Consider the following 54,920-nt stretch of genomic DNA (forward strand, 5'->3'; position numbering starts at 1 on the left):
GAACTGACCGGCAACATCATCCTGCTGTTCGGCGCCGGCCACGAGACAACCGTGAACCTGATCGGCAACGGCCTGCTGGCGTTGTTCCGCAACCCGGACCAACTTGCGCTGCTGAAGGCCAATCCCGGCCTGATCACCAATGCGATCGAGGAGTTCCTGCGTTACGATTCCTCGGTGCAGCTGACCGGCCGTGTCGCGCTGGAGGATATCGACGATCTCGGCGGCAAGCGCATCCCGAAGGGCGAGAGCGTGCTGTGCCTCCTGGGCTCGGCCAATCACGACGAGGCTGTCTACCCCGACCACCCCGAAAGGCTCGACATCCGGCGGCCGAACGTCAAGCCGCTGTCGTTCGGCGGCGGCATCCATTTCTGCCTCGGCGCCCAGCTGGCGCGGATCGAGGCCGAGATCGCGATCTCGACACTGCTGCGCCGGATTCCCGACCTGCGGCTCGATGACGCGGAAAATCCGGAGTGGCGGCCGACCTTCGTGCTGCGCGGGCTGAAGCGGCTGCCGGCGAGCTGGTGACGTTCCCGCAGGTCAGCGATCCGCGGCGGGGCCGGCACACGCACGCTTGAACGGGAAATCAACCATCTGTCCAGAGTCCCAGCAGTAAACCGGCTGTGACTTCGCCGTACTTGTCTCTATATTTGGGTTGCTCCGGCCAGAGGTTGGCAAAGGGTTCAGCATGAGGAGGCTGCCCCGGAGCTGGCTCAAAGGGAGACACCGTGCAGACGACGCTGCTCGGCCTGGCAATTGCCTTCATTCTTGCACTGGTCGCGGCGCTGGTCGGTCCATATTTCGTTGACTGGAACCAGTTCCGGCCGCAGTTCGAGGCGGAGGCGTCCAAGATCATCGGCGTGCCGATTCGCGTCGCCGGCAATCTCGACGCGCGTCTGCTGCCGGCACCCTCGCTGCGGTTGAAGACGGTCACCGTCGGCGGCGCCAACGACCTCGGCAAGATTCGGGCTGCCAATCTCGACGTCGAACTCAGCCTGAGCTCGCTGATGCGCGGCGAGTGGCGCGCGAACGAGCTCACCATCAACGGCGTGTCGCTCGATCTCGGGCTGGACTCGAAAGGGCGGATCGACTGGTCGCCGTCGAGCGGGAGCTTCAACCTCGCTTCGCTGGCGATCGACCGGCTCAACCTGACCGGCCGCATCGCGCTGCATGATGCAGCGAGCCGCAGCACGCTCGAGCTCAACGACATTGCCTTCAGTGGCGACGTCCGCTCCCTTGCCGGCGCGATCCGGGGTGACGGCAATTTCATGTTCGACGGCAACCGCTACCCGTTTCGGGTCTCCTCGGGGCAGAGCGCCGATGGCAGCGGCACTCGCCTGCACTTCAGCATCGATCCCGGGCAGCGGCCGGTGTCGGCCGATCTCGACGGCATCCTGACATTCGAGGCCCGCGCGCCGCGGTTCGAGGGCACGCTGACGCTGGCGGGTGCGCCCGGTCAGCGCGGCGGCGATGCGCCGCCATGGCGGATCGCGGCCAAGGTGAAATCGGATTATTCGGCGGCGCGGCTCGACCAGATCGACGTGAGCTATGGCGCCGAGGATCGTGCGCTGAAGCTCGCCGGCAATGGCGATCTGCGTTTCGGTGCGTCGCCGCTGCTGCGCGCCTCGCTTACGGCGCGGCAGCTCGACGGCGACAAGTTCGCCGCCAAGGATAGCAGCAATGGCAATGTCGAGCCGGTCCGCGTGCTGCCGGCGATGCGCGCGGTGTTGTCGGGTCTTCCGCAAAGCCCGATACCGGCGCAGGTGGAGCTGGCATCCGAGCAGATCATGCTCGGCGGCCGTCCATTGCAGGACATCTCGGCGGAGCTGCGATCGGATGCGAAATCATGGACGGTGCGCCGGCTGGAATTTCGCGCGCCGGGATCCACGCGAGTCTCGATGAGCGGTGCCAGCGCGCAAGCTGGAGCGGCGAACAGCTTCAAGACCGCGCTCAACATCGAATCGTCCGATCCCGACGCGCTGATGACCTGGCTGCAGGGGCGCGGCGACGCCACCTATCGCAGCCAGAGGCCGCTGCGTTTGCGCGGCGACGTCATGGTGTCACCATCGGGCTTTTCGATCGATGCGATGAAGGCGGAGATCGAAAGCGGCACGCTCGAGGGCCGCGTCGCGGTTACGTACCGCGAGGCAACCAGCGGCTCGAAGGTCGAGGCGCAGTTGAAGGCGGATCGGCTCGATCTCGACGCGACCGCGGCATTGATCCGCTCGCTGGCCGGTCCGCAAGGCGAATGGCCCGACGAGGCGCAGCTGTCGCTCGACGTCGGGCGCGCGGTCTCTTCCGGGCAGGAATTGCGGCCGCTGCTGGCGAAAATCGCCTATAGCCCGAAGAATGTCGTGCTCGAGCGCGTCAAGATCGGCCAGCCCGACAACGTCACGCTCGACGGCAGCGGCAATTTCGACCGCGCCAATTCGACCGGCAAGCTCGCGGTCGACGCGACCGCCGCGTCGCTTGGCCGGCTGACCGCTGTGGTTCAGCCGTTCGCGCCGGCGCTGGCCGCGCGGCTTGGCGTGCTCCGCGCGGATGCCGGCCCGGTTCGCGCCAGGCTCGCGCTCGACCTCGGCAAGGGCAAGGCTGCCGACCGCGTCAGCGCGCGCGCGACGCTCGATCTCGACACGCCGCAGCTCAAGGGCAATACGGTGATTTCGGTGACGCCACAGGTGGCCGCGATCCGTGCGCTGGATTTCGATGCACTTCGCCGCAACGAGGTTGCAGCGGAGACGAAATTCTCGGCCGGCGATGGCAACGCTTTGCTGGCGCTGCTTGGGCTTGACCATGCGGTCGCAGCCGGTGCCGGTTCGACGCAATTCGAGGGCACGGCGATCGGCGCGTGGGGCGCGCCGTTGCGGCTGAAGGCAAGGCTCTGGGGCGCAGGGCTCGACGCGGATGCCGAAGGGACCGCGGAGCCTTGGACCAAGGACGGGGCCAACGCGGGCAAATCGAGCATCAGCCTCCGCGTCCGCAGCGCCGACATCAGTCCGCTGCTCAGTCTGAAGCCAGCCGATCCGGTTGCAAACATCCGCCTGTCGTCGAAGCTGACGCTCGCGGGCGACAGGCTGACCTTCGACGATCTGGACAGCATCATCGCCGGTTCACGGCTGCGCGGTCATCTGGCGCTGACGCTCGCCGATCAGAAAAGCGTCGACGGCGAAGTCGGTCTCGATCAGATCACGCTGGCGCCGATTTTCGCGGCCGCGATCGGCGCGGCCGGTCACGATGCGACGGAGCCGCTCGGCCAGGGCCTCACAAGCGCCTGGCGCGGCAAGGTCACGTTCGAAGCGCTGCACGGTCTGCTGCCGGGGGGCGCCGAGCTGCAGCCGGTCAGCGGCACCATCAGGTCGGACGGGCAATCGCTGACCTTCGACGGCATCAAGGGCAAGATCGGCGGTGGCGAGGCGACCGCCACCATCGATGCGCGACAGGGCGCCAACGGACTTGCGCTCAGCGCCAATGTGCAGCTGTCCGGCATCGACAGTTCAGCCTTGCACTACCGCAGTCTCGCGATGCCCAAGGGACGCGCCTCGATGCAGATGACGCTGTTGACGCAGGGCCGCAGTGCCTCGGCGTTGACCGGCGCGCTGTCCGGCAGCGGCACCGTGACGCTGGAGGGGCTGAGCCTTCCGGGTCTCGATCCGCGCGCCTTCGAGGTTGCGATCCGCGCCAGCGATTCCGGGCAGGCGACCGACGACACGCGGCTGCGGCAGATCGTCGAACCGGTGCTCGCGAGCGGCGCGCTGTCGATCGCTTCGGCGCAAATCCCCTTCAACATCCGCGACGGCCGCCTTCGGGTCGGCGCCACCACGCTCGCGGCGAACGGTGCCAATGCGACCGTATCCGGCGGCTACGACATTCCGGCCGACCAGGCCGACATTCGCGCCGCCCTGGCATCGACGCAGGTCGGCACGGCCAACAGCCGACCGGAAATCCAGCTGCTCGCCGTGGGCACGCCCGACGGATTGTCGCGTAGCATCGACATTGCGGCGCTGTCGTCGTGGCTTGCGGTGCGCGCGATCGACCGGGAGACCAAGCGGCTCGACGCCATCGAGCGCGGCGAACCGGCGCCGCCGCCGACCCAAACGGCGCTTCCGCATCCGGCCGAGCCGGCGCCGGATGCATCCAACCCGAATTCGGCAGGCATGCCTTCCGCCAACTTGCCGGGGCCTGGTCCTGATCCGCGCCGCGTGCCGGCGAAGCCGAAGATCGTTGCGCCGCGGCCGCCGACTGTCCCGCCGGCCGCCACCGCGCCCGCCATTGCGCCGCCCGCATCGCTTGCGAGCCAGCCGCAGCTGGCGCCGCTGCCGCCGCCGATCGAGGTCAAGCCGGCGCCCGGCGCGGCCAGGCCAAAGCCGCTGCGGCCCCCGCTGTCGCTGACGCCGCAGGTCGCCAATCCACCGCAGCGGCCGGCGATGCAGAACTAAACGCGCTTTCAAGCGAAGTGGGCACCGGTTCGCGTCAAGACAGCGCGTCAAACGAAGCGCTGGCTCATGATCGGTGCTGGAGAATATTGATCAGCTTGCCGAAGGGATCGCGGACGAAGAAGCGCCGCACGCCCCACGGCTCGTCCGCCGGTCCGTATTCGATCGCGATGCAGGCTGCCTTCATTCGGCGCAGGGCCTCGTCGAGATCGTCAACCTCAATGGAGAGATCAGGCACCGGCGTGCCGGAGCCACCTTCGGAAGCGAAGCTGATTTGAGCATGCATTGTTTCGGAAGAGCCATAAGTCGCAACCCAACCGAAATCCATCAGTGGCTCGAGGCCAAGCACGTCGTGATAAAACGACTTCGCTGCCGCTGTGTCCGGTGCGGCAACGTTCGCGACGATCCGATTGACCTTCATGCTGAGCCCGCGCAGCGGAACGACCGTCTACTGGTGGCGACGGTCGGAGAGGGCCGTCAGGCCTGCTGACGCGTGTCAACCTGTTGCGGCCTGACATCCGTGGGCACCGCCGGCGTGGCGCGCGAGCGGAAGTAGTCGAGCACGAACAGCCGGATCGCGGAGGACAAATTGCCCTGCTGACGGTTGTTGTCGATCTCGCCGACCAACTCCGACAGCGTCATGTTCCGCAGACCGGAAATCTCCTTCATGCCATTCCAGAAGGCTTCTTCGAGGCTGACGCTGGTCTTGTGTCCGGCGACGACGATCGAGCGCTTGACGACGGGAGACTTCATGATGCGTCTCCATTTTCGATGCGGTGCTGATCGAGCACACGCGCGTTGCGCTCGCCGAGGAATTCGTCACGCGCTCGTTCGGATTTGGTGCGACCGAATAGCGCACGATTGGCTTCGGCCTGCTTCGCTGCTTGTTCGCGCTCACCGCGCTTCTTGAATCGTTTCAAGTTGACCACGTCGCCCATGCTCGTCGTCCTCATCGTCCCCAGAGCGGAATTGGTGATGCATCGTGACGAAAGCAAGAGCAACTGCGCTACGCGCCACGGCTCGATATCCATCCCGAATCCCCGTTTGATGCTCTGATAGCATCAAAGAATCCGTTTCGCTCTGCGAAAACTAGACGTCTGTACCATGCGCCAGCGCAGAGCTCATAGGTAACGCGCCTTAGTCTTTAGGCGTTATGATCCATAATTATATCACGCGCGCTGACCGTATTTATCCGGACAATGCGAGCTTCGCTTTAGCCCGGGTGTGTCATTTTGTCCGGCTGCACGAGGCGATCAAATTCATCCGCGGAAACAAATCCGAGCCGCAAAGCCTCTTCCTTCAGCGTCGTTCCGCGCGCATGCGCCGACTTGGCGACCTTGGCTGCGTTGTCGTAACCGATCTTCGGTGCGAGTGCGGTGACCAGCATCAGCGAGCGCTGCATCAGTTCGTTGATGCGCTTTTCGTCGGCGCGTATTCCGACAACGCAATGCTCGGTAAATGAGCGGACAACGTCAGACAGCAACTGAATGGAATTTATCATACAGTATGCCAACACAGGCTTGTACACGTTCAACTCGAAATGGCCCTGGCTGCCGCCGACGGTGATCGTGGTCTGATTGCCGAACACCTGGCAGCAGACCATGGTCATGGCTTCGCACTGGGTCGGATTGACCTTGCCCGGCATGATCGACGAGCCCGGCTCGTTCTCGGGCAGGATCAACTCGCCGAGGCCCGAGCGCGGGCCCGAGCCGAGCAAGCGGATATCGTTGGCGATCTTGAACAGGCCGGTCGCCACCGAGTTGATCGCGCCGTGTACCAGCACATAGGCGTCGTTGGAAGCCAGCGCCTCGAACTTGTTGGCCGCGCTGGTGAACGGCAGCTTGGTGATCTTGGCGACGTGGCGCGCGAAGGTTTTCGCAAATCGCGGCTTCGAGTTGAGGCCGGTGCCGACGGCGGTGCCGCCCTGCGCCAGCGGAAACAGATCCTTCACCGCGACGCGCAGCCGCGCGATGCCGCTCTCGACCTGCGCGGCGTAGCCGGAGAATTCCTGGCCGAGCGTCAGCGGCGTCGCATCCTGGGTATGGGTGCGCCCGATCTTGACGATCCTGGCAAACGTCTTCTCCTTCTTGCGCAACGCGCGATGCAGTTCGGTGAGTGCCGGAATCAGATCGGCGACGATGCGGCTCGCCGCGGCGATATGCATCGCGGTCGGAAACGAGTCGTTCGACGACTGACTCATGTTGACGTGATCGTTCGGATGAATCGGCTTCTTGGTACCAAGCTCGCCGCCGAGCATCTGGTTGGCGCGGTTGGCGATCACCTCGTTCACGTTCATGTTGCTCTGCGTGCCCGAGCCGGTCTGCCAGACCACCAGCGGGAAATTGTCGTCGAGCTTGCCTTCGATCACTTCCTTCGCTGCGCGGATGATGGCGCCGGCGCGGCGCGCATCGAGCTGGCCGAGCTCGCGATTGGTCTCCGCGGCCGCAAGCTTCACGATGCCGAGTGCATGGACGATCGCGATCGGCATGCGGTCGTGGCCGATCTTGAAATTCTGTCGCGAGCGTTCGGTCTGCGCGCCCCAGTAGCGGTCGGCGGGAACGTCGATCGGACCGAAGCTGTCGGTCTCGCTGCGGGTCTTTGCCTTGGAGGGGATCGTCGATCGAGCCATCATGCTTTCCGTGGATGCTTGCCGTTGCGTCATCAAAACGTGGCCCGGCGCGGCAACGCGACAGCGTCCGCGTGAAGGGCACGTTCATGCAGAAGGTAGGCCGCGATGACGATTTGTCATCCCGATCCCGGCAAGCATCCTACAAGGTCGAGGCGTGATCTGCGCTTAGATTATTTCTTGCGGAAGCGGTCCAGCCGCACGACCTCGGCGCCTTCGCTGGGCTTCGCGGGCTCCTGCTCGGTCTCGGCGCTCTCGGTCTCGGCCGCTGCGTGGGCCGCAGGGGCGGGCAGGGGAGAGGCCGGTGCGGTGGCGGGAGGGGCTTCTTCGGACAGTGCGTCCGAGACATCGAAGCGCAAATCGAACGGCGCGGATGGATCGAGGAAGCGCGTCACCGCGGCGAACGGCACGGTCAGCCGCTCGGGAATCCCGCCGAACGACAGGCCGACCTCGAAGCGATCCTCGGTCACCACCAGATCCCAGAACTGGTGCTGCAGGATGATGGTCATCTCCTCCGGATACTGCGCGAGCAGCCGGGGCGACAGCTTCACGCCGTCGCCGTGCGACAGGAAGGTGATGTAGAAATGGTGCTCACCTGGCAGGCCATGTTCGGCGGCGTCGGACAACACCCGGCGCAGCACCCCGCGCAGCGCATCGCGCGCCAGCACGTCATATCGGATGTGATCGGTCGCCATGGTGATCCTGTCGCTTCGAAAATGCCCGCCGGGGCGGCGCCGGACCGTCCGACTCGCCCTTTTGCCATGCTACCCCGCCGGGAGCCGGAAATCAGCAGGGCTGGCCGCTGAAATGCGCGCGGACGCCCGATTGGGAAACAAGGGATAAAGTGGAGGCTTCTGTTGCCAGGTGCCTCCGAACCCCGCCTAGCGGAGCTTAACCCGCTAGGACTTTAAGATGGTCTTTCAAACTGCGTTACGCAGCCTGAGCAACCGGAGCAAAGTTGTCGTTGGCAACTATTGCATTGGCCCGATGTCGGCGGAACCATACCGAGAAAAAACACGCCCTTTACGCCCTCGTCGATCCTATTTCGCCCCCGCCGAAAGCCACCGCGACGGATGGATTTTGGTGGAGGCGCCGGGTACCGCCCCCGGGTCCGAATGGTTTATTGCGACGGTCATTTATTTCCATAGCCGGCGAACCGGCACCCCCAATATAGCGGCAAAGTCTTAGAAAAACAGAGCCGATTCAGGCCCTTTCGGCTGTAAAAACCCGCCGATTTGGGGTTGGCCAGGGTCTTGGCGCTGTCCCGGCGCCGTTCTAGGTTTTGTCCATGCCCCCGGATTCTCCGCCGGTTGCCGCCCCGGCACCGGATGCCTCCGCACCATCGCCGCCCCACCAGCCCGGCCTGCTCGAGCTGTTCCTGGCCTTTGCCAAGATGTCGCTGGCCGGCTTTGGCGGGGTTCTGGTCTGGGCCCGGCGCGCGATCGTCGAGCAGCACCGCTGGATGACCGCGGAGGAGTTCAACGAGACCTTCGCGCTGTGCCATTTCCTGCCAGGTCCGAACATCGTCAACCTGTCGGTCGTATTCGGCTCGCGCTTTCGCGGCATAGCCGGCGGGCTCGCCGCCTTCGCCGGGCTGGTCGGGCCGCCGATGGTGATCGCGACCATCCTTGCCGCGCTCTATGCCCGCTACGGCGACATCGACGTGCTGCGCCGGACGCTCGCCGGCGTCGCCTGCGCCGCGGTCGGGCTGCTGTTCGCCGTCGTCTTCAAGATGATGATGCCGCTCCTGAAGCGGCGCGATGTCACGGGCCTCGTCATTCTGGCTGCTGTTTTCGTCGCGATCGGACTGATCCGCTGGCCGCTCCAGATCGTGCTGCTGGTGGCGATCCCGCTCAGCATTGCGACGACGGTCCTGGCGCGCCGCATGGTGCGGGCATGAGCTCGGAGTCCAACCCGATCGCGGCGCTGGTCTGGACCTTCGGCCTGATGTCGCTGTTTGCGGTCGGCGGCGCCAATTCGGCGATTCCCGAAATGCACCGTGCCGCCGTCGACGTGCATCACTGGCTGACCGACAAGCAGTTCGCCGACGTATTCGCGATCTCGCAGCTCTCGCCGGGGCCGAACGTGCTGATCGTGACCTTGATAGGCTATTCTGTCGCAGGCGTCGCCGGGGCGTTGGCCGCGACGGTGGCGATGTGCGGACCGACCGCGCTGCTTGCCTATTATGTGAGCCGTTTCCTCGATCGCTCGCGCGAGGCGCGCTGGCCGGCGATGATCCAGGCGGCATTGGTTCCGCTGTCGATCGGTCTGATGGCGGCCTCCGGCCTGATCGTGGCGCAGACCTCAGACCAAAGTTGGATCGCGGTCCTGATCACCATTGTCGCGGCCGCGCTTGCTTTTGCGACGCGGATCAACCCTTTGTGGATGTTGCTGGCCGGAGGCCTCTTGGGTTTCGCTGGCGTTATCTGACGAAAATCGCTAGCAAGGCTTTCGGTCAACGCACCACAAACCAAGCCATTCAATCAAAACGGGCGGGACAGCCCTGACGGGGGAAGCGAAGTCATGAGCGATACGCCGAGCGAGGCGCCGGTCAAATCGATCTTGCCGAAATGGGTGCGCGGTCCGCAGGATTTTGTCGGCGGGCTCGCCATGATGGCGGTTGCGCTGTTTGCCTTGTGGGCCTCGAGCGATTTGCAGGGCATGCACGGATTTTCGTTCGGCGCCGGAACCGCGCCGCGCATGTTCGCCGTGCTGCTGCTGTTGCTCGGCGGTGGTGTCGCGCTGATGGGAGTTCTGCAGAATGGCCCGCATATCGCGGCCTATTCCTGGCGCGGCCCGTTGTTCGTATCCGCCGCAATCGTGTTCTTCGCATTGGCGATCCGGCCGCTCGGGCTTGTGGTCTCCGCCTTTGCCGCCTTCATGATCGCGGCGATGGGCTCGCAGGAGACGAAATTGGTCGAGGCCCTCATTGTCGGCGCCTGTCTGACCCTCGGCTGCGCGCTGCTTTTCCCCTATGTGCTGGGACTTCCGATGCCGATGTTCCCGCGTTTCCTGATCCAGTGAGGGCGTGATGGAACTGTTTGCCAATCTCGCCCACGGTTTCGCGGTCGCATTCTCGCCGATCAACCTTCTGATGTGCCTGATCGGCGCACTGGTCGGCACGCTGGTCGGCGTGCTGCCGGGCATCGGCACCATCGCCACCGTCGCCATGCTGCTGCCGATCACCTTCGGCCTGCCGCCGGTCGGTGCGCTGATCATGCTCGCCGGCATCTATTACGGCGCGCAATATGGCGGCTCGACCACCTCGATCCTGGTCAATATTCCGGGCGAGGCGACCTCCGTCGTCACCGCGCTCGACGGCCACCAGATGGCCAAGCAGGGCCGCGCCGGTCCGGCTCTGGCGATCGCCGCGATCGGCTCGTTCTTCGCTGGCTGCGTCGCGACCGTGCTGATCGCCGTGCTCGGCGCGCCGCTGACCAAGCTCGCGCTGGCGTTCGGTCCGGCTGAATATTTCTCGCTGATGGTGCTCGGCCTGATCTTCGCGGTGGTGCTCGCCAAGGGCTCGGTGCTGAAGGCGATCGCGATGATCGTGTTCGGCCTGTTGCTGTCGATGGTCGGCTCCGACATCGAGACCGGCGCCTCGCGCATGGCCTTCAACATCCCCGAACTCGCCGACGGTCTCGGCTTTGCCACCGTGGCGATGGGTGTGTTCGGCTTCGCGGAGATCATCCGCAACCTCGACCACGGCGCCGAGATGAACCGCAACCTGGTGCAGCAGAAGATCACCGGCCTGATGCCGACCAGGAAGGACATCGCGGATTCAACGCCGGCGATCCTGCGCGGCACCGTGCTTGGCTCGATCCTCGGCATCCTGCCGGGCGGCGGCGCCGTGATCGCCTCGTTCGCGGCCTATACGCTGGAGAAGAAGCTGGCGAAGGATCCGAAGCGGTTCGGCCGCGGCGCGATCGAGGGCGTGGCGGCGCCGGAAAGCGCCAACAACGCCGCGGCGCAGACCTCGTTCATCCCGCTGCTCACGCTCGGCATCCCGCCGAACGCGGTGATGGCGCTGATGGTCGGCGCGATGACCATCCACGGCATCGTGCCGGGTCCGCAGGTGATGCAGAAGCAGCCCGATCTGGTCTGGGGCATGATCGCCTCGATGTGGATCGGCAATCTGATGCTGATCATCATCAACCTGCCGTTGGTGGGCATCTGGGTCCGTCTGCTGCGCGTGCCGTACCGCCTGATGTTCCCCTCGATCGTGGTGTTCTGCGCGATCGGCATCTACTCGGTGAACAACGCGCCGGTCGACGTCGTGCTCGCCGGCGTGTTCGGCCTGGTCGGCTATTGGCTGATCAAGCACGATTTCGAGCCGGCACCGCTGCTGCTCGGCATGGTGCTGGGCCCGCTGATGGAGGAGAACCTGCGTCGCGCGCTGTTGATCTCGCGCGGCGACTGGAGCGTGTTCGTCTCGCGGCCGCTATCGGCGGTGCTGCTGGCGATCGCGGCGGGTCTCCTGGTGCTTGCCGTGCTGCCGACGTTGCGTGCCAAGCGCGACGAAGTGTTCGTGGAGTCCGAGGGCTGAGCGAGCCGCCGGCCCTGCGTCGGCGCGCCGCAGGCGGAAGTCGAATCGACACTCGATGTCGTCCCGTGAAATGAAAATGCCGGCCGATTTGGCCGGCATTTTTATTGGTCAAACGTTCCGGGAGGAATTGAGATGATGTCCATTCGCTCGCTTGCGGGCGCATGCCTTTCGGCATTTGTAGCGCTCGGCGCTTTCACCGTGCCGGCGTCCGCGCAAAACTATCCGACCCGCACCATCACCATGATCGTGCCGTTCGCAGCCGGCGGCCCGACCGATGTCATCTCGCGCATCGTGACCGCGCACATGGCGCAGACGCTGGGACAGAGCATCGTGATCGAGAACGTGGTCGGCGCCGGCGGCACCACCGCGACGACGCGCGCCGCACGCGCCGCCAATGACGGCTATACGTTGATTACAGGGCATATGGGCACGCACGCCGCCTCGGTGCCGCTCTATCCGAAGCTTGCCTATCACCCGGAAAAGGATTTCGAGCCCGTCGCGCTGCTCGCCGGCACGCCGATCCTGATCCTTGCCCGCAAGGACTTCCCGCCGAAGGATCTCAAGGAATTCGTCGCCTACGTGAAGGCCAATGCCGAGAAGGTCAACGCCGCGCATGCCGGCATCGGCTCGGTCTCGCACGCCTCCTGCGAGCTCCTGAACTCGATCCTCGGCGTCAAGCCGGTCGGCGTGCCCTTCAACGGCACCGGCCCGGCCATGAATGCGCTGGTCGCCGGCCAGGTCGACTACATGTGCGACCAGATCGTCAACGCGGTGCCGCAGATCAACGCCGGCACCATCAAGGCCTATGCGGTCGCCACCCCCGAGCGCAACCCGTCGCTGCCCAATGTGCCGACCACGACGGAAGCCGGCTTGCCGGCATTCCAGGCCCAGGCCTGGAATGCGATTTTCGCGCCGAAGGGAACTTCGCCCGCCATCATCGCCACGTTGAATGCCGCGGCCATCAAGGCGCTTGACGATGAGAACGTCCGCAAGCGCCTGCTCGACCTCGGCAGCGTGATCCCGGCGCCCGCCAACCGTACGCCGGAGGCGCTCGCGACGCTCGTCAAGAACGAGATCGCGAAGTGGACGCCGGTGCTCAAGCCGGCAACTTAATCCAGTACAATCAGGCAGATAGGGCAGGGGCGGGACGCGAGTTCCGCCCCTTGTCGTTTGGCGCGGAGTGCTCACTTTTCAGGGTATAATCGGTACGTTCAGCCGAATCAGCGTGCCGACCGGCGGCCTTGGCCGCTACATTGGTCGTTCTCTCGAAAGCCCGAAACAGACGCCATGAACCAGTATCACGACTTGCTCGAACGCATCCTCGCCGACGGTGCCGAGAAGCACGACCGCACCGGCACCGGGACGCTGTCGATCTTCGGTCATCAGATGCGTTTCAACCTCGCGGCCGGCTTCCCGATGCTGACCACCAAGCGGCTGCCGCTGAAGGCGATCGTGCACGAGCTGCTCTGGTTCCTCGCCGGCGACACCAACATCAAATATCTCAACGACAACGGCGTCACGATCTGGGACGAATGGGCCGACGCCAACGGCGACCTCGGTCCGGTGTACGGCTCGCAATGGCGGTCGTGGCCCGCGCCGGATGGCCGTAGCATCGACCAGATCGCTGGCGTGGTCGAGATGATCAAGCGCAATCCGGATTCGCGACGGCTGATCGTCAGCGCCTGGAATCCGGCCGAGGTCGACAAGATGGCGCTGCCGCCGTGCCATTGCCTGTTCCAGTTCTATGTCGCGAACGGCAAATTGTCCTGTCAGCTCTATCAGCGCTCGGGCGACGTCTTCCTCGGCGTACCCTTCAATATCGCCTCCTATGCGCTGCTCACCATGATGGTCGCGCAGGTGACCGGGCTGAAGCCCGGCGATTTCGTGCACTCGCTCGGCGACGCGCACCTCTACTCCAACCATCTCGAGCAGGCGCGCCTGCAGTTGACGCGGCCGACGCGGCCGTTGCCGACGATGGCGATCAATCCGGACGTGAAGGATATCTTCGCGTTCCGCTACGAGGACTTCAAACTCGAAGGTTACGACCCGCATCCGCACATCAAGGCCGAGGTGGCGGTATGAGTTGCGGTCCGAGGGATTGAATGTCGCTGACGATCCGCCGCGCGCGGCCCGATGAGGCCGGACTGGTGTTCTCGCTGGTCCGCGAACTCGCCGAATACGAAAAGCTTCTGCATGAGGTTCACGCCAGCGAGGCCGATATCGCCGAGGCGCTGTTCGGCGCCAACCCACGGCTCTATTGCGACATCGCGGAATGGAACGGCGAGCCTGCCGGCTTCGCGGTCTGGTTCGTTAACTTCTCGACCTTCGCCGGCCGTCACGGCATCTATCTCGAAGACCTCTTCGTGCGTCCGGCGCTGCGCGGCAAGGGCATCGGCAAGGCGCTGCTCGTGCATCTGGCGAAGCAATGCCTCGCCAATGGCTGGTCGCGCCTGCAGTGGGCGGTGCTCGACTGGAACGCGCCGTCGATTGCATTCTACAAGTCGCTCGGCGCCGTGATGATGGACGAATGGACGATTTGCCGCGTCTCCGGCGAGGCGCTGTCGGCTCTCGCGGAAGGGGCGCGCTGATGGAGATCGTGCTCGTCGTAGCGGTCGCCGAGAACGGCGTGATCGGGAGCGACAACGCCATTCCATGGCGGCTGAAATCCGACCAGCAGCGTTTCAAAGCGATCACGCTCAACAAGCCCGTCGTGATGGGGCGCAAGACCTTTGAGTCCCTGCGCAGGCCGCTGCCGGGCCGCACCAACATCGTGGTAACGCGCGATCCCAACTACCGCGCGCGCGGCGCCATCGTCACGACGTCGTTTGACAGCGCCCGCGCCATTGCGCTTGGTGACGCGCTGCGGCGTTTCGCCACTGAGATTGCAATCATCGGTGGCGCGGAAATCTACGCGCAATGGATGGGCACCGCCGATCGCCTTGAGATCACCGAGGTCCATGCCCGGCCGGACGGCGACACGCGGTTCGACAAAATCGATGCGCAGCTGTGGGACGAGGTGGCGCGCGTGCGAAATCCGGCAGGCCCGGACGACAGTGCCGACTTCTCCTATGTGACATATCGTCGGCGCGGCCCGGGTTAACCAATGTTTGCATTGACAATTATGCCCCGGCGCATAGCTCGTCCGGCCAGGAAGCTTGCGTTGTAAGGGCCCTAGCGGTCCCCTATAACCGGGCCGGACATTCGAGGCCGGGCGTCCCGTCCGGACTTGCCGAGGAGATGTTTGATGCCGTGGAAAAATCAAGGCGGGGGGCCCTGGGGCTCGGGTCCGAAAGGGCCATGGGGCACCGGTCCGCAGTCAGCCGGGCCAAGGCCGCCGGATCTTGAGGATCTGCTGCGGCGCGGCCAGGACCGCCTGCAGCAGTGGCTGCCCGGCGGACATTTCAGCGGCATGGGCGTCGCGCTGGTGCTGGTCGCCGCGCTGGCGATCTGGTTCGCGACCGGCATCTTCCGCGTGCAGTCCGAAGAGCTCGGCGTCGTGCTGCGCTTCGGCAAGTATGTCCGCGATGCGCAGCCGGGCCTGCGCTACCACCTGCCATATCCGATTGAGACAGTGCTGCTGCCGAAAGCGCTGCGCGTCAACACGATCTCGATCGGCATGACGCTGATCGACGATCCCGCTCGCCGCGGCCGCACCATGCGCGACGTGCCGGAAGAGAGCCTGATGCTGACCGGCGACGAGAACATCGTCGACGTCGACTTCACGGTGCTGTGGCGCATCAAGCCGGGTGGAGCCGGCGCCTATCTGTTCAACATCCAGAATCCCGAAGGCACCGTGAAGGCGGTTGCCGAAAGCGCGATGCGTGAGGTGATCGGCCGCTCGCAGATCCAGCCGATCCTGACCGGGGCGCGCAACGTCACCGAGCAGAGCGTCCAGGAGCTGATGCAGAGGACGCTCGATACCTACAACGCGGGCATCCAGATCACGCAGGTGCAGATGCAGAAGGTCGATCCGCCGGCGCAGGTGATCGACGCATTCCGCGACGTGCAGGCGGCGCGCGCCGACCTCGAGCGCAAGCAGAACGAGGCACAGACCTACGCCAACCGGATCGTACCGGAAGCGCGCGGTCGTTCCGCGCAGATCCTGCAGGCCGCCGAAGGCTACAAGGAGCAGGCGGTCGCCGACGCCAAGGGCCAGAGCGCACGCTTCCTGAAAGTCTATGAAGAGTACAAGAAGGCACCCGACGTGACGCGCGAGCGCATCTATCTGGAGACCATGGAAAAAGTGCTCGGCGGCTCCGAGAAGCTGGTTTACGACGGCGGCCCGGGCCAGAACATCGTGCCCTACCTTCCGCTCGGCGAACTGACGCCGCGGCGTCCGGCGGCACCGGCCACGACCGGCCAGCAGCAGGGAGCCACCCGATGAGGTCTCCCGTCACCGGCATTGTGTCCCTGATCATCCTCTTCATTGTGCTCGCCGTCGGCTACAGCTCGGTGTTCGCCGTGCAGCAGACCGAGCAGACCATCGTCCTGCGGTTCGGCGAGCCGGTCGACATCGTCACCGAGCCCGGCCTGCACTTCAAGGCGCCGTGGAATTCGGTGATCAACGTCGACAAACGCATCCTCGATCTGGAAAACCCGTCGCAGGAGGTGATCGCCTCCGACCAGAAGCGGCTCGTGGTGGACGCGTTCGCGCGCTATCGCATCAAGAATGCATTGCGCTACTACACCAGCGTCGGCTCGATCCAGGCCGCGAATCTGCAGCTGACCACGCTGCTGAACGCAGCGCTGCGCCGCGTGCTCGGCGAGGTCAACTTCATCACCGTGGTGCGTGACGATCGCGAGAAGCTGATGCAGCGGATTCGCGAGCAGCTCGACAGGGAAGCGGACGGATACGGCATCGAGGTCGTCGACGTCCGCATCCGCCGTGCCGACCTGCCGGAGCAGAACAGCCAGGCCGTCTACAACCGGATGAAGACCGAACGTGAGCGCGAGGCGGCCGAGTTCCGTGCCCAGGGCGACCAGAAGGCGCAGGAAATCCGCTCGAAGGCCGACCGCGAAGCGACCGTGATCGTCGCCGAGGCGAACTCGGCCGCGGATCAGACTCGCGGTGCGGGTGACGCCGAGCGCAACCGCCTGTTCGCCGAAGCCTATGGCAAGGACAAGGACTTCTTCGCGTTCTATCGCTCGATGACGGCCTATGAGAACGGCCTGCGTTCCAGCGACACGCGTTTCCTGTTGCGGCCGGACTCGGAATTCTTCAGATACTTCGGCGGTGCAAGCGGCAAGTTGCCTGAGGCGGCCGCCGCGCCGAAACAGTAACGTCACGACTTGAACTTCAGGACTTGGCGGCGATGCGGATGACGCTTCGCCGCCGACCAAAAACAACAAGCATCGAGCGGGAGGCTGCCATCCGATGAAGTCCATAGCGTTCGGCGACTTCCTCATCGGGTTGGGAATCCTGTTCGTGCTCGAAGGCATTCTGTTCGCGGCAAGCCCCGCCTGGATGCGCCGGGCGATGAAGAGCGCGCTGGCGACACCCGACAACATCCTGCGCATCGTCGGTATCGGCTCGGCGGTCGCCGGGCTTGTCCTGATCTGGGTGGTGCGAAGATAGTCGCCGCTCCGGAGCATGCGAAGCATGACCGCCAATGCGCGATTGCGCATCGGGGAACCTCGAGATTCCCCAAGGTGCGCAATTGCGTCCCCGGGGTTCAGCCTTGTCGGGCTGCCCCGGAATGACAGGCAAGACTGAACATATCGTGAGCCTCTCGCAGCCGGTTTTTCGCCGAAATGCCCGGGTGAGATGCTTGCGCCGTATGCCTGTTCGGGCGCACTCTGTAACTAGCTCATTTGAACCCGTTTGCCTGGAGAAACTCCGACATGACCGCTGCCAGACCAGCCCTGAGCCGTCGCTTCCGCATGATGGGAGCCGCGATCTCGATCGGTGCTGCGAGCATGCTGAGCTCCGTGCCGGCGTTCGCACGCGGTCCTGAAGGCATCGCCGACATCGCCGAGAAGGTGATCGACGCCGTCGTCAACATCTCGACGTCGCAGACCGTCGAGGCCAAGGACCGGACGATGCCGCAGCTGCCGCCGGGCTCGCCGTTCGAGGAATTCTTCGACGACTTCTTCAAGAACCGCCGCGGACCGCCCGGCAAGGGCGGCGACAAGAGCGGTGAGTTCCAGCCGCGCAAGACCAACTCGCTCGGCTCGGGCTTCATCGTCGACACCGCGGGCATCGTCGTCACCAACAACCACGTCATCGCCGACGCCGACGAGATCAACGTCATTCTCAACGACGGCACCAAGATCAAGGCCGAGCTGGTCGGCGTCGACAAGAAGACCGACCTCGCGGTCCTGAAATTCAAGCCGCCGAAGCCGCTCACCGCGGTCAAGTTCGGCGACAGCGACAAGATCCGGCTCGGCGACTGGGTGGTCGCGATCGGCAACCCGTTCAGCCTCGGCGGCACGGTGACCGCGGGCATCGTCTCGGCCAAGAACCGTGACATCAGCCAGGGCCCGTATGACAGCTACATCCAGACCGACGCCGCCATCAACCGCGGCAATTCCGGCGGTCCGCTGTTCAACCTGGATGGCGAGGTGATCGGCGTCAACACGCTGATCATCTCGCCGACCGGCGGTTCGATCGGCCTCGGCTTCGCCGTGCCGTCGAAGACCGTGGCCGGCGTGGTCGACCAGCTGCAGAAATTCGGCGAGCTGCGCCGCGGCTGGCTCGGCGTGCGCATCCAGCAGGTCACCGACGAGATCGCAGACAGCCTCAACATCAAGCCGGCGCGCGGCGCGCTGGTTGCCGGCGTCGACGACAAGGGGCCGGCCAAGCCGGCGGGCATCGAGCCCGGCGACGTCGTCGTCAAGTTCGACGGCAAGGACGTCAAGGATCCGAAGGATCTGTCACGCATCGTTGCCGACACGGCGGTCGGCAAGGAAGTCGACGTCGTCGTCATCCGCAAGGGCAATGAGGAGACCCGCAAGGTCACGCTCGGCCGGCTCGAGGACAATGAGAAGGTTCAGCAGGTCAACGCCAAGTCGAAGGACGACACCGCCGAGAAGCCGGTGACCCAGAAGGCGCTCGGTCTCGACCTCGCGGCGCTGAGCAAGGACCTGCGCACCAAGTACAAGATCAAGGACAGCGTGAAGGGCGTCGTCGTCACCGGCGTCGACGGCAATTCCGATGCCGCCGAGAAGCGGCTGTCGGCGGGCGATGTCATCGTCGAGGTGGCGCAGGAGGCGGTGTCGAGCGCCGCCGACATCAAGAAGCGCGTCGATCAACTCAAGAAGGACGGCAAGAAGTCGGTGCTGCTGCTGGTCTCGAACGGCGACGGCGAACTGCGCTTCGTCGCGCTCGGCGTGCAGTAACACTCACATACGTCATTCCGGGGCGGTCCGCAGGACCGAACCCGGAATCTCGAGATTCCGGGTTCGATGCTTCGCATCGCCCCGGAATGACGGTTTGCTACCCCGCCACGAACTCATCCCGCCGGTAGCCCTGCGCGTACAGCAGCGCGGTGAGATCGCCGTGGTCGATCCGGACCGCGGCCGCGGCCGCGACCGCCGGCTTGGCGTGATAGGCTACGCCGAGGCCCGCAGCCTGGATCATGCCGAGATCGTTGGCGCCGTCGCCCACCACAAGGGTGTCGATCTCGTCGAGATCGAAGGACTCGGTGAGCTCGATCAAGGTGGCGAGCTTGGTGGCGCGGCCGAGGATCGGCTCGACCACCTCACCGGTCAGCTTGCCGTCCACGACCTGCAACTGGTTGGCGCGGTTTTCCTGAAAGCCGACCTTCGCCGCGACCACCTTGGTGAACAAGGTGAAGCCGCCCGAGATCAGGCAGGTATAGGCGCCGTGCGCGCGCATGGTCATGACCAGTTCGCGGCCGCCCGGCGTCAGCGTGATGCGCTTGTCGAGCACCTCGTCGACCACGCTGACCGGCAGTCCCTTGAGCAGCACCACCCGCTCGCGCAGCGCGGACTCGAACTCGATCTCGCCGCGCATGGCACGCTCGGTGATCGCAGCGACATGGGCCTTGAGCCCGGCGAAGTCGGCGAGCTCGTCGATGCACTCCTGGCCGATCATGGTGGAATCCATGTCGGCCAGAAAAAGCTTCTTGCGCCGGGCGATCCGAGGCTGCACGACGATGTCGATCGGCAGGTCGCCGCGGGCCTGGCGAAGGCGTTCCTCGATCGCCTTGATACCGTCCCTGCTGCTGTCCTCGCTCTCGAACGGAATGTCGGCGGCGACTTCGTTGAACAGCCACTGCGCCGGGCCGGGTGAGGGCAGCACGGCCCGCGCACCGTCGACGATGGTGGAGTCGAGCGCGGGGCTTGCAGGATTGCAGATCAGCGTGGCAACGAGGGACATGCAGGCGCATTCGGGATTGTTGAACAAGGCAGTGCTTATCGCAGGGCCGACCGCCAGCGGCAAGTCGGCGCTGGCGCTCGAACTCGCGCAGCGGACCGGCGGGGTCGTGATCAACACCGACTCCATGCAGGTCTATCGTGACCTCCGGATCATCACCGCGCGGCCGACTGCAGGCGAAGAGGCGCTGGTTCCGCACCGGCTCTATGGCCATGTCGACGCCGGCGTGAATTTCTCCGCTGGCGCCTGGGTGGCCGATGCGGCGAAGGTGCTCGGCGAGGCGCGTGAGCAGGGACGGCTGCCGATCTTCATCGGCGGCTCGGGCCTCTATTTCAAGGCGCTGACGCGCGGCTTGTCGGCGGTGCCGCCGATCCCGGCTGATGTGCGCGACGGCGTGCGCGCACGGCTCGAGCAGCACGGCGTCGAGGCGCTGCATGCCGAGCTTGCAGCGCGCGATCCGGTGTCGGCCGAGCGGCTGAAGCCGCGCGACCGCACCCGCATCGCGCGCGCGCTCGAGGTGGTCGAGGCCACCGGCCGCCCGCTGCCGGACTGGCATCGCGAGGGCCTGCCGCCACTGCTGCCGCCGGGCGATTTTCATGCGCTGTTTCTCGCGCCGGAGCGCGAGAGGCTCTATGCACGGATCGACGCCCGGTTCGGTGTCATGCTCGATGCCGGCGCGCTCGACGAGGTCGCGGCGCTGGCGGCGCGTGGGCTCGATCCGTTGCTGCCGGCGATGAAGGCCCATGGGGTGCCGGCGCTGATCCGGCACCTGAGGGGAGAGATCAGCCGCGAGGAGGCCGCCGAGATCGGCCGGGCCGACACCCGCCATTATGCGAAGCGCCAGTTCACCTGGTTTCGCCATCAGCTCCCGGAATTCGCCTGGGTGGTGCCGGAAGCTGGCGGGGAATGGCTGGAGAGTCGGGTCCCGTAGCCCGGGCCGGGGGTCCCGCACGCCCGTCAGCCATGCGCGTTCGCCTGCGCAAAAACACTCGCCGAACGAGCGGAACCCCGGTAGAGTACGGAAATCGCGAAAGTGCTTGCCTTGCCTTGACATTCAGGCTTTGGCCGCTATGTTCGCGCAACCTTTGGGAAGACTGGGTCGTCTCGTGCGCAACATTATTACCAAACTGCTTATCGCCGTCGTACCCAGGCACACCGCCGGGGATGGCTAGCGGCCATCCAAATTCGGGCGGTGTGCATGGGGCCTCTGGGGCCCCTTTTTATTGCCCGAAGCCGAACTGACGAGAACTGACAAAAGCCGCGCAAAAACAAGCGCATCCGGAGCGAACCATGACCGACAAGAGCCACGATCCCAATCAGATGACCGGCGCCGCGATGATCGTGCGCGCGCTCATCGATCACGGCGTGCAGCATGTCTTCGGCTATCCCGGCGGTGCGGTGCTTCCGATCTACGACGAGATCTTCCAGCAGAGCGAGGTCGAGCACATCCTGGTCCGTCACGAGCAGGGCGCCGGCCATGCCGCCGAAGGCTATGCCCGCTCGACCGGCAAGCCCGGCGTGGTGCTGGTGACGTCGGGCCCCGGCGCCACCAACATGGTGACGCCGCTGACCGACGCGCTGATGGATTCGATCCCGCTGGTCTGCATCACCGGCCAGGTGCCGACCCACCTGATCGGCAACGACGCCTTCCAGGAGTGCGACACGGTCGGCATCACGCGGCCCGCCACCAAGCACAATTGGCTGGTCCGCGACGTCAACGACCTCGCCAGGGTGCTGCACGAGGCCTTCTATGTCGCCACTACCGGCCGGCCCGGCCCGGTCGTGGTCGACGTGCCGAAGGACGTGCAGTTCGCGACCGGCACCTATCATCCGCCGCGCAAGTCGGACGTGCACATCTCCTACACGCCGCGCGTCAAGGGCGACGCGACCCAGATCCGCAAGGCGGTGGCGCTGCTCGCCAATGCCAAACGTCCCGTGATCTATTCCGGCGGCGGCGTGATCAATTCGGGCCCCGAGGCCTCGAAACTGCTGCGCCAGCTGGTGGAGGCGACCGGCTTCCCGATCACCTCGACCCTGATGGGGCTGGGCGCCTATCCCGCTTCGGGCCCGAACTGGCTCGGCATGCTGGGCATGCACGGCACCTACGAAGCCAACATGACGATGCATGATTGCGACGTCATGCTGTGCGTCGGCGCGCGCTTCGACGACCGCATCACCGGCCGTACCGACGCGTTCTCGCCGGGTTCGAAGAAGATCCACATCGACATCGATCCGTCCTCGATCAACAAGAACATCCGCGTCGACGTGCCGATCATCGGCGACGCCGGCAACGTGCTCGGCGATTTGCTGCAGGTGTTCAAGGCAGAAGCCAAGAAGCCGGACATCAAGTCGTGGTGGCAGCAGATCGCGCAATGGCGCGCGCGCAACTCGCTGTCCTACCGCAAGAACAACGATATCATCCTGCCGCAATACGCGATCCAGCGCCTGTTCGAGCTGACCCGCGGCAAGGACACCTACATCACGACCGAGGTCGGTCAGCACCAGATGTGGGCCGCGCAGTTCTTCGGCTTCGAGGAGCCGCACCGCTGGATGACCTCGGGCGGTCTCGGCACCATGGGCTACGGCCTGCCGGCCGCGGTCGGCGTGCAGGTGGCGCATCCGGACAGCCTGGTGATCGACATCGCCGGCGACGCCTCGGTGCAGATGACGATCCAGGAGATGTCGACGGCGGTCCAGTTCGAGCTGCCGATCAAGATATTCATCCTGAACAACCAGTACATGGGCATGGTGCGGCAATGGCAGCAGCTGCTGCACGGCAACCGCCTGTCGCATTCCTACTCCGAGGCGCTGCCGGACTTCGTCAAGCTCGCCGACGCCTATGGCTGCGTCGGGCTGCAGGCGACCAAGCCGTCCGATCTCGACGGCGCGATCAAGGAGATGATCTCGATCAAGCGCCCGGTGCTGTTCGATTGCCGCGTCGCCGCGCTGGAGAATTGCTTCCCGATGATCCCGTCCGGCAAGGCGCATAACGAGATGCTGCTGCCGGAAGAGGCGACCGATGAGGCCACCGCGAAGGCCTTCTCCGGTGGCAAGGCGCTGGTGTGATGATGGATCGACGTGGAGCACTCTCTTTTCACCTCGCCCCGCTTGCGGGGAGAGGTCAGATTGCGCGCAAGCGCAATCCGGGTGAGGGGGAGTCTCCGCGAGTCCGTCTCTCACCATTACTCTGGAAACAGCCCCTCACCCCAACCCTCTCCCCGCAAAGAGCGGGGCGAGGGAACTTATCGCGCGCTCGGATGGAGGGCGGCTCCCATGTTTGACCTCAACGAGCTCGAGCGTGCACACCGGATCGTCGGCACCGCAGTGCCGGCGACGCCGGCGCACGCCTGGCCGCTGCTGGCCGAGCGGCTCGGCACCGAGGTCGTGGTCAAGCATGAGAACCACACGCCGACCGGCGCCTTCAAGGTGCGCGGCGGCCTGGTCTATCTCGAACGGCTGAAGCGCGAGCGGCCCGACGTTCCCGGCATCATCTCGGCGACGCGCGGCAATCACGGCCAGAGCCTGGCGTTCGCGGCAGGACGTCAGGGCGTGTCGGCGACGATCTACGTGCCGCGCGGCAACTCGGTCGAGAAGAACCGCGCCATGCACGCGTTCGGGGCCGAGCTTGTCGAGCACGGCGACGACTTCCAGGCCGCGCGGGAAGAGGCCGAGCGCCGCGCCCAATTCGCCGGCCTGCACATGGTGCCGTCGTTCCACCCGGACCTCGTGCTGGGTGTCGCGACCTACGCGCTCGAACTGTTCCGTACCGCGCCCGATCTCGACATTCTCTATGTGCCGATCGGGCAGGGCTCCGGCATCTGCGGCTGCATCATGGCGCGCGACCTGCTTGGGCTGAAGACCGAGATCGTCGGCGTGCAGTCGACCGAGGCGCCGTCCTATGCGCTGTCGTTTGCGGCCGGAAAGATCGTCACCACCGAGTCCAGCAACACCCTTGCCGACGGCATGGCGACGCGGATTCCGGACGCGGATGCGTTCGCGCTGATCCGCAAGGGTGCCTCCCGCATCGTGCAGGTCAGCGACGACGAGGTCGGGCAGGCGATCCGCGCCTACTGGACCGACACCCACAATCTCGCCGAGGGCGCGGGCGCTGCGGCGCTCGCGGCCGCGCTGCAGGAAAAGAGCAGGCTCGCCGGCAAGCGGGTCGGCCTGATCCTGAGCGGCGGCAATATCGATTTCGATCTGTTCCGAACCTGGATCGGAACGGATGCTGCGCCGGCCGCCGAGCGGGCGGTGGCGTGAACAGAATGTAAGGGGACGACCATGAACCAGCCCGCATCCGCCTATTTCCTCGAAGAGCGTCACGATCCCAACGAGACGCATACTTTGTCCGTGCTCGTGCAGAACGAGCCCGGCGTGCTCGCGCGCGTGATCGGCCTGTTCTCCGGCCGCGGCTACAACATCGAGAGTCTCACCGTCTCGGAGACGGAGAGCCAGAAACATCTCTCGCGGATCACGATCGTCACCACCGGCACGCCGATGGTGATCCAGCAGATCAAGCATCAGCTCGACCGCATGATCCCGGTCTACCGCGTCGTCGACATGACGCTGACCGGCAGCTCGATCGAGCGCGAGCTTGCGATGGTCAAGGTGCGGGGCGGTGGCGATCACCGCGTCGAGGCGCTGCGGCTGGCGGACGCGTTCCGCGCCCGGGTGATCGACGCCACGACCGAGAGCTTCGTGTTCGAGATCACGGGCAATTCGTCCAAGATCAGTCAGTTCATCGACCTGATGCGTCCGCTGGGCCTGGTCGAAGTGTCACGAACCGGGGTGGCCGCGATCACGCGCGGACCGGAAGGGATGTGAGTCATGTTGGCGCGCGACTGGTACTATACGCAACGGCGGCAGGTCGGTCTCGATACCGCGGTGGCCTCGATCTATGACGTCAGCGAGGACAGCGATGTCCGTGCCCGCCAGGCGCTGACCATGCTCGGCGTCAAGCCGGGCTGGCGGATCGCCGATATCGGCTGCGGCAACGGCGTGCTGGCCACCGAGGCGGCGTTGATGGGCGCCGAGGTCGACGCCATCGACATCTCGCCGGCGATGATCGGGCTTGCCGAAATCTATGCGCGCGACCGCAAGGCGAAGATCCGGACCCAGCCGGCCGGCCTGCTGTCGTTCGCCTACCAACCGAATTCCTACGACCTCATCGTCAGCGAGTTCACGCTGCACCATCTGCCGGACTTCTGGAAGGCGGTGGCGCTGTCGCGAATCTTCAACGCGTTGAAGCCCGGCGCGAACTTCTACCTGCGCGACATGGTGTTCGTCGGCATGCCCGACGGTGTCGATCGCGATGTCGAAGGATGGGCCGACTTCTCGATCAAGAATCACGGCTTCGAGCGCGAAAGCGTGATCACCCATATGCGCGACGAATACTCGACCTTCGGCTGGGTGATGGAGCGCATGCTGACCGAGACCGGTTTCACGCTGGTCTCCGTTGATTACCACGCGCCGCTGCACGGCACCTATCTGCTGCGTAAACCGAAGCCCGACGAACAGATCTAGATCCCGACCGAAACGGAAGCACAAGAAGAACAACAATGAAGCCGGCCGATGTTGGCATCGCCGTCATGGTCGCGGTGATCTGGGGGCTTGCGTTCGTCGCAAGCCGGATCGCGCTCGATGAGTTCTCGCCGGAGCTGATGACGACGCTGCGCTTCGCCATCGCCGCGCTGCCGTGCCTGTTCCTGCGCAAGCCCGGCGTTTCCTGGCCGCTTCTGATCGCGATCAGCTCAACGCTGTTCCTCGGCCAGTTCCTCGCACAGGCCTTTGCGATCGCGCATGGCGTTCCCGTCGGGCTTTCCAGCGTGATCGTGCAGAGCCAGGCGCTTTTCACCATCGCCTTCGCCGCCCTGGCCTTCGGGGAAATCCCGACACGGAGCCAGGCAATCGGCATCGCGATCGCCGCGCTCGGCCTGCTGATGATCTGCGGGACGGTCGGCTACGACTTCAGCGTCGCCGCGTTTGCGATCATCATGATCTGCCCGATCAGCTTCGCGATCGGCAATCTTCTCCTGCGGCAGGCGAACGGCGCGCCGATGTTCGATCTGTTCGCCTGGCTGTGCCTGTCAGCCGCGGTGCCGCTCGCGGTGCTGACCTTGATCACGAACGGCCCGCAGCCGACCTGGCATGCGCTGACCCACATGTCGCTGACCGGGCTCGTCTGCATGCTCTGCCTCGGCGGCATCTCGACCAGCATCGCCTACTGGCTGTGGGGCCGGCTGCTGCGGGATTATCCGGCGGCGCAGGTGGTGCCGTTCGCGCTGCTGGTGCCGTTCGTCGGCTCCGCCGCGTCGAGCATCGTGTTCGGCGAGACATTCGGGCCGCTGCGGCTGGCCGGCATGGTCACCGTGATCGCCGGCATCGCCGTGATGCTGCTGTCGAAGCGGCCAAAAGCTCTGCCGAAAGTCGCGTGAGGGCACCATGTCGAATTCGCTGCTGTTCGCCTTTGTCGTGTTCGCTGTCGTGATGTTCTTCACGCCGGGCCCCAACAACATCATGCTGCTGTCGTCGGGGCTGACCTACGGCTTCCGCCGTACAGTGCCCCACATCGCCGGCATCACGGTCGGCTTCGCCTTCATGGTCGGCGCGGTCGGCGTCGGGCTGGGGACCGTCTTCATCGCCTATCCGGTGCTGCAGACGATCCTGAAATATGGCGGCGTCGCCTACCTGATCTATCTCGCCGCCGTCATCGCCATGGCCGAGCCGCCCTCGGCGGACAAGGACGACAGGGGCGGCCGCGGCCCGATGACGTTCTGGGGCGCCGCCATGTTCCAGTGGATCAATGCCAAGGGCTGGGTGATGGTGATCGGCACCATCACGGCCTATGCGGCAATTGCCGCCTTTCCCTGGAACATCGCGATCCAGGTTGGCCTGAGCCTGATCTTGGGCACGGTGTCCTGCGTCGTCTGGGCGCTGTTCGGGACCGCCTTGCGGCCGATCCTGACCTCACCCCGGGCGATCCGCGCCTTCAATGTGGTGATGGCCATCCTGCTGCTGGCCTCGCTCTACCCGGTCTTCATGGACGCATGATGCCGCACCGCGCCATGCGAGATGAGGGTTTCCCCTGAGGGGGAAAATGCTCTAGACAACGCCGGAAATTCGCGGGCGCCCGGCGGTTCTGACCTTCCGAAAGCCTGATTCATCGGCCGATTTTGGCCCCCTTCAAACGAGGAAACCACGATGCGAGTTTACTACGATCGCGATGCCGACCTGAACCTGATCAAGGGCAAGAAGGTCGCCATCGTCGGCTACGGCAGCCAGGGCCACGCCCACGCGCTGAACCTGAAGGATTCAGGCGTCAAGGAAGTGGCGATTGCGCTGCGCAAGGGTTCGGCCTCGGCCAAGAAGGCCGAGAACGCCGGCTTCAAGGTGATGGAAGTCGCCGAAGCCGCCAAGTGGGCCGACCTCGTCATGATGCTGACCCCGGACGAGCTGCAGGGCGACATCTATCGCGAGCACCTGCACGACAACATGAAGAAGGGCGCGGCGCTCGTGTTCGCCCACGGCCTCAACGTGCACTTCAACCTGCTCGATCCGCGCGCCGACCTCGACGTGCTGATGATCGCGCCGAAGGGCCCCGGCCACACCGTGCGCTCGGAATACCAGCGTGGCGGCGGCGTGCCCTGCCTGATCGCGATCGCCAAGGATTCGTCGGGCAACGCCCATGACCTCGGGCTCAGCTATGCCTCGGCGATCGGCGGCGGCCGCGCCGGCATCATCGAGACCACCTTCAAGGAAGAGTGCGAGACCGACCTGTTCGGCGAGCAGGTGGTGCTCTGCGGCGGCCTGGTCGAGTTGATCAAGGGCGGCTACGAAACCCTGGTCGAGGCCGGCTACGCACCCGAGATGGCCTATTTCGAGTGCCTGCATGAAGTGAAGCTGATCGTCGACCTGATCTATGAAGGCGGCATCGCCAACATGAACTACTCGATCTCCAACACCGCCGAATACGGCGAGTACGTCACCGGTCCGCGCATCGTCACGGCCGAGACCAAGGCCGAAATGAAGCGCGTGCTGGCCGACATCCAGGGCGGCAAGTTCGCCCGCGACTGGATGCTGGAGAACAAGGTCAACCAGACCTCGTTCAAGGCGACCCGTGCCAAGCTCGCCGCACACCCGATCGAGGAAGTCGGTGCCAAGCTGCGCGACATGATGCCCTGGATCAAGAAGGGCGCGCTCGTCGACAAGAGCAAGAACTGACAGGCGAGGCCTGTCATTCCGGGGCGGTCCGCAGGACCGAGCCCGGAATCTCGAGATTCCGGGTCCGCCTCTTCGAGGCGCCCCGGAATGACGCTGTGATGAAAAAGGGTGGGCGCGTTGCCCACCCTTTGTCTTTGTCGCAGAGGCGCAGCGGCCGCTAGCCGGCCGCCATCGGCTGCTTCTCGATCCTGTTGTGCAGCTGCCAGAACCGCACCGTGCGCTGCGCGGTTTCCAGCGAGAGCCGGCGGTAATCGCGCTGCGCGATCTCGAGCGTCGCATTGTCGAGCGGCAGCGGCAGCGGCCGCTTGCGCAGGATGCTTTCGACCGTCGGCCAGTTGAGCCGTGCCGAGCGGCACGGGATCAGGATCAGGTCGGAGCGGAGGCCGAGCATCAGGCGTTCGATCATCGCGATCGGCATGTCGTTGAGCACGGCGAGCGCGACCGTGACCTCGTCGAGCTTGCCCTCTTCGGCGAATTTGTAGACGGCCGCATCGTCGAGTTCGTTCAGCTGCTTCATCAGCTTGACCAGCTCTTCGGCGATGCCGTAGTTGCGGCGCGGCGCCGCGGCCTCTTCCTGGGCGATGTCGTTCAGCACCTGGCTGATCTCCTCGCGCGCCCGGGGCGAGGCGATCGAGAGCAGGCGGGCGCGCACCGTATCCTTGGCGCGCTGCAGCAGGTCGCGCAGCAGCTTGGCCGGAATGTCGATGCGCAGCCCGAGGATCTCGACCAGCTCGTCGTCGCCTTCGGCGCGGGCGACGATGCTGGAATAGCCGTTGTCGGAGAACTGCGCGCCGGCGTTCTTGGCGAGACGCCGGATCACCTTGTCCTCGCCGCGGTCGATGATCACGTCGGTGACGGAAGGCGGCAGGTTTTCCCGCGCGGAGATCGCGAACAGGTGGTCCTGGCCCTTGCTGCTCGCGATCTCGCGCAGGGCGTCGTTCGAAAGGCGGCTGGAGTGGGTCAGCACGTCGCCGGCGACGCTGATGTCGTCGTCCCAGGCGAGGTGCTGGATCACCTCGAACGGCGCATAGTCGAGCGGGGCGAGCCGCTTGCTGAGCTCGGCCCGCGCACGGGTCTCGACGCGCGCGACCAAGAGGCAGAGCACGTCGTCGAACACCTTGACCTGTTCATCGTTGAGGCGGTCGCCGTCGTTCAGGAACAGATCGGTGACCTGCCGCAGCGTCTGCACACGCTTGGCCGATGTCCCGTCCCGGACCGCATCCTCGAGTTCGGCAATAATCGATTGTGACGCCTGTTGCGCCATCGATGGGCAACCTTGTTTTTGTTGAATGACACCTGTCTGCACACCATGCGGGGCGCGGTCTTACACCTGCGTTAAGGTGGAACCCGGTGCAAATACGGTGTGCGTCGCATCCTTAACAGGCTGCGACCGGACTCGATTCAATGCGCGCTTTCGGCTCGGCGGAAGCTGATGCCGGTGCATTTTAAGAGATCGTTTAGGACGATACGCGCCGCGCGACGGAAAAGATGTCGATCGAGGCGGCACGTCCGCGCAATTGCGTCGAGCCGAGCGGCTCGACGACCAAATCCCGGTCCGGCGGCAGCAGGCGCAGCAAGTCGCCCGATACCAGCAGCGGACGGCCGGCCTCCTTGCAATGCGCCTGCAGCCGCGCCGTGACGTTCACGGTGTCGCCGAAATAGGCGATCTGCCGCCGCGAGTCCCCGCATTCCGCGATGACGACCGGACCGGCATGCATCCCGGCCCTAAACGCGGGCACCACGCCGAACTCCTTGCGATATTGATCGGCCCGCTTGGCGAGGCGATCCTCGATCGCGAACACGCAATCGAGATACCGCCGCCATCGCCCGTCGGCATTGGCCGGCCAGGTCACGATCACTTCGTCGCCGACATAGGCGTGGACTTCGCCGCCGTGCGACACGATCGGCTCGTCGATGTCGAAGAAGAAGCGCGTCAGCAATTCCTGCACGCGCAGCTCGCCCATCGATTCCGCTAGCGTCGTCGAGCCGACCAGGTCGAGGAACAGCAGCACGCGCTCCTCGCGCACCGGCTGCCGATAGCGTCCGAGCACGATGCTGAGCAGCGTGTGCCCGCCGATCATCCGGACCAGCTCGTAGATCGTCGTGATCGGGATCGACAGCAGCAGGCCGACGCCAATGATCTTCAGGAAGGTTTCGCGCATCCACTTGGCTTCGAGCCCATGCCCGTAAAGCACGATTTCCAGCACGATCGCGGCGGCCGCAACGGTGACGGCAAGGATCACAGAGCGGCCGATCAGCTCGACGATGAGTGATTGCCGTCGCAGCCAGCCACCACGTGCGGCCAGATAGAGATGCGTCGCCCAGACGATCACCGTGAGGGCTGCGCCGTCGAGGGCGCTGCGCACATAATTCGAGACGGAGGCCTCGTCGGACTCATCGAACGCATAGCGAAACAGCCCACCGACGAGCAGGCCGAACACCGCCAAGACGATCACAGGCGTCGCGGCGCGCCGCATGGTCCCTCCATGCATATGAAATATCCTGCGCGGACCGGGAAGGCCAGCCGCGGCGCGGCCGGCGGTGGACGGGATGCATCGCGGCGGCACTCATGTATGCTGCGACGACAGGATCGATCGAACAGGGAAAGTGGCATGACATCGGCTGTCACCACTGGCGCGTGCAGGCTCATGGCCGTTCTGGCGGCTGTCTCCATCGCTTTCACCGCGCCGGTTACCCGCGCCGGCGATCAGAGCGTTGGCGAGCCATCCTGCGACGGCGGCACCTACCAGATGGTCGAATGCCTCAAGGCCAAGACCGCGCAGTGGGACAAGCGGATGAACGTCGCCTACCAGAAGGCGTTGAAGGATGCCGCCGACGACAAGCAGCGCGAACAGCTGCGCACCGCGCAGCGGCTATGGATCCAGTATCGTGACGCCAACTGCCTGTATTACGACCTCGGCGAGGGCACTATCGCCCGGCTCGATGCGGGCGAATGCATGCGCAGCATGACCGAAGCCCGCGCTAAGGAACTGGAGAATCTTGGCCATCAGTGAGCCATCTTCCGGAGTCAGGACCGAGGTCATGACTGATGGAAAGAGCCAGGACGAATTGACCCAGCTTGCGGATGAGGCGTTGCGCGCCCAGCCCGGCTGTGAGACCGCGCGCGTGCCGGCGATCGCCGGGCTGCCCGATGCGCAGATCGGACGCAACTGGGAGATTCCGAACGTCGTGCTCGGCGACAGCCTGATCAGCGACGTCGACCGCGCGGTGCTATCGGTTCATCGCCAGCTCGGCCGCAAGTTTCACCTGGTGTAAGGTGGCCCGATCTTAGCTCGCCTGCGCCTGCGCCTTCGCCTGACGTGGCGCGGGCCGGCCGGCCATGCTGATCATCCTGAGCGCGAACACCGCAGCGAGCGGCACGAGGAATAGCGCGTAGAGCGGCATCTCGGGAATCCGCTTGCCGAACGAGACCATGAACTGCAGCAGCAGATAATAGCCGCCGATCAGATGCAGCCTGCGCCAGGCGCGCGGGCCGAGCAGTGCAGCCGTGCGATCGAACGAAGTCGCGGTCAGCGCGATGATGGCGAGATAGCCGATACCGCCGAAGATGTAGGAGACAATCGAGGTCGCGGCCGCAAAGCCGGGCGGATCGAGCATCGCGAAGGCGGCGATCGCGACCGCATGGATGGCGTGCGAGGCCGCGAAGGTGACGCCCAAATAACGGCGGTTGCGGCGCTGCCAGTGCGTCCAGGCGTTCGGCCACAGCCGCGCCAGCGCCGCCGCCGAGAAGGCGAGGCAGAAGAACAAGAGCGAGGTCCGCGCCGTGAAGCGGATCACCATCCGCACGCCCTCGACCTCGAACTGCCGCATGGCGGCGATCCAGATCGAAAGCCCGATCAGGGTGAGCGTGAGCAGGCCAAACAGCCGCCAGCCCTCGAACCAGTTGCGATGCGTCGCCATATCCCGCCTCCCGTTTATGTAATCACCAGTTACATTTCGTGTCCGCGCGCGGTCAATCCGTGTAATCATCGCTTACATTCACAAGCGGGTGATGCTAGAGGATCGCCATGCGCCGCCCCGCCAAAAGCCCGCCCACCGGCCGCCGGCCCGCCAAGCCGCGTCCGGTCGCGACGCGGGCGCAGGCGGCCAGGCCGTATCACCACGGCGATCTCCGCCGGGTCCTGATCGATGCCGCCATGCAACTGGTCGGCGAGGGCGGCCCGGAGGCGGTCAGCGTCCGCGAGGCCGCGCGCCGCGCCGGGGTCTCGCCGGGCGCGCCGTTCCGGCATTTCCCGAGCCGGGACGCGCTGATGAATGCGGTGGCGGAGGAGGCGCAACGCCGCTTTCGCGCCGAGATCGAGGCGGCGTTGGCCGAGGCGCCGCCAGGCGATCCGCTCGGCCGCTTCCGCCATCTCGGGATCGCCTATCTGCGCTGGGCGATGAAGAACCCGACCCATTTCGAGATCATCTCCAGCCGCCGCTTCTTCGACCACGACCGCTCGGCCGCCGTCTCCGGCGACAATGCCGAGTTGATCGGCATGACCGAGCGCACGCTGGCGGAGGCATTTTCAGCTGGCCAACTCGGGACGCGCGACCTCAGGCAGGTCCAGATCGCCGGCCGCGCGCTGGTCTATGGCTTCGCGCGGATGCACATCGACGGTCATTTGCCGCGCTGGGGTGTCGGCGATGCGGAGGTCGAGCAGATGGCTGCCGACATCGTCGATCTCTTCATCGCGGGTATCGCGAGCCACGCCGCGCCGGCCGCCAAAGTTTAAGGCACGCGCACTGCCTGCCGCGGCTAGGCTTGGGCAGGCAAATTCATTGCGCGTTCATGACGATTCAATTACGGTTTTGTGACGCGGCCCAGACACCGGCTGTGCCGCATGCCTCCTGGCCGTTGCCAGTCAAGGCGGTGGCATTGCGCCGGGTTGTATTGCGTCCCGCCCATGGCGCCCGCGCCTCAGCAGAACTCCTCCGTTGCCGCACTGGCCGGCGGTCTTGCCGCGCTTGGCATCTGGCGGTTGATGGCGGTCGCGGCACCGCATTTCGGCGCGCTGATTCTGATGCTGCGCACCGAGACCGATTTCGGCTCGCGGCTTTGCTTCCTGCTCACCTGGGGAATCCTGAACTTCCTGTTCATCGCGCTGCTGCGCCGGCCGGCGCTGTCGGGCGCGCTGTCGCTGACACTGGTCGTGGTCTTGGTGCTGCTGTCGCGCTTCAAGCACGACGTGGTGCAGATGACCGCGAACTTCGTCGACCTGATGGTGATCGACCGCGACACCGCGGCGTTCCTGCTGACGATCTTCCCGAGCCTGCGCTGGTCGATCATCGGCGCCGGCCTCGTCACGCTGCCCCTGATGTACGCGCTGTGGTGGCTCGATCCGTTCCGCATTCGCCGGCTGCCGGCTGCGGCGGCCTGCCTCGCCTGCACCGCGGCGCTCTCGGGTTATGCCTTCGCCTGGCCGGATGAAGCCTGGCGCGGCTATTACGACGACGGCTACCTCTCGAAGTTCGCGCGCTCCGGCGTCACGGCCGTGTCCGATTTCGTCGCCTACGGCTTTATGGAGTCGGATCCGACCGCGAGCGATCAGCTCAAGATGCCCCTGGTCGATGCCTGTCATCCCGCCGGGCGGCGGCCGAACATCATCATGATCCATGATGAATCGAGTTTCGACATCCGCGCCGCTTCCGGCGTCAAGGTGCCGCCGGGCTATGGCAGCCAGTTCAAGTCCTACGACGGCGTCGCGCGCAAATTCCTTGCCGAGAGCAATGGCGGGCCGAGCTGGTTCACCGAGTACAACGTGCTTGCGGGATTGTCCTCGCGCTCGTTCGGCCGGTTCTCCTATTTCGTCACCCGCATCGCATCGGGGCGCGTGGAGCGCGGCCTGCCGTTGGCGCTGCGCCGCTGCGGCTACGACACGCTCTCGCTCTATCCCGCATTCGGCGCCTTCATGAGCGCGCGCAACTTCCAGACCACGACCGGCATCCAGCGCTTCTACGACGCGCATGACCTGCATGCGAAGGATGTCGAGCCCGACAGCTTCTTCTACGACAAGGCGCTGAAGCTGATGGCCGAGCAGAAGACGTCAGGCACGCCGCTGTTCGCCTTCGTCTATCTCGCCGCCAATCATTTCCCCTGGGAAACCAAATTCCGTCCCGAGTTGCTGCCGTCGTGGAAGCGGCCTGGCAATACGCCCGCGATCGACGAATATCTGCGCCGGCAGGCGATGAGCGCTGGCGACTATGCCGGCTTCGTCGCGGCGCTGAAGAAGAAGTTTCCGGCGCAGCCTTTCCTGATCGTGCGTTACGGCGATCATCAGCCGGAATTCTCGCCGCAGCTGCTCGATCCCGATCTCGACGAGGCCGGCATCGGCAAGAAGCTGATGGATTACGATCCGCGTTATTACGCGACCTACTATGCGATCGACGCCGTCAACTTCGAACCCGTGAAGAGCCCGGCGGTGATGGACACGATCGACGCCGCCTATCTGCCGCTGGTGATTCAGGAAGCCGCGGGCATTCCGCTCGACCCGTCGTTCGAGGAGCAGAAGGCGATCATGCTTCGCTGCAACGGCGCATTCTATTCCTGCAAGGACGGCGCAGAAGCACGCCGCTTCAATCGCCTGTTGATCGACGCGGGGATCATCAAGGGATTGTGAGACGTCGTCATTGCGAGGAGCGTAGCGACGAAGCAATCAATCTTTCCTCGCATGCGGAGAGGTGGATTGCTGCGCTTCGCTCGCAATGAAGGCGAGAGGCTATTTTCCGCCGACCTTCCCCCACAGCCAGCGCGCCACGGCGTCGGGCGACGATGATGCGTCGTTGCCCGACGCGCGCAAATTCGCCTCGCGCATCCCGGCGATATCGATCTTGCCGAGCAGCGGCCGCAGCGCCGCCTTGAGCGCCTCGTCGTCGCGCCGCTTTGGCGACAGCAGGACGATGGCGTCATAGGGCGGGATGGCGTGCCTGTTGTCCTCGAGCGTGACAAGATCGTATTTCGCGATCAATCCGTCGCTGGTGTAGCCCGCGATCACGTCGACCTCGCCGGAGGCAACCGCCGCATACATGAAATCCGGCTGCATCTGACGCTGGGCGCGGAACGTCAGCCCATAAGCCTTCTGGATGCCGGTCCATTCCGGCCGCGAGAAGAATTCATAGTCTCCGGCGATCGACATCGTCGCCGCGCGTGACGCGAGGTCGGCGATCGAATGGATGCCGAGCTCTTCGGCGCGCTTCCTCGGCATCACCAGCGTATAGGCATTCTCGAAGCCGAGCTCGCCGAACAGCGTGATGTCTTGCTTCGCCAGCGTTGTCTGCAATTCGCCCAACAGCTCGGCGCGGGGCTTGATGTCGGTGTGGTGGAACTGGTTGGCCCACAGCGTTCCGGAATAGTCGACATAGACATCGATATCGCCGGCCGCGAGCGCGTCGAAGATCACGTTGGAGCCGAGGCCGGCGCGGGTCGTGGCCGGAAGGCTCGCCGCCTGTAGCCGCTGCGCGATCAACGCCGACAGCACATATTGCTCGGTAAAAGTCTTGGCGCCGACCACGATGCCCGCATGCGGGCGCGCGATCGCGGGCACCACCGTCGCCGCGATCAAGGCGGCAATACCGAGCCCGCCGAGTGCCGTCCGGATGCGACTGCGATTCCGCAGGCCCTTCTCGATCAGCGCCAGCAATTGGTCAACCACAAGCGCGAGCACGGCCGCAGCGAAACAGCCGAACAGCACGAACACCCAGTTCTGGGTCTGCAATCCCGCGAAGATGTAGTTGCCGAGGCTGGTCTGGCCGATCGGCGTCGACAAGGTGGCGGTGCCGATTACCCATACCGCCGCGGTGCGGATCCCGGCCATCATCACCGGCAGCGCCAGCGGCAGCTCGACCATGGTGAGCGATTGCCGCGGCGTCATGCCGACGCCCTGGGCGGCTTCCAGCACCGCCGGATCGACCCCGGACAGGCCGGTGATGGTGTTGCGCAACACCGGCAGCATCGAATAGAGCGCGAGCGCCAGCACGGCGGGCAGGAAGCCGAAGGCGGAGAAGCTGAAGCCGAGCCACGCCGCGGTCAACGCGGCGAGCGCCAGCAGCAGCGGATAGAACAATGCGAGCAGCGCGAGACCGGGCACGGTCTGCACGATGCTGGCAAGCCCGAGCAACGTCGTGCGCAGCACCGGCCGGTTACGCGCGATGATCGCAAGCGGCAGGCTGATCAGGAGCCCGAGCGCCAGCGCGGCGACGCTGACCCGCACATGATTGCCGAGATAGTCGGGCAGATGGGAAAGCGCCTCGCTCCAGCGCGGATCGGCTGATAGAGTCATGCCGTGTCGCCCCGCGGCAGCAAAGCGCCCAGGCGTTCCGCCTGCCGCCGCGGCGTGCGCATCAGTTCGCCGACATAGCCGTCGGTGCTGGCCGAGAGCTCCACCGGCGTGCCCTGGGCCAACAGCCTGCCGCCGCGCATCACCGCGACACGATCGGCCAGCAGTAACGCCTCGGTCATGTCGTGGGTGATCATGACCGTGGTCAGGCCGAGCTCGCGGTGCAGCGTTCGATAATCGTCGCCGAGCGCGTCGCGGGTGAGGGGATCAAGCGCGCCGAACGGCTCGTCCATCAGCACGATGCGCGGCTTCGCAGCCAGCGCACGCGCGACGCCTATGCGTTGACGCTGGCCGCCGGAGAGTTCGTGCGGCAAACGCTCGCGATATTGTGAGTTGTCGAGCCGCACAAGGTCGAGCAGTTCATCGACCCGCGCCGAGATCTCCGCCTGCGTCCAGCCGAGCAGATGTGGCGTGATGCCGATGTTGTCGGCGACGGACAGATGCGGAAACAGCCCACCGCTCTGGAAGACATAGCCGATGCGGCGCCGCAGCAGGATCGGGTCGATGCGGCTGACATCCTCACCCTCGACCGCGATCCGGCCGTGGTCGGCTTCGATCAGGCGATTGGCGAGCCTCAGCAGCGTCGTCTTGCCGGAGCCCGAGCCGCCAACAATCGCCAGGAATTCACCCTCGGCCACGTCAAGCGAGACGTCGTCGACCGCCACCACGCGACCACTGTCAAAACTCTTGCCGACATGCGCATAGGCAATCAGCGGCGTTGCGGGCATTCCAGGGCGACCTCATGTCTCACCGTCGTTAACGACAGTGATAGCCCATAAATTGGACTTTGACTCGAGGTACGGGCGCCTGCGCGGTGGTTTCGCAGGCTGTTCCGGTCGAAGCGGATCAGCCCCGTCCGGGGCTGTGAGCACACATCACACTTCGTTCTTGGGTACGTACTTGCCCATGATGCATTTATAGCTCTGCAGGTGCCATTCGTGATACGGCCCCTTGGCGAGCCAATCGGCGATGCCGATCTGCGCATTCACTGCGCAGGCGCCCATGGTGATGCCGGATTGGTCACTCGTGGTGACGACCTTTTCCATGCAGAGTTGAGCATTGCAGAGGATGGCGACGAGCGTAACGAGCATGACGGCCTATATCAGTGGGGTTAACCCGGTCTGACCCGAATCATGCAGGGTTCATGCCACTATCAGCAGCTCTGGCGTCGCAGCCGACAAGACCGGGAAAGTACGGCCGGAGCGAATCGTCACGCCCGTCAGCGCGTAGCCGCACGCCCGTAGATACGCTATAGTCGCTGCCCAACTACGGCGTGAGATCGGGGTGAGCGAGGAACGTTGCGCGGTCGGGGGCTGCATCGATGATGACGTTACCTGAGTTGGCGGCAGGTGCTTTGGAGAAGTTTCTCGCCACGCATGTCAGCCGCACCTTTGGCTCTTCGCAGGCGCGCTTCGGCGAACTCCTGCCGGCCGCCGCGCGCATCGCGCTGGAATGCATCGGCAACAGCGACGCGCTCTACCACAATGTCGAGCACACCATGCTGGTCACGCTCGCCGGGCATGACATCATCCGCGGCCGCGCGCTGCACACCCACGTCACCGCCGAAGATTACACCCACACCATCATCGCCTGCCTGACTCACGACATAGGCTATGTGCGCGGTCTTTTGAAAGGCGATGGACCCGATGGCTACGTCATCGATGCCTCCGGCAACAAGGTGGTGCTGCCGCGTGGCTCGTCGGATGCCGGCCTGATGCCGTATCATGTCGACCGCTCGAAGCTTTATGTGCTCGACAGGCTCGAGGCCGTCCTTCCACTCGATCGCGAGCGCGTCGCGCGCAACATCGAGGGTACGCGGTTTCCGGCGCCCGAAGGCCAGCAATATGACGATGAGGCGTCGATCGTCCGGGCGGCCGATTTCATCGGTCAGCTCGGCGATCCCAACTATATCAGGAAGGCCAACGCGCTCTATCACGAGTTCGAGGAGGTCGGCATCAACCGCCAGCTCGGCTATGAGTCGCCGGCCGATATCGTCGACCGCTATCCGCAATTCTACTGGAACATGGTTGCGCCGCACATTCAGGGCGCCATCAACTGCCTGAACATGACGGCAAGCGGCCGCCAGTGGATCGCGAACCTCTATAGCAACGTGTTCCGCGCCGAGCGCGAGGTGACGCTGTCCGGCCCGCAAATCTGACGCCGCGGCCTTTCAGCACCGATTGTGCTGCGTTCCCCAGCCGTTCGCGTGGTGTCCACATTTAGGCCTGCTTCGTCGTTGCACAGTCCATGGAAATCAGCGACCTTGCGCCATGGACCCCTCCAGCGACCGTGTTTTCGACCCTTTCAGCATGATCTCCCGTTTCGCTCAATTGATTGCGGCTGCCGTTCTCTGCTGGCCGGCGCTGGCCGTTGCCGCCGGTCCGGTCTACGACGTCGATCTGTACGCGTTGATGTCCGGCACTTGCCGCAACGTCACCGTCGCCGGCCGCAGCTACACCTGCAAGGCAGTCGCCTATTTCCACACCCTGCGCGGCCGTTCCGAATTCACCGTGGTGCTCGACGATCCCGCCGACAAGAGCCACATCATCTCGTTCTCCGGCGAGAGCACCGAGCGCACCCAGGACAATCTGTTCGAGCTCGCGGTCGACCGCATGTTGCTGAAGTCGAGCGACCGCCCGCGGGTGGATGGTCTGCCGGTGCCGCTGGTCGAGATGTCGACGGGCTCATGCCGTCAGGTCGGAAGCTTCATCACGCGGCAGGTGTCCACCATCACCTGCGCCGCCACCGACCAGAACGGCAAGAAATACGAGCTGAGCTTCGAGTCGGACGGCTCGCCGATGACGTTGCGGCGGTTGCGGCAATCGACGCTGCCGTCCGAACGGCAGCGGGCGCGCCAGATCGCGCAGCTCGAATGCCGTCTCAAGGCGCGCGCCGCGCAAGTGCTGCCGCGGGACACGACGGCCTTCATGATCCGCTGCCTCGGTGAGGGCGACGGCAAGCCGGCCGACGAGCAACGATAGCCGGGCCCTGCGTTCCGGACGAGGCTTGAGGAGAATTCGATGCGTTTGAAACTCATCATCATCGCCGCCGTCGGCGTTTGCATCGCCGGGCCCGCCGCCGCACAGATGTACGATCCGAACTATCCAGTGTGCCTGGAAGTCTATGGCGGCAGGCTGACGCCCGAGTATATCGATTGCAGCTACACGTCGCTTCCGCAGTGCCAGGCGACGGCCTCGGGACGCTCCGCGACGTGTTCGGTCAATCCGTTCTACAAAGGTCCGAAAAAGCCGCCAAAGCAACGGGGGCAGCGACAACGCCAGTCCGCCAACTAGCGCGCTCAGGCTTGCCGCCTGCCGTCGCTCAAGACTGTATGGCCGTCGTGTCCCCAGTGCGGTTGACTAACTCCGGCAGTTGTGAGGAAACGGTCCGAGCAATAAGGAGAATCCGATGCGCCTGAAACTTTTCGCGATCGCTGCGTTCGCGGTCGCGCTGGCCCGACCTGCCGCCGGACAGGCCTATGATCCGAACTATCCGGTCTGTTTGCATCTCTATAACGGGCCGATGGCCGGAGACCACATCGATTGCAGCTACACCTCGATCCCGCAGTGTCAGGCGACGGCATCGGGTCTCTCTGCGATGTGCATCGTCAATCCCTTCTTCGCTCCTCCGCCACCACCGCCGGAACGTCCGAGGTGCGCCGCGGACGCCATCCCGTTCAGTGAGGCGGGCCCGCGAAACTCGTCCCGTCAAAGCGGCACACGCAAGGCATCGTAGGTGAACAGCCAATCATAGCGCTCGCGCACCCGGTCCGGCTGCCATTCGCGCGAGACATAGGCGTCGGCGCCTTCGGCGTCGGCAAGCGCGGGATTATGGAAGCGCCTGGCATTCTCGGCCGACTTCACCACGATCGCGTTCGTCCGCGTCAGCCGTGCGGTCTGGTAGCGCTGCAGCGCTTCCTCGGGCGGGAAGCCTTCAAGACAGCGCGCCAGCACCATGCCGTCCTCGATCGCCATGTTGGCGCCCTGGGCCAGGAACGGCAGCGTCGGGTGCGCGGCGTCGCCGAGCAGGCAGGCGCGCCCGACGACGAAGCGGTCGAGTGGGTCGCGGCCGAGCAGCGCCCATTTGTAGGGAATATCGAGGTTCGCGATAATGGTGTGGATCTGCGGATTCCATCCGGCAAAGGCTCTGCTGCAGGCCTCGCGCGTGCCGCGTTCGGTCCACGATTCGACCGACCAGCTCTCACCCTCGAAAATACCGACGAAGTTCAACAGCTCGCCGCGGCGAACCGGATAGGTGATGACGTGGCCGCCCGGGCCGATCCAGTTGGTGCCGACGTCCCGTTGCAGGCTCGCCGGTAGCCGTTCCATCGGCACCAGGCCGCGCCAGGCGGCCACGCCCGAGAAGAACGGTTTGGTGTCGCCGCCGATCTGCCGGCGAATTTCGGAGTGCACGCCGTCGGCGCCGACCACGGCGTCGCCGCGCCGACGCTCGCCGTTGGCAAAGTCCAGCCAGATGCCGTCGCCGTCCTGGTCAAATCCGGTGCAGCGGCTGCCAAGATGCAGCCGCCCCGGCGCCCGAACCGTGAATGCGTCGACCAGCACGCGGTGAAAGTCGCCGCGATGCACCATCCAGTAGGGCGCGCCATAGATCGCGCGCGAGGAGGCGCCGAGGTCGAACAGTTTCCAGGTCCGCCCGGTGCTGAACAGCCTGATCTCCTTGCCCGAGGGCTCGCAGGCGATCGCCTGCATCTCTTGCTCAAGCCCGAGCGCGATCAGGACGCGTGTGCCGTTGGCGCTGAGCTGGACACCGGCGCCGAGCTCGCGCAGCTCGGACGCCTGCTCGAAGATCTCGACCTCGATGCCACGCTGCAGCAGCGACAATCCGGCGACAAGGCCGCCGATCCCGGCGCCGGCAATCAGGACCTTTGGCCTGCGGTGTGTACTCACGCGAACTCCGCTATCTGCGCGTGATCAGGAAGTCGTCGGTGAATTCGCCGCGCGACAGCTTGACCGGGATCTCGCCGTCGCTGCCGATCTCGACGATCTCCGAGCCGGACTTGTTATCCTCAGGGGTTAACAGCTCGATGCGCTCGGCGATCCGCTCCGCCTGCCAATCGGTCAGTTTCCAGGCAAAGCGGCCGCCGAGATCGCGCATGCCGAATTCGTCGTCGGCAGGCGCCAGCACCAGCGCGTCGCGCGAGACGGCGCCGGGAATCCGCTCCGCGACGGCAATGGTCTGCGGGTCCTCGGCAAAGCGCCGCAGCAGCATTGCCAGGGCGGCGAGATCGGCAGATTCGCCGAGGAACAGGAACAGCGGATGAAAATCGCTCGGCATGTATTCAAATCGCAGCATGATCGTCGGTCCGTTGACTGGGACTACTCGCTGAGCACCTTGATGACGTCCTGGGCGTGGCACAGCTCCACCATGCCAACGTCGGCGGGCCGGGCAGGGCACTCCAGATAGCGCACCTGCAGCCACTGGCCATCGTCCATGTTCTCCACCACTTCGGTGACGACGCCGGCCCCCAGTTTCAGCCGCGTCCCCACCTTGATCGCCATCACGTCAATCATCGCTACCCTTGCAATCCTTGGACCCGCTCAAAAGAACGTCGTGAGATTCTTGGCCAGCAGGATATTCTGTTCAAGCAATATCTCGCGCCGCGCGATCTTCCAGCCAGTGTCGGTCAGGCGTAGCGCGTCGTTGCGACGGCCGACGAAGATGTAGGTCTCGTACTCGACGCGGTTCTGATAGACGAGGAAGCGGCTGGTGACATCGAGCTCATGGGCTGCATCGATGTCGGGCCGCGCGCCCTTGATCTGCGCATTGCTGACCATATGCGTGATCCGCGACAGCGGCTCCTCAGCATAGTGCACCCCGGTCAGGATCTGCTCGACCCGTTTGGTCAATGTCCATTTGTCCTCGTCGAACCAGCTGATGCCTTCGCCGCGTTTGGTGTTCTCGCGCGCGGCCTGCTGGCCGAACTTCACGTTGCGGCGGATCGGCATGAAATAGCTGATGTCGTCGGTGAGTAGCTCGAGCCAGTCGCGGAAGCGCCGGTCGTCGAGCAAATCGGCCTCGTGGTAGTAGAAATCCTCGACATCGGCCTTCAGCCGGTAGTAGGCCGCCGATCGCTCGATCGCGGCGTTGCCGGCGTGTTGTTGTTGGTCCTGATCCTGAACGGTCGTCGTCATCGCTATCTCCTCATCAGGCATCGCAGGGGTTGTCAGAGCGCCGGCTTGGGCGGGATCGGTCCGCCCTGCTGGGCGAAGCAGCCGACATCGATCACGGTGCCGGACAGCGTTTCGGCTTCCGGCGACAGCAGGAAGGCGACCACATTGGCGATGTCGTCACCGGCGGCGACGCGGCCCGCGGCGGTGCCCGGCGCGCCCTTGCCGAAACGCGCCGCATCGCCGCCGACACGACCGAGGCTCATGCCGCTGACGATGCCGCCGCCGCCGGGAATCACGGTGTTGACGCGAATGCGCTGGTGGAAGAAGTCGTAGGCCATCGCTGCGCTCAGCGCGACAACGCCGCCCTTGCTCGCGCTGTAGACCGCCATGTTCGGCTTGCCCCAGCCGGCGCCGGATCCGATGTTGACGATCGAGCCGCCGCCTTGCGCGATCATGTGCGGGATCGCGGCGCGGCTAGTCAGATACGGTCCTTTCAGATTGACGGCGATGATCCGGTCGAACAGCGCCTCGTCGGTGTCGAGCACTGTGCCGAGCGGGCCGATCGCGGCGTTGTTGACGACGCCGTCGATGCGCCCGAACCGCGCCATCGTGTGGGCGACCACCTTGGCGACATCGCCGGCCCGCGATACGTCGGCTTCCATCAGTTCGGCGGAGAGGCCTTCGCGATCAAGCTCGTCGCGCAGGGCCGGAATGGCGTTCTGCGCGGTACTCGAGACCTGCGCCGCCTCGAGACCGAAGGCGACCACCGCGTGGCCGCGCCGCGCGAGGCCGAGCGTGATCGCGCGGCCGATGCCGAAGGTGCCCCCGCTGACGAGGACGGTTTTTGCGGGCGCGCTCATTCTGCGGCCTGCCGGTTGCCGGCGGGTGATCCGAGCAGTTCGTGCCAGTCGCCGCCCTGCATGTAGGTGGTCCAGCGGCGATAGAAGCCGCGCGCGATCTGCTCGGTGACTTGCGTGGAGACATCGCCGCCGAGCGGATGATCGGTGACGTAGGCGCCCATCGACTGCTGATAGTTGAAGGGATAGCGCCGCGCCACCGTGCCGGTGCTCGCCGCGGTCGCATAGAGCCAGTTCTCCATGTCGTCCTGTTCGGTCATGCCGGCGGGGCCGGAGTAGCGCATGTAGTAGCGGCGCAGATATTCCTTGGCTTCCTTCGGCGCGTCCTTGTCGACCAGGAAGAAGCGCCAGCCTTCGGTCGAGGTCGGGCTGTGCGGATGCCACGCGCAAAGTCCGCGCGGCTGGCGGCCGTGATAGGAGGTGTTGGGGAAGATCGTGCCGACGAACGGCAGCAGCCGCGCCCCTTCGCCGAGCCGCCGCTTGCGTTCCTCGAAACAGTGCCGGAAGTATTTTTCGAGGATCGGGTTGTCGAGGAAGGACTCGATGTATTCATTGGCCTCCGGCTGGATCGCGCTGTGCACGCCATGGCCTTCCGGAAAGCTGATCCAGACGTGCTGCGCCTTCTCCAACTCGTCGTCGCGGCGGCCCTTCTTGCCGGCGGCAGCGCTCGGGCCTATGCCGATCAGGTCAACCGAGCGATGACTCGGGTTGTGATAGGTGTCGCCGAGGAAATTCTCGGCGGCGAATTTCCAATTAGCGGGGAACACCCATTTGTGGACGCCGATCACCTCGGAGCCGCCCTCGCGGCCGTCGCGGCAGTCGAGCGCCTGGTCGAGATGGATCTTGGCATCGCCGAGATAGGTGATGAAGTCGGGCGCGTCCTTGTCCCAGGTCGCCCAGATCGAGCCCTTGTAGTTGCAGAGCTTCGCCACCGAGACCAGCGAGTTGGCGTCGCGGTCGAGCACCCCGTCGTACAGCGTCCGGTGCAGCGGAACGCCCTGCAGCTTGCCGTCGGTGGTGTAGGTCCAGCTATGATAGGGGCAGGTGAACAACGACGTGTTGCCCTGCTCGTAGCGGCACACCTTCATGCCGCGGTGCCGGCACGAATTGAGAAAGACGTGGATCTCGCCCTTCTTGTCGCGGCAGAGGATGACGGATTCCTCGCCCATCCGCGAGGTGTAGAAGTCGCCGGGATTGGGCACCAGGCTTTCGTGCCCGACCAGCAGCCAGGCGCGCGTGAAGACCTTGTCGAGCTCCTGCCGATAGATATCGGCGTCCACGAAGATCTCGCGGCTGATGAAGCCACCCTTGACGTCAACAAGCTGATCGAAATCGTTACGAAGCGGCATCGGCTCCTCCTTGATTCTTGCATGCGCAACCGCGCGTCGCGGCGATAATGGTGCGTCCTACTTGTCGAGCTTGCAGCCGCCCGTTCCCTCGGGGCGGAAGGCCTTGTCGCCGGGGATGGCCGCGATCTTCTGGTAGTAGTCCCAGGGATATTTGCTCTCATCCGGCTTCTTCACGCGGTAGAGCGAGAGGTCGTAGACGACGCGGCCGTCTTTGCGGATGTGCGCGGGGCGGCCGAAGAAATCGACCGGCAGCTTGCGCATCTCGCCGTTAACCACCTTCGCCTCGTCGCTGCCGCCGGCCTCGATCGCCTTCAGATAGTGGCGCACGGCGGCGTAGGTCGCGGCCTGCAATTTGGTCGGTTCACGCTTCTCGATCTCGATGAAGCGCTTGGCGAAGGCGCGGGTGCCGTCGTCATCATCCCAGTAGTATTGGGACGCGATGTACATGCCCTGCGCGTCGCGCAGGCCGATCGAATGGACGTCGGAGATGAAGGTCAGCATGCCGACGATGGTCTGCCCGCCCTGTTGCAGGCCGAATTCGTGGGTCTGCTTCACCGCGTTGACGGTGTCGGCGCCGGTGCCGGCCAGCGCCACCACCTTGGCGCCGGAGCTCTGCGCGGCCAGCAAAAAGGATGAGAAGTCGGTGGTGTTGAAGGGATAGCGCACCGCGCCGAGCACCTTGCCGCCCGTATCGGTCACCGCGCGCGAGGCGTCCTTCACCATCGCGGTGCCGAACGAGTAATCGACCGCGACGAAGAACCATTCCTTGCCGACGCGGCGGCTCAGCTCGCCGACCAGGCCGGCCGACAGTGCGTAGGTGTCGTCGGCCCAATGCGTGACGACGGGCGAGCATTTGTCGCCGGTCAAATCGGACGTCGCGGCGCCCGAGACCAGCGCGGTGCGGTTGCTCTGCGTTGCAAGGCCGGCGACGGCGAGTCCGACCGAGCTCACGGCGAGATCGGTCACCGCGTCGACATGCTCGACGTCGAACCATTGCCGCGCGATTCCGACCGCGACGTCCGGCTTGTTCTGGTGATCCGCCGAGATGATCTCGATCGGCTTGCCCAGCACCTTGTTGTGAAAATCCTCAGCGGCAAGCTTGGCGGCGGTCACCGAGCCCGGCCCGCCGAGATCGCGGCCGCTGCCGTAGTCACCCAGCACCGCAATCCGCACTACGCCGTCCGAGATGCCTGAGCCGTCGGGTGCGGCGTACGCCAGCGACGCTGTGAGCATCAGCGTGGCGATCGCGGCGGCGGCCCATCTGCGCGAGGTGTTTGTCTCCAGCAATTCCAATCCTCCCGTCGATTTTTCGCATGTCCATCTAGTGGACATTATTCTCATAATTTGCGATACTATCCGCGCGGGCCGCTTGGTCAAGCGCGCTGGATGCAGCGCGCCCCTGCCGATTTTGCGGATGTGGACGGATGGCAAAGAAACCGAAGGCGGAGGTTCTGGACGCGGAGCAGGGGGCGTCAGGCGTGCGGGCCGTCGACCGCGCCATCGCGATCCTGCAATGCTTCACGCCGGATCAGCCGGCGATGAGCGTGATCGAGATCCAGAAGCGGGTCGGGCTGAGCCGGCCGACGCTCTATCGCCTGCTGCAGACGCTGGCGCAGCGCGACCTGATCCAGGCCGAAGGCGACCCGCAGCGTTTCCGGTTGTCGCACGGCGTGATGAAGCTGGCCCATGTCTGGCTGAAGGGTCTCGAGGTGGTCGCGATCGCGCGCCCGGTCGTCGAAGGCCTGCGCGAGGCGACCGGCGAGACCGCAGCGTTGTTCCGCGAGCAGGACGATCGCGGCATCTGCATCCTCGAATGCGAGAGCCGTCACGTGCTCTCGATCAGCCGCGGCGTCGGCCACAGTCTGAGCCTGATCCAGGGATCGACCGGCAAGGCGATGCTGGCCTTCATGGACCCGAAGCGGCAAGCCGCGCTTCTTGCCAGCATTGCAAAGAGCGCGGACCGTGCGCGGCTCGAGGACGCGCTGACCTTTGCGCGGCGCAACGGCTATGCGACCAGCCATGGCGAGATCTTCGCCGGCGCGGTTGCCGTCTCCGCGCCTTGTTTCGATCACCGCGGCGAGGTGGTCGGTTCGGTCGGCCTCTACGGACCGAGCGCGCGCATCGACGAGCGGAAGCTATTGGAATATTCAAAGCTGGTGCGCGAGGCTGGCCGGCAGATTTCGGTTCTGCTGGGCTATCAGGACGGCGCGCCCATCGCATAGGGCTTCAACACCGCATAGAGCATGTCGTGCGTCGGCGTCGGGACGCCGAGCTTGCGGCCGAACTCGACCACCTTGCCGTTCAGCCACGGCAGTTCGAGCCGGTTGCCACGCTCGAGATCGAGCGCCATCGAGGCCTTCATCGCCGGCGGCGCGTGTCCGATGAAGTCGAGCACTTTCGTCAGCGCATCCGGCGGCAGCCTGATGCCGTTGGCGTGCGCGATGGCGATGATCTCCTCGCAAGCCGATACGAAGAGCGGGCGCAAATCGGGATCGTCGCGCAGCTTGCCGATCGGCAGCCTGGTGACCGCGGTCATGCCGGCATTGGTGGCGAGGCCGACGAACTTCATCCAGAGCTCGGTGTTGATCTGCTCGCTCAAGGTCTCGTCGAAGCCGGCCTTCAGGCAGAGATCGAGCAGCGCCTTGCCGCGCGGCGTGATGCGGCCGTCGAGCTCACCGAAGATCATGCGCATGAAGGTGCCGACCTGGTTGATGACGCCAGGCTTGATGATCGAGGCCGAGATCTGTGCCACGCCGCCCATCACCGCGTTGCGTCCCAGAATCGGGACCAGCCTGTCGGGCGCGTCGATGCCGTTCTGCAGCGGGATCACCGCGGTGTCGGGGCCGACCATCGGCCTGATGTGTTGGCCGGCGCTCTCGACGTCCCACAGCTTGACGCAGAACAGCACGATATCGACCGGGCCGACGCTTGCCGGATCGTCGGTCGCCTGGGTCGGGACCAGATGGGTTTCGCCGCGGCCACCCTGAACCTTCAGCCCCTCGCTGCGCATGGCGGCCAAATGAGCGCCGCGCGCGATAAAGGTGACGTCGGCGCCGGCATGCGCGAGCGCCGCACCAAAGCCGCCCCCGACGCCTCCGGCGCCCACCACTGCGATCCGCATGATTGTCTCCTTGTTCGTCGCTTTGGGCTGCAGCCTCGACGATGTCGGCGCAATGCGCAACCCGGTTGCGCAATTGCGCAACCCCGGCCTGTCTGAAAATCGCGTGACCACAGCCTTGTTTGCTACGCCATCTTCCTGCGTTGAACTTGCCTGCCCGAACCGCTAAGCCATCTCGGAAAGCTCGGGAGGGATGCGTGGCGATGACGGAGCCGACGGCGGTCGCGCTTGACAGTGCGACGGTGGCGTTTCGGTTGGCGGATGGACGCGTCTATACCGCGGTCGAACGGGCCAATCTTTCGGTTGATCATGGCGAGTTCGTCGCCATTGTCGGTCCGACCGGATGCGGGAAGTCGACGCTGCTGAACGTCACGGCTGGGCTGCTCAAGCCCGCGGCCGGAACAGCAAGGATCTTCGACAAGCCGCTGAGCGGCCTCAACCGTGATGCCGGCTACCTGTTCCAGGCCGATGCGCTGTTCCCCTGGAAGACCGCGATCGACAATGTCGCGATCGGGCTCGAGATATCAGGCACGCCGCGCGCCGAGGCGCTCGCGCGCGCGCAGAAATGGCTGACCTCGGTCGGGCTCGGCGCCTTCGCCAATCGCTATCCGCACATGCTGTCGGGCGGCCAGCGCAAGCGTGTTGCGCTGGCGCAGGTCCTGATCCGCGATCCGAAGATCCTCCTGATGGACGAGCCGTTCGGTCCGCTGGACGCCCAGACCCGGCAGATCATGGGCAATCTGCTCTTGGAATTGTGGAGCGCCGACCGCAAGGCGGTGCTGTTCGTCACCCACGATCTCGAGGAGGCGATCGCGCTGGCCGATCGCGTCGTGATCATGTCGGCCGGTCCTTCCGCGCGCATCATCGGCGACTGGCGCATCACGCTGCCGCGGCCGCGCGACATCGCCGAGATCCGGATGGAGAAGGATTTCCATGCCCTGCACCGCGAGATCTGGGGCGTGCTGAAGGACGAGGTTATGAAGGGTTATGTCCAGTCGACGCAGGCGGGAGCTGCCTGATGTCGCGCGTCACACTGTTGTCCCTGCAGGTTCTGGTCGCCGTCGTCACGCTGGCGCTGTGGCAGGTCTTCTCCACCGTGTCGGTGTTCGGCAAGGTGCTGTTGCCGCCGTTCTTCTTCTCCAATCCGCTCGACGTCTTCAGCCAAATCGTGAAATGGTTCTCGACCGGGGTGATCTGGAAGCATCTCGCGATTACGCTGTGGGAATCCATCCTCGCCTTCGTGATCGGCTCGGCCGGCGGCATTCTGGTCGGCTTCTGGTTCGCGCGGCAGCCGCGCGTCGCCGCGGTGTTCGATCCCTATGTGAAGATGGTCAACGCGCTGCCGCGCGTGGTGCTGGCGCCGATCTTCGCGCTGTGGTTCGGGCTCGGCGTCTGGTCCAAGGTCGCGCTCGGCGTGACCTTGGTGTTCTTCATCGTGTTCTTCAACGTCTACCAGGGCGTCAAGGAAGTGCCGACCACGGTGCTCGACAATGGCCGCATGCTCGGCATGAACGAGCGGCAGCTGATGCGCCACGTCTACTGGCCGTCGGCGCTGTCCTGGATGTTCTCCTCGCTGCACACCTCGGTCGGCTTTGCCGTGGTCGGCGCGGTGGTCGGCGAATATCTCGGCTCCGCCGCCGGCCTCGGCTACCTGATCCAGCAGGCCGAGGGCGTCTTCGACGTCGCCGGCGTGTTCGCGGGCATGTTCGTGCTGTCCGCCTTCGTCATCCTGATCGACATGGGCGTGACGATGGTCGAGAATCGGCTGCTGGTGTGGCGGCCGACGCCGGTGACGCATGATTAGGGTACTGCCTCGATCAACCCGCGGATATTCTCCGTCACCTCCGGGTCAATCGGATTGTAGACGATCATGCTGAGGTCGGGCCGGCCATCGACCGCGAACGCCGAATATTCGAACTTGACCTGACCCAGGATCGGGTGCCGCAGCTGCTTGACGCCCTCGCCATGGGCTCGCACGTCATTGTCGCGCCACAGCGCCGCGAATTCCGGGCTGAGCCGGCACAACTCGTCGACGAAGGGTTGCACCTCGGCAGCTGCGCCGGCGCGCGCAGCGTCCACCCTGAAGGCGCCGACCACGAAGCGCGCCACGCTGGCCCAGTCATGTTGTGCCGCGCGGACGCGCGGATCGAGGAACATGAAGCGCAGCACGTTGCGCTCGCGCGCCGGCAGCGATCCGTAGTCCGTCAGCATGACGGTCGCGGCCCGGTTCCAGGCGACGATATCCCAGGTTGCGGTGCGTATCACGGCGGGGCGCGGCTCCAGCGCGTCGAGCACGCGCTGCAGCCGGGGGGTGACGCCTTCGCTCTTCTGGTAGCGCACCTCGGGCGTGCGGCCGAGGCCGAGCAGGAACAGATGCTCGCGCTCGACATCGGTCAGCATCAGCGCACGCGCGATGCGGTCGAGCACATCGGCCGAGGGCGCGCCGCCGCGGCCCTGTTCGAGCCAGGTGTACCAGGTCGCGCTGATGTTGGCGCGCTGCGCCACCTCTTCGCGGCGCAGGCCCGGCGTGCGCCGCCGCTCCGGCGGAAAGCCGAACACGGCCGGATCGAGCTTGCTGCGGCGGTCCTTCAGGTAGGCGCCGAGCAGGTTCTCTTGCGCGAGCGGTTCGCTCATCCTGTTAGCTATTATACCATGATAAGGTCACTACTTTAACAGGATAGCGCGCAGGGCCAGATTTGTCTCCAACGAAACCTGGAGACTTCCTCATGCGTGTGTTCGTCACTGGTGCCACCGGATTCATCGGCACGCCCGTCGTCAAGGACCTGATCGCCGCCGGACATCAGGTTCTTGGTGTGGCCCGTTCGGACGAGGGGGCGAACGCGATCTCTGCCATTGGCGCGGAGGTTCTTCGCGGCTCGCTCGAGGACCTTGATAGCTTACGCAAGGGGGCAAGCGCTTCGGATGCTGTCATTCACCTGGGCTTCGTTCACGACTGGTCTAATTTCGCGAAGAGTTGCGAGATCGACCGCCGCGCCATCGAAGCCTTGGGCTCTGTTCTGGCTGGATCGGACAGGCCATTGATCGTAACCGGAGGCTTGGCGGGATTGGCCAAGCCCGGCCAGATCGCGACTGAGGACCAAACGATATCGCCGGATTTCCCATTCCCCCGCGTGTCGGAACAGACGGCCCTGTCGCTGAACGGCGTCCGCGCGTCGGCCATGCGTCTTCCCCAGGTTCACGATCCTGTCAGGCAGGGTCTCATCACCCCCTTGATCGCGGTGTACCGCGAAAAGGGCGCGTGCGCCTATCTCGGCGATGGGCAAAATCGCTGGCCGGCGGCGCATGTTCTCGACGTGGCGCGTCTCTACCGGCTGGCCATCGAAAAGGCTGAGCCGAACGCAAGGTATCACGCCGTCGCGGAAGAGGGGGTCTCGATGCGCGATATTGCCGAAACGATCGGACGGCGGCTGAAGCTGCCGGTCAAATCCATCGCCCCGCAAGAGGCGCAGGCCTTCTTTGGCTGGCTCGGCACGTTCGCGGCATACGACATCGCGGCTTCCAGCGAGCAGACGCGCAGGAAGCTTGGATGGCAGCCGACCGGGCCGGGATTGATTGCCGATCTCGAACAGCTGATCGATTCCGCGCAGTAAGAAGCAGCGCAGTAGGATGCGTAGGGTGGGATAGCCGAAGGCGTAAGCCACCCTACGCATCTACGCTGCGGCTCAGAGCGGGAAGCACCGCATGTAGGCGGCGAACAATGCTTCGTCGCTGTAGCTCACCAGCTTCGCGGCAATCGCGTCGGCCAGTTCGAGGTCGCGGTTCTGCACGCGCAGCCAGGCCTGGGTATCGGCGGTGATGGTCAGAGCCGCCTCTCCGACATGCCGTCCCGGCACGACCTGGAGATCCTTGCCCTTGATCGCAACGGTCATGTCCAGCGCGCTCGTGCCGGTGAAGCGCAGATGCGTCACGAAATCCAGACCTCGGGCCCTGCCGCGCTGAAATCCGAGCGAGAGCGAAAAGATATAGGCCTGCAGGCTGCCGGTATGGCGGCCAGACGTGACATGCTGAAGCTTTTTGTGCGGAAAGCGCCGCGTCACCGTGTCCTCGGCGTCGGTATCCGGGATCACGTAGACGAACTCGTCCTTGTCGATCAGCGGCTGCACCACATCGGAGAAGTGGGCGTCGCGATCGTGGAGGAAGGGGCCGATCACGTCTTCGCCGGCCGGGCAGGCCGAAATGCAATAGGCCGCCTTGTAGCCAGGCTTGAACGACAGCGATTGCCAGATGTTTAGCGTCTCGGTGCGGGGAACGCGGGCGCGATAATCCCTTGCGTCCTTTGCATCCGCGACCTTCTCCACCCACTGCGAGAAGTTGCCGAGAAAGTCGTGATAGTTGTGGGTGTGGCAGGACAGGAAATCGAAGCCGCCGTCCGGCTTGATGGCGCCGACCGGGCAGGCCGCGACGCACAGTTTGCACTCCAGGCAGGGATTGTAGTCGATCGGGTGGTCATGCGCGTCGACCTCGCATCCGAGCAGGATGGTGCCGAGCAGGACGAAGCTGCCGAATTTCGGGTGGATGACGCTGCGATGGATTCCCATGCGGCCGAGACCGGCTTCCACCGCGATCGGCTTGTGCTGGACCATCATGATCCTGGGCAGGTCCATCTCCATCGGGAACGCGGCAACCGAGTTGCAGGCCGGGATGCCGTGCTCGTCGAGCGCGCGAACGATGGCACGCGCGGTTTCGTTGACGTGATCGTAGGTGCTGTGGAATTCCTCGTTGGCGACCGAGCGCGAGGGCGAGCGCACCGGCTCGCGGTTCATGTGGCAGACGATCGCGAGCAGGGAGCGCGTCCGGCCATAGACCTTGCGAATGAAGTCCCGCTGCGGCGCGATGGCGGCCCGTTCGAACTCGATGATGCCGACATCATCGGCTCCGCATCTGCGCGCGATGTCCTTGATCAGTTCCGATGAAACCGGGACGTCGCGGACCGGTTCGCTGCTGCGAGCGCGCACAGCCCTGACCGTGGGGTGATCGTCCAGGCTCATGGGTCTAGCTTTCTATTAAATGACGATCGTAATACTATGGAGCGAACGAACTTGAGGCAAGTGAATTATCTGTCAAGTGTCATGTCATGGAACCGGCGCTGGCGCGCGCGCGACTTTCGTCATTGCGAGGAACGAAGCGACGAAGCAATCCATGGGTCCGCCTATCCGGAGAGATGGATTGCCTTCGCTTCGCTCGCAATGACGTTGAGGATGGCCGTAATCAATCCAGCAGCTTGGTATCATCCGGCGCCTGCGGCGGCGTCTTGATCGCGATGGCCTTGATGGCGCGGCCGTTCGGCTTGGTGCCGCCATGCGGCGTGCCCTTCGGGATCACGATCAGGTCGCCCGGCTTCACCGTCACTTCCTTGTCGCCGAGCCAGACCGTGCCGGTGCCTTCGAGGACGAACTGCATCTCGTTGGTGTTGGGATGCATGTGCTTCGGCACATTGCCGTCCTGGATAGAGACGGTGGCGCCGTCGGCGGAGACGAACATCTTGGAACGGAAGCCGACCTTGTTGGCGTCGCCGAGCTTGTCGCCCTCCATCTCGCCGGTGTGGATGACCCGCGCCGTGATGTTTTCGGCGGCGAGCGCCGGCCGCAGCAAATGGGTGATGCCACAGCCCGCGGCAAAGGCGGTAGCGATCGACAGCGCGGTTGCAATACGATTCATGAAGACCTCCCTTGATGTTTCCCTTGAAGTATTCTTGGTGCTTATGGTTTTGGCGCTTCTTCTGCGTTTTCTTGTATCCGCGATGCTATGCCGCCCCCGCAGGCTTGACCAACTGTCGGAAAGTCGCCTTCTCAAGGCCTGCCGGCTCCTCTATCTTGCCGGCCAGTCGAACGGAGGACGTCATGAACAAACTGCTTGGCAAGCTTGCCGGAATGCTGCTGGCGCTGACCCTGTCCACGGGCCTTGCCGCGGCGCAAAGCAAGATCACCATCGCGGTCGGGGGCGGCGCTTGCCTGTGCTATCTGCCCACCGTGCTGGCCAAGCAACTCGGCGAATACGACAAGGCCGGGCTCGCGGTCGAACTGGTCGACCTCAAGGGCGGCTCGGATGCGCTCAAGGCCGTGCTCGGCGGCAGCGCCGACGTCGTCTCCGGCTATTTCGACCACTGCGTCAATCTTGCGGCCAAGAAGCAGGAGCTGCAGGCCTTCGTGGTCTATGACCGCTATCCCGGCCTCGTGCTGGTGGTGTCGCCGAAGCACACCGGCGAGATCAACTCGATCAAGGATCTCGCCGGCAAGAAGGTCGGCGTCAGCGCGCCGGGCTCCTCGACCGATTTCTTCCTGAAATATCTCTTGAAGAAGAACGGCCTCGATCCTACGGGCACCGCCGTAATCGGCGTCGGCCTCGGCGCCACTGCGGTGGCCGCGATGGAGCAGGGCCAGATCGACGCCGCCGTGATGCTCGATCCTGCCGTCACCGTGCTGCAGGGCAGCTACAAGGACCTCAAGATCCTCAGCGACACCCGCACCCAGCACGACACGCTTGCGGTGTTCGGCGGCGAATATCCCGGCGGCGCGCTGTATTCGACCGCGGCCTGGGTCAACGGCCACGAGAAGGAGGTGCAGGCGCTGACCAATGCGATCATGGCGACGCTGGCCTGGATCCATTCGCACAGCGCCGAAGACATCATGGCCAAGATGCCCGACGAGCTCGTCGGCAAGGACAGGGCGCAGTATCTCGCGGCCCTGAAGAACACGATCCCGATGTATTCCGAGACCGGCAAGATGGACCCCAAGGGCGCGGAAGCCGTGCTCGCGGTGTTCAGCGAAGGGTCACCCGATGTCGCGAAGGCCGGCATCGACGTCACCAAGACCTACACCAACAAGTTCGTCGACCAGGTCAAGAAGACGACCGGAAACGCGAAGTAAACACGTTCGGATATGCAGTCTCCGCTCATTTGTCGTGTCACCGCGCTCGACCTTGCCTTGCAGCGGCGTCCTTGGCCGTTTG

At 64.9% G+C, this 54,920-nt stretch carries 59 protein-coding genes, 1 other RNA gene and 1 pseudogene (2 of these 61 running past the window's edge); 37 read left to right on the plus strand and 24 right to left on the minus strand.

Annotation, left to right across the window (positions count from 1 at the left end; all coding sequences use genetic code 11):
• Both ACVWZM_RS32220 and ACVWZM_RS32225 read left to right on the plus strand, forming a co-directional pair.
• On the plus strand, positions 1-525 hold the end of the coding sequence (locus tag ACVWZM_RS32220; protein ID WP_028332498.1) for a cytochrome P450. Its footprint begins 708 nt before the window's first position; the window shows 525 of its 1,233 coding nt (coding positions 709-1,233); its start codon lies beyond the left edge, outside the window; the stop codon is at positions 523-525.
• 200 nt (positions 526-725) lie between these two features.
• On the plus strand, positions 726-4,433 hold the full coding sequence (locus ACVWZM_RS32225; RefSeq protein ID WP_168857175.1) for an AsmA family protein: 3,708 nt from the start codon (positions 726-728) through the stop codon (positions 4,431-4,433).
• A gap of 64 nt (positions 4,434-4,497) precedes the next feature.
• On the opposite strand, the gene ACVWZM_RS32230 is transcribed toward ACVWZM_RS32225, so the two are convergent.
• The 6 genes from ACVWZM_RS32230 to ssrA form a co-directional block, all read right to left on the minus strand.
• Positions 4,498-4,851, minus strand: a complete 354-nt coding sequence (locus tag ACVWZM_RS32230) for a VOC family protein (protein ID WP_456855576.1) — start codon at positions 4,849-4,851, stop codon at positions 4,498-4,500.
• A gap of 56 nt (positions 4,852-4,907) precedes the next feature.
• Positions 4,908-5,183 (minus strand): ribbon-helix-helix domain-containing protein, encoded by a 276-nt coding sequence (locus tag ACVWZM_RS32235; protein ID WP_024580116.1) that lies wholly within the window; start codon positions 5,181-5,183, stop codon positions 4,908-4,910.
• Positions 5,180-5,368, minus strand: a complete 189-nt coding sequence (locus tag ACVWZM_RS32240) for a DUF4169 family protein (protein WP_016841076.1) — start codon at positions 5,366-5,368, stop codon at positions 5,180-5,182. Before ACVWZM_RS32240 ends, ACVWZM_RS32235 begins: the two co-directional genes overlap by 4 nt.
• A gap of 275 nt (positions 5,369-5,643) precedes the next feature.
• Entirely contained in the window at positions 5,644-7,062 is a 1,419-nt protein-coding gene (gene fumC, locus ACVWZM_RS32245; protein ID WP_168857173.1) for a class II fumarate hydratase, read from the minus strand.
• Positions 7,063-7,229: 167 nt separating this feature from the next.
• Complete coding sequence (locus tag ACVWZM_RS32250; RefSeq protein ID WP_057015035.1) at positions 7,230-7,751, minus strand: SspB family protein; 522 nt, start codon at positions 7,749-7,751, stop codon at positions 7,230-7,232.
• A gap of 148 nt (positions 7,752-7,899) precedes the next feature.
• Positions 7,900-8,255, minus strand: a transfer-messenger RNA (tmRNA) gene (ssrA, locus tag ACVWZM_RS32255).
• Between the two features lie 89 nt (positions 8,256-8,344).
• Here ssrA and ACVWZM_RS32260 point away from each other — a divergent pair.
• The 12 genes from ACVWZM_RS32260 (at position 8,345) to ACVWZM_RS32315 (ending at position 18,940) form a co-directional block, all read left to right on the plus strand.
• Complete coding sequence (locus ACVWZM_RS32260) at positions 8,345-8,956, plus strand: chromate transporter (protein ID WP_057015036.1); 612 nt, start codon at positions 8,345-8,347, stop codon at positions 8,954-8,956.
• Positions 8,953-9,486: a chromate transporter gene (locus ACVWZM_RS32265; protein ID WP_076824254.1), complete on the plus strand. Its 534-nt coding sequence runs from the start codon at positions 8,953-8,955 to the stop codon at positions 9,484-9,486. Before ACVWZM_RS32260 ends, ACVWZM_RS32265 begins: the two co-directional genes overlap by 4 nt.
• 93 nt (positions 9,487-9,579) lie before the next feature.
• Complete coding sequence (locus tag ACVWZM_RS32270; protein ID WP_168857172.1) at positions 9,580-10,080, plus strand: tripartite tricarboxylate transporter TctB family protein; 501 nt, start codon at positions 9,580-9,582, stop codon at positions 10,078-10,080.
• A 7-nt stretch (positions 10,081-10,087) separates the two neighbouring features.
• Positions 10,088-11,602, plus strand: a complete 1,515-nt coding sequence (locus ACVWZM_RS32275; RefSeq protein WP_018272999.1) for a tripartite tricarboxylate transporter permease — start codon at positions 10,088-10,090, stop codon at positions 11,600-11,602.
• 132 nt (positions 11,603-11,734) lie between these two features.
• On the plus strand, positions 11,735-12,715 hold the full coding sequence (locus tag ACVWZM_RS32280; protein WP_076824255.1) for a tripartite tricarboxylate transporter substrate binding protein BugD: 981 nt from the start codon (positions 11,735-11,737) through the stop codon (positions 12,713-12,715).
• Positions 12,716-12,889: 174 nt separating this feature from the next.
• Positions 12,890-13,684 (plus strand): thymidylate synthase, encoded by a 795-nt coding sequence (locus ACVWZM_RS32285; RefSeq protein WP_028332488.1) that lies wholly within the window; start codon positions 12,890-12,892, stop codon positions 13,682-13,684.
• A 20-nt stretch (positions 13,685-13,704) separates the two neighbouring features.
• Positions 13,705-14,190 (plus strand): GNAT family N-acetyltransferase, encoded by a 486-nt coding sequence (locus ACVWZM_RS32290; RefSeq protein ID WP_168857171.1) that lies wholly within the window; start codon positions 13,705-13,707, stop codon positions 14,188-14,190.
• The gene (locus ACVWZM_RS32295) at positions 14,190-14,702 is read left to right on the plus strand and encodes a dihydrofolate reductase (protein WP_168857170.1); all 513 of its coding nucleotides are present in this window, start codon (positions 14,190-14,192) and stop codon (positions 14,700-14,702) included. The genes ACVWZM_RS32290 and ACVWZM_RS32295 overlap by 1 nt, the downstream gene beginning before the upstream one ends.
• 144 nt (positions 14,703-14,846) lie before the next feature.
• Complete coding sequence (gene hflK, locus ACVWZM_RS32300) at positions 14,847-15,986, plus strand: FtsH protease activity modulator HflK (protein ID WP_028342342.1); 1,140 nt, start codon at positions 14,847-14,849, stop codon at positions 15,984-15,986.
• Positions 15,983-16,882: a protease modulator HflC gene (gene hflC / locus ACVWZM_RS32305; protein WP_168857169.1), complete on the plus strand. Its 900-nt coding sequence runs from the start codon at positions 15,983-15,985 to the stop codon at positions 16,880-16,882. Before hflK ends, hflC begins: the two co-directional genes overlap by 4 nt.
• Before the next feature lie 94 nt (positions 16,883-16,976).
• A complete protein-coding gene (locus tag ACVWZM_RS32310; protein WP_028332483.1) occupies positions 16,977-17,177 on the plus strand; it encodes a DUF2065 domain-containing protein in 201 nt (66 codons plus the stop codon).
• A 266-nt stretch (positions 17,178-17,443) separates the two neighbouring features.
• Positions 17,444-18,940 (plus strand): Do family serine endopeptidase, encoded by a 1,497-nt coding sequence (locus tag ACVWZM_RS32315; RefSeq protein WP_168857168.1) that lies wholly within the window; start codon positions 17,444-17,446, stop codon positions 18,938-18,940.
• A gap of 97 nt (positions 18,941-19,037) precedes the next feature.
• Here the strand turns inward: ACVWZM_RS32315 and serB are convergent, their stop codons facing one another.
• Positions 19,038-19,943: a phosphoserine phosphatase SerB gene (serB, locus tag ACVWZM_RS32320; protein ID WP_456855577.1), complete on the minus strand. Its 906-nt coding sequence runs from the start codon at positions 19,941-19,943 to the stop codon at positions 19,038-19,040.
• Between serB and miaA the strand changes: the two genes are divergently transcribed.
• The 8 genes from miaA to ilvC all read left to right on the plus strand — a co-directional run bounded on the left by miaA (position 19,942) and on the right by ilvC (position 28,160).
• Positions 19,942-20,871, plus strand: a complete 930-nt coding sequence (miaA, locus tag ACVWZM_RS32325) for a tRNA (adenosine(37)-N6)-dimethylallyltransferase MiaA (RefSeq protein ID WP_456855578.1) — start codon at positions 19,942-19,944, stop codon at positions 20,869-20,871. The two genes, serB and miaA, sit on opposite strands and share 2 nt — an antisense overlap.
• 359 nt (positions 20,872-21,230) lie before the next feature.
• Positions 21,231-23,006 carry an acetolactate synthase 3 large subunit gene (locus tag ACVWZM_RS32330; RefSeq protein ID WP_016841059.1) on the plus strand — a complete coding sequence of 592 codons (1,776 nt, stop codon included), beginning with the start codon at positions 21,231-21,233 and terminating at the stop codon, positions 23,004-23,006.
• A gap of 207 nt (positions 23,007-23,213) precedes the next feature.
• On the plus strand, positions 23,214-24,200 hold the full coding sequence (locus tag ACVWZM_RS32335) for a threonine dehydratase (RefSeq protein WP_076824266.1): 987 nt from the start codon (positions 23,214-23,216) through the stop codon (positions 24,198-24,200).
• 21 nt (positions 24,201-24,221) lie between these two features.
• Complete coding sequence (ilvN, locus tag ACVWZM_RS32340) at positions 24,222-24,764, plus strand: acetolactate synthase small subunit (RefSeq protein WP_016841057.1); 543 nt, start codon at positions 24,222-24,224, stop codon at positions 24,762-24,764.
• A gap of 3 nt (positions 24,765-24,767) precedes the next feature.
• Complete coding sequence (locus ACVWZM_RS32345; protein WP_028332477.1) at positions 24,768-25,463, plus strand: class I SAM-dependent methyltransferase; 696 nt, start codon at positions 24,768-24,770, stop codon at positions 25,461-25,463.
• Positions 25,464-25,498: 35 nt separating this feature from the next.
• Positions 25,499-26,374: an EamA family transporter gene (locus tag ACVWZM_RS32350; RefSeq protein ID WP_057015046.1), complete on the plus strand. Its 876-nt coding sequence runs from the start codon at positions 25,499-25,501 to the stop codon at positions 26,372-26,374.
• Positions 26,375-26,381: 7 nt separating this feature from the next.
• On the plus strand, positions 26,382-26,990 hold the full coding sequence (locus ACVWZM_RS32355) for a LysE family translocator (protein ID WP_057015047.1): 609 nt from the start codon (positions 26,382-26,384) through the stop codon (positions 26,988-26,990).
• Between the two features lie 150 nt (positions 26,991-27,140).
• Positions 27,141-28,160 (plus strand): ketol-acid reductoisomerase, encoded by a 1,020-nt coding sequence (gene ilvC / locus ACVWZM_RS32360; protein WP_018272993.1) that lies wholly within the window; start codon positions 27,141-27,143, stop codon positions 28,158-28,160.
• Between the two features lie 157 nt (positions 28,161-28,317).
• Here ilvC and ACVWZM_RS32365 read toward each other — a convergent pair whose 3' ends face one another.
• Both ACVWZM_RS32365 and ACVWZM_RS32370 read right to left on the minus strand, forming a co-directional pair.
• The gene (locus tag ACVWZM_RS32365; protein WP_076824268.1) at positions 28,318-29,424 is read right to left on the minus strand and encodes a DUF2336 domain-containing protein; all 1,107 of its coding nucleotides are present in this window, start codon (positions 29,422-29,424) and stop codon (positions 28,318-28,320) included.
• A 193-nt stretch (positions 29,425-29,617) separates the two neighbouring features.
• Positions 29,618-30,637 (minus strand): adenylate/guanylate cyclase domain-containing protein, encoded by a 1,020-nt coding sequence (locus tag ACVWZM_RS32370; RefSeq protein ID WP_456855579.1) that lies wholly within the window; start codon positions 30,635-30,637, stop codon positions 29,618-29,620.
• Between the two features lie 135 nt (positions 30,638-30,772).
• On the opposite strand from ACVWZM_RS32370, the gene ACVWZM_RS32375 reads away from it, so the two are divergent.
• Entirely contained in the window at positions 30,773-31,174 is a 402-nt protein-coding gene (locus ACVWZM_RS32375; protein ID WP_229192637.1) for a lysozyme inhibitor LprI family protein, read from the plus strand.
• A 28-nt stretch (positions 31,175-31,202) separates the two neighbouring features.
• Entirely contained in the window at positions 31,203-31,436 is a 234-nt protein-coding gene (locus ACVWZM_RS32380; RefSeq protein WP_168857163.1) for a hypothetical protein, read from the plus strand.
• Positions 31,437-31,448: 12 nt separating this feature from the next.
• Here the strand turns inward: ACVWZM_RS32380 and ACVWZM_RS32385 are convergent, their stop codons facing one another.
• Complete coding sequence (locus ACVWZM_RS32385; RefSeq protein ID WP_456855580.1) at positions 31,449-32,081, minus strand: hypothetical protein; 633 nt, start codon at positions 32,079-32,081, stop codon at positions 31,449-31,451.
• A 107-nt stretch (positions 32,082-32,188) separates the two neighbouring features.
• Here ACVWZM_RS32385 and ACVWZM_RS32390 point away from each other — a divergent pair, with 107 nt between their 5' ends.
• The gene (locus ACVWZM_RS32390) at positions 32,189-32,896 is read left to right on the plus strand and encodes a TetR/AcrR family transcriptional regulator (protein WP_168857161.1); all 708 of its coding nucleotides are present in this window, start codon (positions 32,189-32,191) and stop codon (positions 32,894-32,896) included.
• 171 nt (positions 32,897-33,067) lie between these two features.
• Positions 33,068-34,780, plus strand: a complete 1,713-nt coding sequence (locus ACVWZM_RS32395) for a sulfatase-like hydrolase/transferase (protein WP_168857160.1) — start codon at positions 33,068-33,070, stop codon at positions 34,778-34,780.
• A 99-nt stretch (positions 34,781-34,879) separates the two neighbouring features.
• Here the strand turns inward: ACVWZM_RS32395 and ACVWZM_RS32400 are convergent, their stop codons facing one another.
• The 3 genes from ACVWZM_RS32400 to ACVWZM_RS32410 form a co-directional block, all read right to left on the minus strand.
• A complete protein-coding gene (locus tag ACVWZM_RS32400) occupies positions 34,880-36,439 on the minus strand; it encodes an ABC transporter permease/substrate-binding protein (protein ID WP_168857159.1) in 1,560 nt (519 codons plus the stop codon).
• A complete protein-coding gene (locus ACVWZM_RS32405; protein WP_168857158.1) occupies positions 36,436-37,224 on the minus strand; it encodes an ATP-binding cassette domain-containing protein in 789 nt (262 codons plus the stop codon). Before ACVWZM_RS32405 ends, ACVWZM_RS32400 begins: the two co-directional genes overlap by 4 nt.
• Before the next feature lie 147 nt (positions 37,225-37,371).
• The gene (locus tag ACVWZM_RS32410; protein WP_016844293.1) at positions 37,372-37,587 is read right to left on the minus strand and encodes a hypothetical protein; all 216 of its coding nucleotides are present in this window, start codon (positions 37,585-37,587) and stop codon (positions 37,372-37,374) included.
• Between the two features lie 230 nt (positions 37,588-37,817).
• On the opposite strand from ACVWZM_RS32410, the gene ACVWZM_RS32415 reads away from it, so the two are divergent.
• The 4 genes and pseudogenes from ACVWZM_RS32415 (at position 37,818) to ACVWZM_RS32430 (ending at position 40,179) form a co-directional block, all read left to right on the plus strand.
• Complete coding sequence (locus ACVWZM_RS32415) at positions 37,818-38,654, plus strand: metal-dependent phosphohydrolase (protein ID WP_168857157.1); 837 nt, start codon at positions 37,818-37,820, stop codon at positions 38,652-38,654.
• Between the two features lie 151 nt (positions 38,655-38,805).
• On the plus strand, positions 38,806-39,477 hold the full coding sequence (locus ACVWZM_RS32420) for a hypothetical protein (RefSeq protein WP_229190056.1): 672 nt from the start codon (positions 38,806-38,808) through the stop codon (positions 39,475-39,477).
• Between the two features lie 39 nt (positions 39,478-39,516).
• Positions 39,517-39,789, plus strand: a complete 273-nt coding sequence (locus ACVWZM_RS32425) for a DUF3551 domain-containing protein (RefSeq protein ID WP_076824284.1) — start codon at positions 39,517-39,519, stop codon at positions 39,787-39,789.
• A 115-nt stretch (positions 39,790-39,904) separates the two neighbouring features.
• Positions 39,905-40,179, plus strand: a pseudogene (locus ACVWZM_RS32430) (DUF3551 domain-containing protein).
• A 24-nt stretch (positions 40,180-40,203) separates the two neighbouring features.
• Here ACVWZM_RS32430 and ACVWZM_RS32435 read toward each other — a convergent pair.
• From ACVWZM_RS32435 to ACVWZM_RS32465, 7 genes are read right to left on the minus strand one after another with little or no spacing between them, the layout of a single operon-like run.
• Positions 40,204-41,403: an FAD-dependent monooxygenase gene (locus tag ACVWZM_RS32435; protein WP_168857156.1), complete on the minus strand. Its 1,200-nt coding sequence runs from the start codon at positions 41,401-41,403 to the stop codon at positions 40,204-40,206.
• A gap of 10 nt (positions 41,404-41,413) precedes the next feature.
• Positions 41,414-41,809, minus strand: coding sequence for a hypothetical protein (locus tag ACVWZM_RS32440; protein WP_168857155.1), 396 nt, complete (start codon positions 41,807-41,809; stop codon positions 41,414-41,416).
• Positions 41,810-41,832: 23 nt separating this feature from the next.
• Positions 41,833-42,015 (minus strand): SH3 domain-containing protein, encoded by a 183-nt coding sequence (locus ACVWZM_RS32445; protein WP_168857183.1) that lies wholly within the window; start codon positions 42,013-42,015, stop codon positions 41,833-41,835.
• Positions 42,016-42,054: 39 nt separating this feature from the next.
• On the minus strand, positions 42,055-42,648 hold the full coding sequence (locus tag ACVWZM_RS32450; RefSeq protein ID WP_156436025.1) for a 3-phenylpropionate/cinnamic acid dioxygenase subunit beta: 594 nt from the start codon (positions 42,646-42,648) through the stop codon (positions 42,055-42,057).
• A 32-nt stretch (positions 42,649-42,680) separates the two neighbouring features.
• Entirely contained in the window at positions 42,681-43,487 is an 807-nt protein-coding gene (locus ACVWZM_RS32455) for an SDR family NAD(P)-dependent oxidoreductase (protein WP_076824289.1), read from the minus strand.
• Positions 43,484-44,833 (minus strand): aromatic ring-hydroxylating oxygenase subunit alpha, encoded by a 1,350-nt coding sequence (locus tag ACVWZM_RS32460; protein WP_456855581.1) that lies wholly within the window; start codon positions 44,831-44,833, stop codon positions 43,484-43,486. The genes ACVWZM_RS32455 and ACVWZM_RS32460 overlap by 4 nt, the downstream gene beginning before the upstream one ends.
• Positions 44,834-44,890: 57 nt before the next feature.
• Positions 44,891-46,126, minus strand: a complete 1,236-nt coding sequence (locus tag ACVWZM_RS32465) for an ABC transporter substrate-binding protein (RefSeq protein ID WP_456855582.1) — start codon at positions 46,124-46,126, stop codon at positions 44,891-44,893.
• 131 nt (positions 46,127-46,257) lie between these two features.
• Here ACVWZM_RS32465 and ACVWZM_RS32470 point away from each other — a divergent pair, with 131 nt between their 5' ends.
• Positions 46,258-47,055 (plus strand): IclR family transcriptional regulator, encoded by a 798-nt coding sequence (locus tag ACVWZM_RS32470; protein WP_057015063.1) that lies wholly within the window; start codon positions 46,258-46,260, stop codon positions 47,053-47,055.
• On the opposite strand, the gene ACVWZM_RS32475 is transcribed toward ACVWZM_RS32470, so the two are convergent.
• A complete protein-coding gene (locus ACVWZM_RS32475) occupies positions 47,031-47,954 on the minus strand; it encodes a ketopantoate reductase family protein (protein ID WP_456855583.1) in 924 nt (307 codons plus the stop codon). The two genes, ACVWZM_RS32470 and ACVWZM_RS32475, sit on opposite strands and share 25 nt — an antisense overlap.
• Between ACVWZM_RS32475 and ACVWZM_RS32480 the strand changes: the two genes are divergently transcribed.
• From ACVWZM_RS32480 to ACVWZM_RS32490, 3 genes are read left to right on the plus strand one after another with little or no spacing between them, the layout of a single operon-like run.
• Positions 47,953-48,120: a hypothetical protein gene (locus ACVWZM_RS32480; RefSeq protein ID WP_168857129.1), complete on the plus strand. Its 168-nt coding sequence runs from the start codon at positions 47,953-47,955 to the stop codon at positions 48,118-48,120. The genes ACVWZM_RS32475 and ACVWZM_RS32480 overlap by 2 nt on opposite strands.
• 34 nt (positions 48,121-48,154) lie before the next feature.
• Entirely contained in the window at positions 48,155-48,970 is an 816-nt protein-coding gene (locus ACVWZM_RS32485) for an ABC transporter ATP-binding protein (protein ID WP_057015064.1), read from the plus strand.
• Positions 48,970-49,755, plus strand: coding sequence for an ABC transporter permease (locus ACVWZM_RS32490; RefSeq protein WP_057015065.1), 786 nt, complete (start codon positions 48,970-48,972; stop codon positions 49,753-49,755). Before ACVWZM_RS32485 ends, ACVWZM_RS32490 begins: the two co-directional genes overlap by 1 nt.
• Here the strand turns inward: ACVWZM_RS32490 and ACVWZM_RS32495 are convergent.
• Entirely contained in the window at positions 49,752-50,585 is an 834-nt protein-coding gene (locus ACVWZM_RS32495) for a helix-turn-helix transcriptional regulator (protein ID WP_253589655.1), read from the minus strand. The two genes, ACVWZM_RS32490 and ACVWZM_RS32495, sit on opposite strands and share 4 nt — an antisense overlap.
• 92 nt (positions 50,586-50,677) lie before the next feature.
• On the opposite strand from ACVWZM_RS32495, the gene ACVWZM_RS32500 reads away from it, so the two are divergent.
• Entirely contained in the window at positions 50,678-51,562 is an 885-nt protein-coding gene (locus ACVWZM_RS32500) for an SDR family oxidoreductase (protein WP_253589656.1), read from the plus strand.
• A 72-nt stretch (positions 51,563-51,634) separates the two neighbouring features.
• Here ACVWZM_RS32500 and ACVWZM_RS32505 read toward each other — a convergent pair whose 3' ends face one another.
• Positions 51,635-52,960, minus strand: a complete 1,326-nt coding sequence (locus tag ACVWZM_RS32505) for a 4Fe-4S binding protein (RefSeq protein ID WP_057015068.1) — start codon at positions 52,958-52,960, stop codon at positions 51,635-51,637.
• 220 nt (positions 52,961-53,180) lie between these two features.
• Entirely contained in the window at positions 53,181-53,630 is a 450-nt protein-coding gene (locus ACVWZM_RS32510) for a cupin domain-containing protein (protein WP_253589658.1), read from the minus strand.
• A 182-nt stretch (positions 53,631-53,812) separates the two neighbouring features.
• Between ACVWZM_RS32510 and ACVWZM_RS32515 the strand changes: the two genes are divergently transcribed.
• Positions 53,813-54,838 (plus strand): ABC transporter substrate-binding protein, encoded by a 1,026-nt coding sequence (locus tag ACVWZM_RS32515; RefSeq protein ID WP_057015070.1) that lies wholly within the window; start codon positions 53,813-53,815, stop codon positions 54,836-54,838.
• 12 nt (positions 54,839-54,850) lie between these two features.
• Positions 54,851-54,920: the beginning of an NUDIX hydrolase gene (locus tag ACVWZM_RS32520; RefSeq protein ID WP_456855584.1), read on the plus strand. Its footprint extends 632 nt past the window's final position; the window shows 70 of its 702 coding nt (coding positions 1-70); it begins with the start codon at positions 54,851-54,853; the stop codon falls past the right edge of the window.

The organism is Bradyrhizobium sp. USDA 4501 (assembly GCF_054062115.1).

Coding starts and splice junctions, on each gene's coding strand:
- ACVWZM_RS32455 (WP_076824289.1), bottom strand. CDS start 43,487: ATGAGCGCGCCCGCAAAAACCGTCCTCGTCAGCGGGGGCACCTTCGGC.
- serB (WP_456855577.1), bottom strand. CDS start 19,943: ATGTCCCTCGTTGCCACGCTGATCTGCAATCCTGCAAGCCCCGCGCTC.
- ACVWZM_RS32500 (WP_253589656.1), top strand. CDS start 50,678: ATGCGTGTGTTCGTCACTGGTGCCACCGGATTCATCGGCACGCCCGTC.
- ACVWZM_RS32295 (WP_168857170.1), top strand. CDS start 14,190: ATGGAGATCGTGCTCGTCGTAGCGGTCGCCGAGAACGGCGTGATCGGG.
- ACVWZM_RS32275 (WP_018272999.1), top strand. CDS start 10,088: ATGGAACTGTTTGCCAATCTCGCCCACGGTTTCGCGGTCGCATTCTCG.
- ACVWZM_RS32240 (WP_016841076.1), bottom strand. CDS start 5,368: ATGGGCGACGTGGTCAACTTGAAACGATTCAAGAAGCGCGGTGAGCGC.
- ACVWZM_RS32335 (WP_076824266.1), top strand. CDS start 23,214: ATGTTTGACCTCAACGAGCTCGAGCGTGCACACCGGATCGTCGGCACC.
- ACVWZM_RS32270 (WP_168857172.1), top strand. CDS start 9,580: ATGAGCGATACGCCGAGCGAGGCGCCGGTCAAATCGATCTTGCCGAAA.
- ACVWZM_RS32475 (WP_456855583.1), bottom strand. CDS start 47,954: ATGCGGATCGCAGTGGTGGGCGCCGGAGGCGTCGGGGGCGGCTTTGGT.
- ACVWZM_RS32355 (WP_057015047.1), top strand. CDS start 26,382: ATGTCGAATTCGCTGCTGTTCGCCTTTGTCGTGTTCGCTGTCGTGATG.
- ACVWZM_RS32310 (WP_028332483.1), top strand. CDS start 16,977: ATGAAGTCCATAGCGTTCGGCGACTTCCTCATCGGGTTGGGAATCCTG.
- ilvC (WP_018272993.1), top strand. CDS start 27,141: ATGCGAGTTTACTACGATCGCGATGCCGACCTGAACCTGATCAAGGGC.
- ACVWZM_RS32380 (WP_168857163.1), top strand. CDS start 31,203: ATGACTGATGGAAAGAGCCAGGACGAATTGACCCAGCTTGCGGATGAG.
- ACVWZM_RS32230 (WP_456855576.1), bottom strand. CDS start 4,851: ATGAAGGTCAATCGGATCGTCGCGAACGTTGCCGCACCGGACACAGCG.
- ACVWZM_RS32450 (WP_156436025.1), bottom strand. CDS start 42,648: ATGACGACGACCGTTCAGGATCAGGACCAACAACAACACGCCGGCAAC.
- ACVWZM_RS32495 (WP_253589655.1), bottom strand. CDS start 50,585: ATGAGCGAACCGCTCGCGCAAGAGAACCTGCTCGGCGCCTACCTGAAG.
- ACVWZM_RS32395 (WP_168857160.1), top strand. CDS start 33,068: ATGGCGCCCGCGCCTCAGCAGAACTCCTCCGTTGCCGCACTGGCCGGC.
- ACVWZM_RS32345 (WP_028332477.1), top strand. CDS start 24,768: ATGTTGGCGCGCGACTGGTACTATACGCAACGGCGGCAGGTCGGTCTC.
- ACVWZM_RS32505 (WP_057015068.1), bottom strand. CDS start 52,960: ATGAGCCTGGACGATCACCCCACGGTCAGGGCTGTGCGCGCTCGCAGC.
- ACVWZM_RS32390 (WP_168857161.1), top strand. CDS start 32,189: ATGCGCCGCCCCGCCAAAAGCCCGCCCACCGGCCGCCGGCCCGCCAAG.
- ACVWZM_RS32425 (WP_076824284.1), top strand. CDS start 39,517: ATGCGTTTGAAACTCATCATCATCGCCGCCGTCGGCGTTTGCATCGCC.
- ACVWZM_RS32330 (WP_016841059.1), top strand. CDS start 21,231: ATGACCGACAAGAGCCACGATCCCAATCAGATGACCGGCGCCGCGATG.
- ACVWZM_RS32460 (WP_456855581.1), bottom strand. CDS start 44,833: ATGCCGCTTCGTAACGATTTCGATCAGCTTGTTGACGTCAAGGGTGGC.
- ACVWZM_RS32370 (WP_456855579.1), bottom strand. CDS start 30,637: ATGCGGCGCGCCGCGACGCCTGTGATCGTCTTGGCGGTGTTCGGCCTG.
- ACVWZM_RS32350 (WP_057015046.1), top strand. CDS start 25,499: ATGAAGCCGGCCGATGTTGGCATCGCCGTCATGGTCGCGGTGATCTGG.
- ACVWZM_RS32280 (WP_076824255.1), top strand. CDS start 11,735: ATGATGTCCATTCGCTCGCTTGCGGGCGCATGCCTTTCGGCATTTGTA.
- ACVWZM_RS32490 (WP_057015065.1), top strand. CDS start 48,970: ATGTCGCGCGTCACACTGTTGTCCCTGCAGGTTCTGGTCGCCGTCGTC.
- ACVWZM_RS32445 (WP_168857183.1), bottom strand. CDS start 42,015: ATGGCGATCAAGGTGGGGACGCGGCTGAAACTGGGGGCCGGCGTCGTC.
- ACVWZM_RS32510 (WP_253589658.1), bottom strand. CDS start 53,630: ATGAATCGTATTGCAACCGCGCTGTCGATCGCTACCGCCTTTGCCGCG.
- fumC (WP_168857173.1), bottom strand. CDS start 7,062: ATGATGGCTCGATCGACGATCCCCTCCAAGGCAAAGACCCGCAGCGAG.
- ACVWZM_RS32440 (WP_168857155.1), bottom strand. CDS start 41,809: ATGCTGCGATTTGAATACATGCCGAGCGATTTTCATCCGCTGTTCCTG.
- hflK (WP_028342342.1), top strand. CDS start 14,847: ATGCCGTGGAAAAATCAAGGCGGGGGGCCCTGGGGCTCGGGTCCGAAA.
- ACVWZM_RS32415 (WP_168857157.1), top strand. CDS start 37,818: ATGATGACGTTACCTGAGTTGGCGGCAGGTGCTTTGGAGAAGTTTCTC.
- ACVWZM_RS32410 (WP_016844293.1), bottom strand. CDS start 37,587: ATGCTCGTTACGCTCGTCGCCATCCTCTGCAATGCTCAACTCTGCATG.
- ACVWZM_RS32385 (WP_456855580.1), bottom strand. CDS start 32,081: ATGGCGACGCATCGCAACTGGTTCGAGGGCTGGCGGCTGTTTGGCCTG.
- ACVWZM_RS32365 (WP_076824268.1), bottom strand. CDS start 29,424: ATGGCGCAACAGGCGTCACAATCGATTATTGCCGAACTCGAGGATGCG.
- ACVWZM_RS32420 (WP_229190056.1), top strand. CDS start 38,806: ATGATCTCCCGTTTCGCTCAATTGATTGCGGCTGCCGTTCTCTGCTGG.
- ilvN (WP_016841057.1), top strand. CDS start 24,222: ATGAACCAGCCCGCATCCGCCTATTTCCTCGAAGAGCGTCACGATCCC.
- hflC (WP_168857169.1), top strand. CDS start 15,983: ATGAGGTCTCCCGTCACCGGCATTGTGTCCCTGATCATCCTCTTCATT.
- ACVWZM_RS32250 (WP_057015035.1), bottom strand. CDS start 7,751: ATGGCGACCGATCACATCCGATATGACGTGCTGGCGCGCGATGCGCTG.
- ACVWZM_RS32480 (WP_168857129.1), top strand. CDS start 47,953: ATGATTGTCTCCTTGTTCGTCGCTTTGGGCTGCAGCCTCGACGATGTC.
- ACVWZM_RS32485 (WP_057015064.1), top strand. CDS start 48,155: ATGACGGAGCCGACGGCGGTCGCGCTTGACAGTGCGACGGTGGCGTTT.
- ACVWZM_RS32235 (WP_024580116.1), bottom strand. CDS start 5,183: ATGAAGTCTCCCGTCGTCAAGCGCTCGATCGTCGTCGCCGGACACAAG.
- ACVWZM_RS32260 (WP_057015036.1), top strand. CDS start 8,345: ATGCCCCCGGATTCTCCGCCGGTTGCCGCCCCGGCACCGGATGCCTCC.
- ACVWZM_RS32290 (WP_168857171.1), top strand. CDS start 13,705: ATGTCGCTGACGATCCGCCGCGCGCGGCCCGATGAGGCCGGACTGGTG.
- miaA (WP_456855578.1), top strand. CDS start 19,942: ATGCAGGCGCATTCGGGATTGTTGAACAAGGCAGTGCTTATCGCAGGG.
- ACVWZM_RS32265 (WP_076824254.1), top strand. CDS start 8,953: ATGAGCTCGGAGTCCAACCCGATCGCGGCGCTGGTCTGGACCTTCGGC.
- ACVWZM_RS32515 (WP_057015070.1), top strand. CDS start 53,813: ATGAACAAACTGCTTGGCAAGCTTGCCGGAATGCTGCTGGCGCTGACC.
- ACVWZM_RS32470 (WP_057015063.1), top strand. CDS start 46,258: ATGGCAAAGAAACCGAAGGCGGAGGTTCTGGACGCGGAGCAGGGGGCG.
- ACVWZM_RS32375 (WP_229192637.1), top strand. CDS start 30,773: ATGACATCGGCTGTCACCACTGGCGCGTGCAGGCTCATGGCCGTTCTG.
- ACVWZM_RS32400 (WP_168857159.1), bottom strand. CDS start 36,439: ATGACTCTATCAGCCGATCCGCGCTGGAGCGAGGCGCTTTCCCATCTG.
- ACVWZM_RS32285 (WP_028332488.1), top strand. CDS start 12,890: ATGAACCAGTATCACGACTTGCTCGAACGCATCCTCGCCGACGGTGCC.
- ACVWZM_RS32315 (WP_168857168.1), top strand. CDS start 17,444: ATGACCGCTGCCAGACCAGCCCTGAGCCGTCGCTTCCGCATGATGGGA.
- ACVWZM_RS32405 (WP_168857158.1), bottom strand. CDS start 37,224: ATGCCCGCAACGCCGCTGATTGCCTATGCGCATGTCGGCAAGAGTTTT.